47 protein-coding genes and 3 pseudogenes (1 of these 50 cut by a window edge) are annotated in these 56,713 nt (G+C 61.4%); 24 read left to right on the plus strand and 26 right to left on the minus strand.

Annotated elements, in window-relative coordinates:
* Nucleotides 1–41: 41 nt before the first annotated feature.
* From PQQ52_RS12340 to PQQ52_RS12355, 4 genes are all read right to left on the minus strand, one after another.
* Entirely contained in the window at nucleotides 42–3,356 is a 3,315-nt protein-coding gene (locus PQQ52_RS12340) for an efflux RND transporter permease subunit (protein WP_408211065.1), read from the minus strand.
* 3 nt (nucleotides 3,357–3,359) lie between these two features.
* Entirely contained in the window at nucleotides 3,360–6,494 is a 3,135-nt protein-coding gene (locus PQQ52_RS12345; protein ID WP_408211068.1) for an MdtB/MuxB family multidrug efflux RND transporter permease subunit, read from the minus strand.
* Between the two features lie 18 nt (nucleotides 6,495–6,512).
* Complete coding sequence (locus PQQ52_RS12350; protein WP_408211070.1) at nucleotides 6,513–7,940, minus strand: MdtA/MuxA family multidrug efflux RND transporter periplasmic adaptor subunit; 1,428 nt, start codon at nucleotides 7,938–7,940, stop codon at nucleotides 6,513–6,515.
* Nucleotides 7,941–8,318: 378 nt separating this feature from the next.
* Entirely contained in the window at nucleotides 8,319–9,155 is an 837-nt protein-coding gene (locus PQQ52_RS12355) for an IclR family transcriptional regulator (protein WP_408211072.1), read from the minus strand.
* Between the two features lie 866 nt (nucleotides 9,156–10,021).
* Here PQQ52_RS12355 and PQQ52_RS12360 point away from each other — a divergent pair.
* A complete protein-coding gene (locus PQQ52_RS12360; protein ID WP_408211075.1) occupies nucleotides 10,022–11,467 on the plus strand; it encodes a hypothetical protein in 1,446 nt (481 codons plus the stop codon).
* A 123-nt stretch (nucleotides 11,468–11,590) separates the two neighbouring features.
* On the opposite strand, the gene PQQ52_RS12365 is transcribed toward PQQ52_RS12360, so the two are convergent.
* Entirely contained in the window at nucleotides 11,591–12,052 is a 462-nt protein-coding gene (locus tag PQQ52_RS12365) for a response regulator (RefSeq protein ID WP_408211077.1), read from the minus strand.
* A gap of 380 nt (nucleotides 12,053–12,432) precedes the next feature.
* Between PQQ52_RS12365 and PQQ52_RS12370 the strand changes: the two genes are divergently transcribed.
* Entirely contained in the window at nucleotides 12,433–12,663 is a 231-nt protein-coding gene (locus PQQ52_RS12370; RefSeq protein WP_408211080.1) for a hypothetical protein, read from the plus strand.
* Nucleotides 12,664–12,967: 304 nt separating this feature from the next.
* On the opposite strand, the gene PQQ52_RS12375 is transcribed toward PQQ52_RS12370, so the two are convergent.
* From PQQ52_RS12375 to PQQ52_RS12390, 4 genes are all read right to left on the minus strand, one after another.
* Nucleotides 12,968–14,677, minus strand: a complete 1,710-nt coding sequence (locus tag PQQ52_RS12375) for a hybrid sensor histidine kinase/response regulator (protein ID WP_408211083.1) — start codon at nucleotides 14,675–14,677, stop codon at nucleotides 12,968–12,970.
* A gap of 387 nt (nucleotides 14,678–15,064) precedes the next feature.
* On the minus strand, nucleotides 15,065–16,111 hold the full coding sequence (locus PQQ52_RS12380) for a 2-dehydropantoate 2-reductase (protein ID WP_408211086.1): 1,047 nt from the start codon (nucleotides 16,109–16,111) through the stop codon (nucleotides 15,065–15,067).
* A 60-nt stretch (nucleotides 16,112–16,171) separates the two neighbouring features.
* Nucleotides 16,172–16,870: an SDR family NAD(P)-dependent oxidoreductase gene (locus tag PQQ52_RS12385; protein ID WP_408211089.1), complete on the minus strand. Its 699-nt coding sequence runs from the start codon at nucleotides 16,868–16,870 to the stop codon at nucleotides 16,172–16,174.
* A gap of 99 nt (nucleotides 16,871–16,969) precedes the next feature.
* The gene (locus tag PQQ52_RS12390) at nucleotides 16,970–17,854 is read right to left on the minus strand and encodes an SDR family oxidoreductase (protein WP_408211091.1); all 885 of its coding nucleotides are present in this window, start codon (nucleotides 17,852–17,854) and stop codon (nucleotides 16,970–16,972) included.
* Nucleotides 17,855–17,965: 111 nt separating this feature from the next.
* Here PQQ52_RS12390 and PQQ52_RS12395 point away from each other — a divergent pair.
* The 3 genes and pseudogenes from PQQ52_RS12395 to PQQ52_RS12405 form a co-directional block, all read left to right on the plus strand.
* A pseudogene (locus tag PQQ52_RS12395) lies at nucleotides 17,966–18,055 on the plus strand (hypothetical protein); the annotation flags it as partial.
* A gap of 179 nt (nucleotides 18,056–18,234) precedes the next feature.
* Nucleotides 18,235–18,573 (plus strand): hypothetical protein, encoded by a 339-nt coding sequence (locus tag PQQ52_RS12400; protein ID WP_408211094.1) that lies wholly within the window; start codon nucleotides 18,235–18,237, stop codon nucleotides 18,571–18,573.
* 226 nt (nucleotides 18,574–18,799) lie between these two features.
* Nucleotides 18,800–19,510, plus strand: a complete 711-nt coding sequence (locus PQQ52_RS12405) for a lysophospholipid acyltransferase family protein (protein ID WP_408211615.1) — start codon at nucleotides 18,800–18,802, stop codon at nucleotides 19,508–19,510.
* A gap of 405 nt (nucleotides 19,511–19,915) precedes the next feature.
* Here PQQ52_RS12405 and PQQ52_RS12410 read toward each other — a convergent pair whose 3' ends face one another.
* Entirely contained in the window at nucleotides 19,916–20,113 is a 198-nt protein-coding gene (locus PQQ52_RS12410; RefSeq protein WP_408211097.1) for a hypothetical protein, read from the minus strand.
* Between the two features lie 86 nt (nucleotides 20,114–20,199).
* Here PQQ52_RS12410 and PQQ52_RS12415 point away from each other — a divergent pair, with 86 nt between their 5' ends.
* The 5 genes from PQQ52_RS12415 to PQQ52_RS12435 all read left to right on the plus strand — a co-directional run bounded on the left by PQQ52_RS12415 (nucleotide 20,200) and on the right by PQQ52_RS12435 (nucleotide 25,053).
* On the plus strand, nucleotides 20,200–20,667 hold the full coding sequence (locus PQQ52_RS12415; RefSeq protein WP_408211100.1) for a rhodanese-like domain-containing protein: 468 nt from the start codon (nucleotides 20,200–20,202) through the stop codon (nucleotides 20,665–20,667).
* A gap of 42 nt (nucleotides 20,668–20,709) precedes the next feature.
* Entirely contained in the window at nucleotides 20,710–21,687 is a 978-nt protein-coding gene (gene epsC / locus PQQ52_RS12420) for a serine O-acetyltransferase EpsC (RefSeq protein ID WP_408211103.1), read from the plus strand.
* On the plus strand, nucleotides 21,684–21,959 hold the full coding sequence (locus PQQ52_RS12425; protein WP_408211106.1) for a helix-turn-helix domain-containing protein: 276 nt from the start codon (nucleotides 21,684–21,686) through the stop codon (nucleotides 21,957–21,959). The genes epsC and PQQ52_RS12425 overlap by 4 nt, the downstream gene beginning before the upstream one ends.
* Before the next feature lie 108 nt (nucleotides 21,960–22,067).
* Nucleotides 22,068–23,000 (plus strand): family 2A encapsulin nanocompartment shell protein, encoded by a 933-nt coding sequence (locus PQQ52_RS12430; RefSeq protein WP_154560115.1) that lies wholly within the window; start codon nucleotides 22,068–22,070, stop codon nucleotides 22,998–23,000.
* Complete coding sequence (locus PQQ52_RS12435) at nucleotides 22,975–25,053, plus strand: family 2A encapsulin nanocompartment cargo protein cysteine desulfurase (protein WP_408211109.1); 2,079 nt, start codon at nucleotides 22,975–22,977, stop codon at nucleotides 25,051–25,053. Before PQQ52_RS12430 ends, PQQ52_RS12435 begins: the two co-directional genes overlap by 26 nt.
* A gap of 49 nt (nucleotides 25,054–25,102) precedes the next feature.
* On the opposite strand, the gene PQQ52_RS12440 is transcribed toward PQQ52_RS12435, so the two are convergent.
* Genes PQQ52_RS12440 through PQQ52_RS12460 form a run of 5 tightly spaced genes read right to left on the minus strand, consistent with a single transcriptional unit; the run spans nucleotide 25,103 to nucleotide 29,228 of the window.
* Complete coding sequence (locus PQQ52_RS12440) at nucleotides 25,103–25,384, minus strand: DUF971 domain-containing protein (RefSeq protein WP_408211111.1); 282 nt, start codon at nucleotides 25,382–25,384, stop codon at nucleotides 25,103–25,105.
* Entirely contained in the window at nucleotides 25,381–26,394 is a 1,014-nt protein-coding gene (locus PQQ52_RS12445; RefSeq protein WP_408211114.1) for a HEAT repeat domain-containing protein, read from the minus strand. Before PQQ52_RS12445 ends, PQQ52_RS12440 begins: the two co-directional genes overlap by 4 nt.
* Nucleotides 26,395–26,447: 53 nt before the next feature.
* On the minus strand, nucleotides 26,448–26,693 hold the full coding sequence (locus tag PQQ52_RS12450; RefSeq protein ID WP_030102639.1) for a 4Fe-4S dicluster domain-containing protein: 246 nt from the start codon (nucleotides 26,691–26,693) through the stop codon (nucleotides 26,448–26,450).
* 25 nt (nucleotides 26,694–26,718) lie between these two features.
* On the minus strand, nucleotides 26,719–28,452 hold the full coding sequence (locus PQQ52_RS12455; RefSeq protein WP_408211117.1) for a fumarate reductase/succinate dehydrogenase flavoprotein subunit: 1,734 nt from the start codon (nucleotides 28,450–28,452) through the stop codon (nucleotides 26,719–26,721).
* Nucleotides 28,449–29,228 (minus strand): GntR family transcriptional regulator, encoded by a 780-nt coding sequence (locus PQQ52_RS12460; RefSeq protein ID WP_408211120.1) that lies wholly within the window; start codon nucleotides 29,226–29,228, stop codon nucleotides 28,449–28,451. Before PQQ52_RS12460 ends, PQQ52_RS12455 begins: the two co-directional genes overlap by 4 nt.
* A gap of 235 nt (nucleotides 29,229–29,463) precedes the next feature.
* On the opposite strand from PQQ52_RS12460, the gene PQQ52_RS12465 reads away from it, so the two are divergent.
* From PQQ52_RS12465 to PQQ52_RS12485, 5 genes are all read left to right on the plus strand, one after another.
* Nucleotides 29,464–30,786: an LLM class flavin-dependent oxidoreductase gene (locus PQQ52_RS12465; RefSeq protein WP_408211123.1), complete on the plus strand. Its 1,323-nt coding sequence runs from the start codon at nucleotides 29,464–29,466 to the stop codon at nucleotides 30,784–30,786.
* Between the two features lie 309 nt (nucleotides 30,787–31,095).
* On the plus strand, nucleotides 31,096–32,442 hold the full coding sequence (locus PQQ52_RS12470; RefSeq protein WP_408211126.1) for an LLM class flavin-dependent oxidoreductase: 1,347 nt from the start codon (nucleotides 31,096–31,098) through the stop codon (nucleotides 32,440–32,442).
* Nucleotides 32,443–32,476: 34 nt separating this feature from the next.
* On the plus strand, nucleotides 32,477–33,316 hold the full coding sequence (locus tag PQQ52_RS12475; protein ID WP_408211128.1) for a CmcJ/NvfI family oxidoreductase: 840 nt from the start codon (nucleotides 32,477–32,479) through the stop codon (nucleotides 33,314–33,316).
* Nucleotides 33,317–33,545: 229 nt separating this feature from the next.
* Nucleotides 33,546–34,919 carry an MmgE/PrpD family protein gene (locus PQQ52_RS12480; protein WP_408211131.1) on the plus strand — a complete coding sequence of 458 codons (1,374 nt, stop codon included), beginning with the start codon at nucleotides 33,546–33,548 and terminating at the stop codon, nucleotides 34,917–34,919.
* Nucleotides 34,916–36,244 (plus strand): LLM class flavin-dependent oxidoreductase, encoded by a 1,329-nt coding sequence (locus PQQ52_RS12485; RefSeq protein ID WP_408211134.1) that lies wholly within the window; start codon nucleotides 34,916–34,918, stop codon nucleotides 36,242–36,244. Before PQQ52_RS12480 ends, PQQ52_RS12485 begins: the two co-directional genes overlap by 4 nt.
* Nucleotides 36,245–36,342: 98 nt before the next feature.
* Here the strand turns inward: PQQ52_RS12485 and PQQ52_RS12490 are convergent, their stop codons facing one another.
* Genes PQQ52_RS12490 through PQQ52_RS12505 form a run of 4 tightly spaced genes read right to left on the minus strand, consistent with a single transcriptional unit; the run spans nucleotide 36,343 to nucleotide 39,610 of the window.
* Nucleotides 36,343–37,212, minus strand: coding sequence for an amino acid ABC transporter ATP-binding protein (locus PQQ52_RS12490; RefSeq protein WP_408211136.1), 870 nt, complete (start codon nucleotides 37,210–37,212; stop codon nucleotides 36,343–36,345).
* Nucleotides 37,199–38,005 carry an amino acid ABC transporter permease gene (locus PQQ52_RS12495; RefSeq protein ID WP_408211138.1) on the minus strand — a complete coding sequence of 269 codons (807 nt, stop codon included), beginning with the start codon at nucleotides 38,003–38,005 and terminating at the stop codon, nucleotides 37,199–37,201. Before PQQ52_RS12495 ends, PQQ52_RS12490 begins: the two co-directional genes overlap by 14 nt.
* Nucleotides 37,995–38,756 carry an amino acid ABC transporter permease gene (locus PQQ52_RS12500; RefSeq protein WP_408211141.1) on the minus strand — a complete coding sequence of 254 codons (762 nt, stop codon included), beginning with the start codon at nucleotides 38,754–38,756 and terminating at the stop codon, nucleotides 37,995–37,997. Before PQQ52_RS12500 ends, PQQ52_RS12495 begins: the two co-directional genes overlap by 11 nt.
* A complete protein-coding gene (locus PQQ52_RS12505) occupies nucleotides 38,753–39,610 on the minus strand; it encodes a transporter substrate-binding domain-containing protein (protein WP_408211143.1) in 858 nt (285 codons plus the stop codon). Before PQQ52_RS12505 ends, PQQ52_RS12500 begins: the two co-directional genes overlap by 4 nt.
* Before the next feature lie 307 nt (nucleotides 39,611–39,917).
* On the opposite strand from PQQ52_RS12505, the gene PQQ52_RS12510 reads away from it, so the two are divergent.
* The 7 genes and pseudogenes from PQQ52_RS12510 (at nucleotide 39,918) to PQQ52_RS12540 (ending at nucleotide 47,659) form a co-directional block, all read left to right on the plus strand.
* A complete protein-coding gene (locus PQQ52_RS12510; RefSeq protein WP_408211146.1) occupies nucleotides 39,918–41,402 on the plus strand; it encodes a sugar ABC transporter ATP-binding protein in 1,485 nt (494 codons plus the stop codon).
* The gene (locus PQQ52_RS12515) at nucleotides 41,402–42,457 is read left to right on the plus strand and encodes an ABC transporter permease (RefSeq protein WP_408211149.1); all 1,056 of its coding nucleotides are present in this window, start codon (nucleotides 41,402–41,404) and stop codon (nucleotides 42,455–42,457) included. The genes PQQ52_RS12510 and PQQ52_RS12515 overlap by 1 nt, the downstream gene beginning before the upstream one ends.
* A gap of 195 nt (nucleotides 42,458–42,652) precedes the next feature.
* Entirely contained in the window at nucleotides 42,653–43,891 is a 1,239-nt protein-coding gene (locus tag PQQ52_RS12520; protein WP_408211151.1) for an SfnB family sulfur acquisition oxidoreductase, read from the plus strand.
* Between the two features lie 2 nt (nucleotides 43,892–43,893).
* Nucleotides 43,894–45,276, plus strand: a complete 1,383-nt coding sequence (locus PQQ52_RS12525) for an LLM class flavin-dependent oxidoreductase (RefSeq protein WP_408211154.1) — start codon at nucleotides 43,894–43,896, stop codon at nucleotides 45,274–45,276.
* A 51-nt stretch (nucleotides 45,277–45,327) separates the two neighbouring features.
* Nucleotides 45,328–46,398 carry a substrate-binding domain-containing protein gene (locus tag PQQ52_RS12530; RefSeq protein WP_408211156.1) on the plus strand — a complete coding sequence of 357 codons (1,071 nt, stop codon included), beginning with the start codon at nucleotides 45,328–45,330 and terminating at the stop codon, nucleotides 46,396–46,398.
* A gap of 61 nt (nucleotides 46,399–46,459) precedes the next feature.
* A pseudogene (locus tag PQQ52_RS12535) lies at nucleotides 46,460–47,333 on the plus strand (pyridine nucleotide-disulfide oxidoreductase); the annotation flags it as partial.
* On the plus strand, nucleotides 47,330–47,659 hold the full coding sequence (locus PQQ52_RS12540) for a 4Fe-4S ferredoxin (protein WP_408211159.1): 330 nt from the start codon (nucleotides 47,330–47,332) through the stop codon (nucleotides 47,657–47,659). The pseudogene PQQ52_RS12535 and the gene PQQ52_RS12540, both read left to right, overlap by 4 nt.
* Nucleotides 47,660–47,809: 150 nt before the next feature.
* Here the strand turns inward: PQQ52_RS12540 and groL are convergent, their stop codons facing one another.
* Together groL and PQQ52_RS12550 are read right to left on the minus strand one after the other, a co-directional pair.
* A complete protein-coding gene (gene groL, locus PQQ52_RS12545) occupies nucleotides 47,810–49,450 on the minus strand; it encodes a chaperonin GroEL (RefSeq protein ID WP_408211161.1) in 1,641 nt (546 codons plus the stop codon).
* Between the two features lie 18 nt (nucleotides 49,451–49,468).
* Nucleotides 49,469–49,759 (minus strand): co-chaperone GroES, encoded by a 291-nt coding sequence (locus tag PQQ52_RS12550; RefSeq protein WP_408211164.1) that lies wholly within the window; start codon nucleotides 49,757–49,759, stop codon nucleotides 49,469–49,471.
* A 290-nt stretch (nucleotides 49,760–50,049) separates the two neighbouring features.
* On the opposite strand from PQQ52_RS12550, the gene PQQ52_RS12555 reads away from it, so the two are divergent.
* Together PQQ52_RS12555 and PQQ52_RS12560 are read left to right on the plus strand one after the other, a co-directional pair.
* Complete coding sequence (locus PQQ52_RS12555) at nucleotides 50,050–51,267, plus strand: acyl-CoA dehydrogenase family protein (RefSeq protein WP_408211167.1); 1,218 nt, start codon at nucleotides 50,050–50,052, stop codon at nucleotides 51,265–51,267.
* Between the two features lie 52 nt (nucleotides 51,268–51,319).
* A pseudogene (locus PQQ52_RS12560) lies at nucleotides 51,320–51,634 on the plus strand (DUF3088 domain-containing protein); the annotation flags it as partial.
* 187 nt (nucleotides 51,635–51,821) lie between these two features.
* On the opposite strand, the gene PQQ52_RS12565 reads toward PQQ52_RS12560, so the two are convergent.
* The 5 genes from PQQ52_RS12565 to PQQ52_RS12585 all read right to left on the minus strand — a co-directional run.
* Nucleotides 51,822–53,009 (minus strand): LLM class flavin-dependent oxidoreductase, encoded by a 1,188-nt coding sequence (locus PQQ52_RS12565; protein WP_408211618.1) that lies wholly within the window; start codon nucleotides 53,007–53,009, stop codon nucleotides 51,822–51,824.
* A gap of 146 nt (nucleotides 53,010–53,155) precedes the next feature.
* On the minus strand, nucleotides 53,156–54,103 hold the full coding sequence (locus tag PQQ52_RS12570; RefSeq protein WP_408211169.1) for a TauD/TfdA dioxygenase family protein: 948 nt from the start codon (nucleotides 54,101–54,103) through the stop codon (nucleotides 53,156–53,158).
* 31 nt (nucleotides 54,104–54,134) lie between these two features.
* Nucleotides 54,135–55,511: an LLM class flavin-dependent oxidoreductase gene (locus PQQ52_RS12575; RefSeq protein ID WP_408211172.1), complete on the minus strand. Its 1,377-nt coding sequence runs from the start codon at nucleotides 55,509–55,511 to the stop codon at nucleotides 54,135–54,137.
* Between the two features lie 46 nt (nucleotides 55,512–55,557).
* Complete coding sequence (locus PQQ52_RS12580; protein WP_408211175.1) at nucleotides 55,558–56,424, minus strand: ABC transporter ATP-binding protein; 867 nt, start codon at nucleotides 56,422–56,424, stop codon at nucleotides 55,558–55,560.
* Between the two features lie 71 nt (nucleotides 56,425–56,495).
* Nucleotides 56,496–56,713 carry the end of an ABC transporter permease gene (locus tag PQQ52_RS12585; RefSeq protein WP_408211178.1) on the minus strand. The gene runs 652 nt beyond the window's last position, so the window shows 218 of its 870 coding nt (coding positions 653–870); the start codon falls outside the window, past its right edge; its stop codon occupies nucleotides 56,496–56,498.

Raw genomic sequence — 56,713 nt, forward strand, 5'->3', positions numbered from 1 at the left:
ATAAAAACACAGACGAACAAGCGCCGCACGGCAAAAAAACATTATGATGCCGCCATTCCAGCTCTCCGAGCCTTCCTCCTCTCCCACCGAAGCCGAATCCGATCCATATAGAGATACACCACCGGCGTGGTATAGAGCGTCAGCATCTGACTAACGATCAACCCCCCCACAATAGATATCCCAAGCGGCGCCCGCAGCTCCGCGCCTTCCCCCTGCCCAAAGGCAAGCGGCAATGCCCCAAGCAGGGCAGCACACGTCGTCATCATGATCGGCCGGAACCGCAGCATACAAGCCTGATAAATCGCATCCCGCGACGATAACCCCTGCCGGGAGGCTTCGATGGCAAAGTCCACCATCATGATCGCGTTCTTCTTCACGATGCCGATCAGCAGAATCACCCCGATCAGCGCGATGATGCTGAACTCAATCTTGAAGAGCAGTAAAGCCAGCAACGCACCCACACCCGCCGAAGGCAAGGTCGACAGAATCGTCAACGGATGGATATAACTTTCGTACAGCATCCCCAGCACGATATACACCGCCGCCAACGCGGCCAGAATCAGAATCGGCTGGTCGGACATCGACTGCTGGAACGCCTGGGCCGTCCCCTGGAAACTGCCGTGTATCGTCCCCGGCATGCCGATCTGCGCCATCGTGTCGTAAATCGCCTGCGTCGCCGTCGATAAAGACACACCCGGCGGCAGATTGAACGAAATCGTCGAAGCCACGAACTGGCTCTGGTGATTCACCGACAACGGCGTATTCCCCGGCCCGAAACTCGCGATCGCCGACAACGGCACCATCGTTTCCTTCGACGTGGACACCGCCGCGCCCGACGAAGCGCTCGACTTGCCGCTCGCCGCAATCGAATTGATCGCCTGATTGCGCGCGGAGTCGGCGGCGATGCTCGCCACGCTCGACGCGGTTGTGCCCGCCGTGCCGCCGGTCGTCGCGCTCGTGCTGGCCGCCGTGGTTGTCTGCACGGTAACCGTGCCGGCCGGCGCGTTGGTGGTCTGCGCACCGCTCGCGCTGCCGCCCGACGTGCTGATGTAAATCTGGTTCAGCATGTCCGGGCTCTGCCAGTACTTTGGCGCGACTTCCATCACGACGTGGTACTGGTTCAACGGGTTGTAGATCGTCGAGACCTGGCGCTGGCCGAACGCGTCGTACAAGGTATTGTCGATCTGCGCCGGCTTGATGCCGAGGCGCGACGCGGTTGCGCGGTCGATCGTCACCATCGCCTCGAGGCCGCCTTGCTGCTGGTCGGAATTCACGTCGGCGAGTTCGGGGCGCGCCTGCAACGCCTCAGTGAGCTTCGGTCCCCACAGATACAGATCGGGCGTTGAATCGGCCAGCAGCGTGAACTGATACTGCGCGTTCGATTGCCGGCCGCCGACGCGAATGTCCTGCACCGCTTGCAGGAAAGTCCGTGCGCCGGCCACGTCGCCGAGCGGGGCGCGCAGTTGCTGGATCACCTCGTCGGCGGATAGCTTGCGCTCGCTCTTCGGTTTCAGCGAAACGAACATGAAACCGGAGTTGGTCTGCCGGCCGCCGGTGAAGCCGGCCACGCTGTCCACCGCGGGGTTCTTGCCCACGATCTCCATCATCTCCGAGAACTTGCCCTTCATCGCCTGGAAGGAGGTGCTCTGGTCAGCCTGGATGCCGCCGATCAGCCGGCCCGTATCCTGCTGCGGAAAGAAGCCCTTCGGCACGATGATATACAGCCAGATGTTCAGTCCAATGGTCGCGATCAGAATCGCCACGATCAGGCGCGGATGCAGCAGTGCCCAGCCAAGCGTGCGCTCATAACCGCGATGCATCGCCGTGAAGCCGCGTTCGAGCCAGAGGCCGAAACGTCCTTCTTCCTTCTTTTCGTGCGGCTCGCGCAGGAGACGCGAACACATCATCGGCGTCAAGGTCAGCGAGACGAGCAAGGACACGCCGATCGCCAGCGACAGCGTCAGCGCGAACTCGCGGAACAGCCGCCCGACAATGCCGCCCATCAGCAGAATCGGCAGGAACACGGCCACTAGCGAAATACTGATGGACAGCACCGTGAAGCCGACTTCGCGCGCGCCGAGGAACGCGGCCTTCATGCGCGGCACGCCATTCTCGATATGCCGTGAGATGTTCTCCAGCACCACGATCGCGTCGTCGACCACGAAACCGGTCGCGATTGTCAACGCCATCAGCGACAGGTTGTCGATCGAGAAGCCGAGCATGTACATCGCGCCGAACGTGCCGATGATCGAGATCGGCACGGCGATGCTCGGAATCAACGTCGCGCGCCAGTTGCGCAGGAACAGGAACACCACCATCGTGACCAGCGCGACTGCGATGATCAACGTGCGCTCGGTGTCTTTGAGCGACGCGCGGATTGTCGTGGAACGGTCGGCGGCCGGCGCGATGTCGACGTCGGCGGGCAGCGATGCGTGCAACTGCGGCAGCATCGCCATGACGCGGTCGATGGTGTCGATAATGTTCGCGCCGGGCTGGCGGTACAGAATCACCAGCACCGAACGCTTGCCGTTGAAGAGACCCAGGTTGCGCAGGTCTTCGACCGAATCGACCACTTCCGAGACGTCAGACAGCTTCACCGCCGCGCCATTACGGTACGCGATGACCAGGTCCTTATACTGCGACGCCTTGCTCGCCTGGTCGTTTGTATAGATCTGCACGCGGTTCGGGCCAAACTCGATCGAGCCTTTCGGACTGTTCGCGTTGGCCGAGGCAAGCGCGGCGCGCACGTCTTCGAGACCGATACCGTAGTGGGACAGGGCATGCGGTTCCAGTTCGACACGCACCGCCGGATTGGCCGAACCGCTCACATCCACTTCGCCGACGCCGTCCACCTGCGACAGCGACTGCTGCAACACGGTGGCCGCCGAGTCGTACAACTGGCCGGCGGTCAGCGTTTTCGACGTGAGCGCCAGAATCAGGATCGGCGCGTCGGCCGGATTCACCTTGTGATACGTCGGGTTGCTGCGCAGGCTCGCCGGCAGATCGGCGCGTGCGGCGTTGATCGCGGCTTGTACGTCGCGCGCGGCGCCGTCGATATCGCGGTTCAGGCCGAACTGCATCGTAATGCGCGTCGAGCCGACCGAACTCTGCGACGTCATTTCGGTCACGTCGGCGATCGAGCCGAGATGTCGCTCGAGTGGACTGGCGACGCTCGTCGCCACGGTGTCCGGACTCGCGCCCGGCAACGTGGCCTGCACCGAAATGGTCGGGAAGTCGACCTGCGGCAGTGGTGCGACCGGCAGCTTGGTGAACGCAAAAATCCCGGACAGCGCGATGCCGATCGCCAACAGCGTGGTGGCGACCGGGCGGGAAATAAACGGACGCGACATGTTCATCGCTTAGTTTCCTGCATCGGTGGCGGGCGGCGTCGCGCCTTTGGAAGAATCGCCGCGATTGAAACGCTCACGCGCGCGGCGTGCGAGCGAGTCGAAGCCGAGATAAATCACTGGCGTGGTAAACAGCGTCAGCAACTGGCTCACGATCAAGCCGCCTGCAATCGCGATACCGAGCGGGCGGCGCAACTCCGAGCCCGCGCCGGTGCCGAGCATCAGCGGCAGGGCGCCGAGCAGGGCGGCGAGCGTGGTCATCAGGATCGGGCGGAAGCGCAACAGGCACGCCTGATAAATCGCCTCGCGCGGCGGCTTGCCTTCCTCGCGCTCCGCGTAGAGCGCGAAGTCGATCATCATGATGGCGTTCTTCTTCACGATACCGATCAGCAGCACGATACCGATGATGCCGATGATGTCCAGATCGTGCCCGGTGATCAACAGTGCGAGCAAGGCGCCGACGCCCGCCGACGGCAGCGTCGACAGAATCGTGATCGGGTGAATAAAGCTTTCGTACAGTACGCCGAGCACGATATACATCGTGACGATTGCCGCCAGGATCAGGAACAGTTCGTTCGACAACGACGCCTGGAACGCCAGCGCCGCACCCTGGAAGCGCGTCTGGAAGGATGCGGGCAAACCGACATCCTTCTCCGCCTGAGCGATCGCCTTCACCGCTGCGCCAAGCGACGAGCCCGGCGCGAGATTGAACGAAACGGTCGTGGCCGGGAACTGGCTCAGGTGTGTGACCAGCAGCGGTGCGGGCTTTTCGATGAACTTCGCGATCGACGACAGCGGCACCTGGCCGCCCGACGATGTGGAAGAGGGCAGATAGATCGAGTTCAGCGACTCGGTGTAATGCTGCATCTGCGGTTGCGCTTCCAGAATCACGCGGTACTGGTTCGACTGCGTGAAGATGGTCGAGATGATGCGCTGGCCGAAGGCGTCGTAGAGCGCGCTGTCGACCGTGGCGGGCGTGATGCCGTAACGCGACGCCGTAGCCCGGTCGATTTCGATGTAGACCGACTGGCCGTTGTCCTGCAAATCGGTGGCCACGTCGGCCAGTTCCGGCGACTGCTTCAGCCGGTCGACCAGCTTCGGTACCCATGTAGTGAATTCGCTGATGTTCGGGTCGGTCAGCATGAATTGATACTGCGTCGGGCTGACGGTGGAGTCGATCGTCAGATCCTGCACCGGCTGCATGTAGAGCGACGCGCCCGGAATATGCGCGACGTCCTGCTGCAACTGGCGGATCACGTCGCTCGCGGTGTTGCTGCGATCGTCGCGCGGCTTCAGGTTGATCAGCATGCGGCCGCTGTTCAACGTGATGTTGCTGCCGTCCACACCGATGAACGAGGTGAGGCTTTCCACGTCCGGGTTCTTCAGGATCTGCGCGGCGAGTTCCTGCTGCCGTTCGGCCATCGACGCATACGACACCGACTGCGGGGCCTGCGTGATTGCCTGGATCACACCGGTGTCCTGCACCGGGAAGAAGCCCTTCGGGATGTATACGTACAGCACGCCGGTCAGCACGAGCGTGAGCAGCGCGACGAATAGTGTGGAGCGTTGCCGGTTCAGGACCCACGTGAGCGCGACGGCATAACGGGCGATCACCCAGTCGATCGACTTGTGGGCTTTCGCTTCGAAACGGTGGTTTTCGTGCGGCGGCGTGTGGCGCAGGAGCTTCGCGCACATCATCGGCACGAGCGTGAGCGAGACGATCGCCGAGATCACGATTGTCACGGCCAGCGTGATCGCGAATTCATGGAACAGGCGCCCGACTACGTCGCCCATGAAGAGCAGCGGAATCAGCACGGCGATCAGCGAAACCGTCAACGAAATGATCGTGAAGCCGATCTGTTTCGAGCCCTTCAGCGCGGCTTCCAGTGGCGATTCGCCATCTTCGACATAACGCGCGATATTCTCGATCATCACGATGGCGTCGTCGACCACGAAGCCGGTCGCGATGGTCAACGCCATCAGCGATAAGTTATCGAGCGAGAAACCGCACAGATACATCACAGCTAGCGTGCCGATCAGCGACAGCGGCACTGACAGGCTCGGAATGATGGTTGCGTAGACGTTGGCGAGGAACAGATACATCACCAGCACCACCAGCACGACCGACATCAGCAATTCGAACTGCACGTCACGCACGGAAGCGCGGATCGTGGTGGTGCGGTCGGTGACGATCTCTACGTCGAGCGCGGCGGGCAGCGACTGTTGCAGTTGCGGCAGCAGCGCCTTGATGCTGTCGACCACCTGGATCACGTTCGCGCCCGGCTGGCGCTGCACGTTCAGGATGATGGCCGGCGTGTTGTTGACCCATGCGCCGAGTTTGGTGTTCTCCGCGCCTTGCACGATCGTGGCGACGTCCGTCAGCATCACTGCGCGGCCGTTCTTGTAGGCGACTACCGCGCTCTTGTACGCGTCGGCATCGGTCAGTTGATCGTTCGCGTTGATCGTGTAATTGCGGGTCGGGCCGTCGAAGTTGCCCTTCGGCGTGTTGACGTTCAGGTTCGAAATCGTGGTGCGCAAGTCGTCCAGATTCAGACCGTACGCAGCGAGCGCGCGCGGGTTCGCCTGAATCCGCACGGCCGGACGCTGACCGCCTGACAGGCTCACCAGACCCACGCCCGCCACCTGCGAGATCTTCTGCGCGAGACGCGTGTCGGCCAGATCCTGCACCTGGGTCAGCGGCATCGTTTTCGAGGTGATCGCGAGCGTGATGATCGGCGCGTCGGCGGGATTGACCTTCGCGTAGATCGGCGGCGCGGGCAGGTCGGACGGCAGCAGGTTGCCCGCCGCGTTGATCGCGGCCTGGACTTCCTGCTCGGCGATATCGAGCGGCAGATCGAGGCTGAACTGCAGCGTGATGATCGACGAGCCGGCCGAGCTTTGCGATGACATCTGATTCAATGACGGCATCTGCCCGAACTGGCGTTCGAGCGGCGCGGTGACCGACGAGGTCATCACGTCCGGGCTCGCGCCCGGATAAAAGGTCTGCACCTGGATCGTCGGATAGTCGACCTCGGGCAGCGCGGAGAGCGGCAGAAAGCGCAGCGCGACGAGACCGACCAGCATGATCGCCGCCATCAGCAGCGCGGTGCCGACGGGGCGCAGAATAAAGGCGCGGGATGGATTCATGCGGTAGTTGCCGTGCCTTTATTGCGAAGCTTGCGCCGCGTGTTTGCCATGATGTGCGTGTGCACCCGATGCGCCCGAAGCCGCCGCCGCGCCGCTTGCGCCACGCGCGCCGGAAGCGCCGCGCGGCCGGTCGGCCGGAATCGTGATCTTCGCGCCTTCCTTCAGCCGGTCCGAACCGTCGATCACGACGCGCTCGCCCACTTGCAGGCCGGATTTGATGCTGGTGCGTTCGCCGTCCACCGGGCCGACCTTGACCGGACGCACGGTGACGGTGTTGTCCGGCTTCACGACGTACACGAACTGACCCATCGAACCGTTCAGCACGGACGGCGTGGGCACGATCACCGCGTCCTTGATCGTGTCCACGAGCAGGCGTGTGTTCACGAACTGATTCGGGAACAACAGATTCTTGCTGTTCTGGAAGATCGCACGCAGCTTGACCGTGCCGGTGGTGGTGTCGATCTGGTTATCCAGTGTTTCGAGCGAGCCGCCCTCGAGCGAGGTGGTGTTGCTGCGGTCATACGCAGTGACCGAGAGCTTCGCGCCCGTTTGGGTCTGCTGGATGATCTGCTGCAGATTGTCTTCGGAGGTCGTGAAGATCACGCTGATCGGCTGCAACTGCGTAATCACGACGAGGCCGTTGGTCAGGCTCGGCGTCACGTAGTTGCCCGGGTCGACCTGGCGCAAACCGACGCGGCCCGACACCGGCGCAGTGACGCGCGCATAGACGAGGTCGAGCTTGTACGTATCGATGTTCGCCTGATCCGACTTCACCGTGCCTTCGTACTGTTTGACCAGTGAGGCTTGTGTATCGACCTGCTGGCTCGCGATCGAGTCTTGCGCGAGCAGCGTCTGGTAGCGCTTCAGATCGAGGCGGGCGGTCTGCAGCAGCGCCTGGTCGCGCGCGAGGGTGCCTTGCGCGTTTTCCAGCGAGATCTGATAGGGGCGTGGGTCGATCTGGGCAAGCACATCGCCCTTCTTGACCATCTGGCCTTCCCGGAAGAACACGTCTTGCAGCGTGCCGCTCAACTGCGGCAGCACGGTGACGTTGGCGAGCGGCGTGACCGTGCCGAGCGCGGTCAGCACCACCGGCATTTCACCCTGTGTGGCAGTCGCCACGTGAACCGGCTGCGGCATGTTGGCGCCGGCGCCCGCGCCACCGCGGCCCGCACGGCCCGCATGGCCGCCACTCGCGCCGCTTGCACCGGCAGCCGCGCCCGCGCCGCCGCCGGGCCCGCCCCATGGATGCCAGCGCCACAACACGATCCCGAGGATGACCAGCGCCGCCACGATCAGTGCGATGTTGCGGCCGCGATGACGTTTGGCCGCGGCCGGGGTGTTCCCGGGGCCGCCAGCAAGTCCCCCAGTAGCGGGCGGTTGCGAACCGGGTTGGGAAGCCGGGGGGGTAGGGCGTGAGGTTTCCGAATGCTTTTGTTGTTCGTCCATCGTTCGGTCAGGTGGCTGGCTTTGATGTGAGCCGCTCGTGCGATCGTGCCGCTTCAATAGTTCGGCGGACCGGCACGCAGGCGGCATGACAGGCGGTTTCGACAGCGGACGCGCCGCGAATGTTCAGCGCGATGCTACCCGAGGCGCGGGGCAAAGATGTTAGCCCAATGCGCCATCGTGGCGGATCGGCCGGGACGTTATCGAAGGTGATAACGGCAAGCCGGGCCAGCGTCCCGCCACGGGAATGCATGATCCTACGTCGCGGGCTCTGTAACAGTCCACCCGTGTTTTTTTCTTTTGATTACGAAGGTTACAGGATGAATGAAGAATGACAGGTTGAAAATGCCGTGGCCACCGACTGGCGAGCAACTGCGCGTTTCAGTTATCCAGGCGGCGCCCAGGCGTGCCGCCGATCTCGAGCATGATCTTGCTGACGCATTCGAGCAGGGCCGGCGCCGCGCGCGATATCAGCCAGTCGCGCGGGCACTGGTCAGCGGAACCGCCGCAATTGACCGCATAGCGCTCACCCGAAGGGCCGATGAACCCTGACGCGATGGCATTCAGGCCGTCGTACCATTCGCCCGTGGCGATCGCAAAGCCTTGCTCCGCGGTTTCCCGCAAGGCGTTTGTCAGGCGGCCGCTGACGTGGCCCCAGTCGTCGCCCTCGGCGGCCTGCAGGCCGACCAGCAATTTTTCCCGTTCCGGTTCGGCGAGTGCCGACAAATAGGCGCGGCCGACCGCAGTGCGGCTGAGGTTCATGCGCGAGCCGATTTCGAGGCGCGACACCAGGACCGCCGAGCGAGGCCGGATCGCGTCGATCACCACCATGTCGAGGCGGTCGCGCACGGCCAGATGCACCGACAACGCGGTGCGTTCGGCGAGTTCAATGAGAAAGGGGCGCGCCCGGGCCCGGATGTCGAAATTACGCAGAAAGCCGTTGCTCAACTCCAGTACCGACGAGGTCAGCACGAAGCGCTCGCTGTCGGGCAAGCGAAACAGGAATCCTGCGCTGACGAGCGTGGCGGTAATCCGCGAGACGGTGGGCTTTGGAATGCCGGTCAACTCGGCGAGCTCGCGGTTGCTGAGCGGTGCGTCGGCTGCGGCGATCGAGCGCAGCACCGTCAAACCGCGTGCTAGCGCGGTGACTTCGTCGCCCGGACCGTCTTTATCTTTGGCTGAGCCCGCGGCAGTTTGGGAAGGCATAGGTCGGTTCATATCGTTTTTCTGGAACTATATTTCAGTTTTCTCTTCACCTAGCTGCTGGCAAGCGTTTCGAAAAGACCAGACGAAAGCCCCAAAATGGGGCACGAAGTCCTTTTTTCACTTGAAGATTCATTGTATCGGAATATTTTTCCGCGATGAATGAAGCCTCTCGAAATTTTGCTTGACTTAGTCAGCATAACCATAAAAAATGGAATCTCATTTCGAAAGACGGTTTCCGGTTCTGTATTTTGAAGTTTTGAACCCACCGTGGTCCGCGGAGTGCCTGCTCGAGTCCCCTGTCAGTCCACGCAGCATCTGTCTCGCGGCCAATCGCGCGCCGGCCCCACTTTCGAATACTGTCTCTCAGGTTCTAGCACGGCCCTCGGAATGGCTAGAACTTTTTAAGGCGTCACGGCAACGTGACGCCTTTTTTTTCGTCTCTTTTTCGTCCCTTTCGGCGCGCAACAGAGTCTGCACGAATTGCAAATGTGCGGTTCCGAGAGAAAGTGAGCGTGGTTCAACCGTTGCAGCCGGTACGCCACACGCGGCGGAAATCTGCGACAGGGTCGTTGTGCTTCACTCATGGACATGCGAGCGTCGCCGGTCGGCCGACGCAGGTATTTCGGATATACATCAGGTCATTGCTCGCATCGAGAAAATTGTCCGCAACGCGTGACTGACGCACTTGTGATTGCCGTGGCAACGTCAGTGCGTAATGGCGGTAAATGCTCTGACAATAGTCGCGCCCGTTCCATACGAAAATTTCTTTCCGCTATCGACAGGGTATGTCCTCTCTGCAAGGACTGACGCTATAACCTACAACCTTGGAAAGGCTTGCACCGGACTAAAACGGTCGTTGTGAAAAAGGAGACATTGCGATGACTGACCTGGCTGTAGGCGAGAAATCTATTACTCAAATTTCCGACGTTCCAGACTCACTTAGACGGTTCATCGTGCTGTCGTCAGAAGGCGGCATTGACCTTCCTGGACTCTCTACGAGCGCTGACGTGGCAGAAGTGGTTCGAGCCGCAGTTGATGCGAGCCCGGAGAATGGACTGGTTGTTTTCTTTCATGGCGGGCTCGATTCTGAGTCGGCTGGAATTGATATTGTCAAGAAACTCAAAAATTCTTACCATGAAGAGGCTAAAACCTATCCTATCTTCTTCGTGTGGAAATCGGGCTTGGTCGAAACGCTTGAGGCCATGCTGAAAAGGAAACTTACTCTTATAGCTAAAGAGAAGTATTTCAAAGTTCTAAGAGAGCGCATCCCTCGTTGGTCTGCAAAGCATATAAGCACCTCAGTGGGTCAGGAACGGACTGCCAAAATTCCGAACATAGTGGAGCTGGAGGTCGAAATCAGCGCCGATATTGCAACTGACCGTCCGTTCCAGGAATCGCTGAAAGAAGTCTTTGAAGCAGCATACGGCGCTAAAAGGGGGCTGCCGACAACAATCGCCGTTCTTCCAGATTCGAGTGCCCTCAATAGAATGTTCCCTGAGGGGGCCGCACTTTCAGGCGATAGTGTTTTATGGAAAAACCTGCAACTGATTCGATTTCTTGCCGAAATTGTTGTCAATTATCTGGAGCGAATTCACCATCACCGCACACATGGTCTGGAGCCTACGATTGTCGAAGAAATACTGTGTGCGGTGTACCTGAATGCAGTTGGGGCTGATATTTGGGAGGATATGAAGAAATCTACTGAGCGTGCTTTTGAACCCGGTAAATTCGCAGGCACTGTGTTGATGGAGCAACTAATAACGAGCGCTGATTCTGGACGCTCGTTTAAAAAAATTACTCTTATCGGACATAGTGCCGGTGCAATCTATGCGAGTAATTTTATCAAGCATGCGGCTACGGTTTTGCCCAGCCTCGAGTTTGATGTAATATTTTTAGCGCCTGCCATCAATTACGACGATTTCTCCGGGCTGTTGAGTGTAAATCCAGCGGGAATACGGAATTTCCGAATGTTCTCAATGCTCGAACTTTACGAGTCTGAAGACCAGCTGGTGACGGGGGTCTACATTCGCTCGTTACTCTACTTTATCTCAGGGGTGCTGGAGAGAGACCGCCTTGAAGACAAACCGATATTCGGAATGCAACGGTTTTTAGAGGACGCGACAGTTTTTGACCCGGCCGGCGTACCGAATATCGAGATGTGCAGACGCTTTTTGGACTCGGACCCGCGTCGAACGGTCTGGTCAGTCACGGACGGTGCACCGGTGGGTTTGAACAGCGCTGCCACAACGCATGGCGGCTTCGCAACTGAAAAGGTCACGATGGAGAGCGTGGTTTATATACTTACGCATGGCTTTGGCCACTAGCTTCATTCGGGGCGAACCGTACTAGCGCTTGGCCTGCGACGCATCAAAGGCCGTGCATAGCCGATATCCTACGTATTCGGCCGAGCTGGCAATGCCTGAAGCCTGAAACGCTAACACTGCCAACTACACCCAAAGCTTTGAAGATATTGGTTGCCACCGGCAAGCTGCCGGAGCGGCTGCATTGATGCGGGTTTGGGGACTCGACAAACGCTTCGCCAACAGCGCGTCAATGGCGGACTCCAGGGCGCCCAGGTCGACGGGCTTGGAAAGGAAAACATTCCACAGCGTGGATTTCTCTTTTGGCGGGACCCGACCGGATGCCATGACCACAGGAATCTGCGCAAGTGCGGGGTAAAACTTCAGTCGTTCGCACAAGGCAATTCCGTCCATGCCAGGCATGTTCCAGTCAGTGACTATCAAGTCGGGAAGGCACTGCGCAGCTTTGTTGAGGGCTGCCTCCCCGCCTTCTGCGAGAAGTACGTGGTAGCCGCGCCCCACCAGGATAACCTGGAGCAGCCAGAGCGAATCCACGTCGTCATCGACAAGCAGGATGGTAGGCATATCGTGAACCCAGAGATATTCCATTTTTTCGCAACACCCGTGCCTGCCAGCCCGTCTGCGGGCCGCATCGCTTTCGTAATGGCAGCGCTCTCGTAGCCTTTCTGGCCGTCTTCCGGAGTCAGTGAAGCCAGATTAAGTCCGCTGTCGCTCTCCTGCAGACGGTTCGTTCGGGAGTCGGCGCGTCATGGTGCTGCCTGGCGGTTCGGCGGACTAGCCCGGCGGCTGGCCGGTCGGAGCGTTCGTTATTCCGTTGATGCCGAGGTGACGTGGCTGACCTGCGGTACGCGAATTGCGCGGAACATAACGCGGGCTCACACCTTCCGGTGCTAACGACCGCTTCGCTTGAGGAGACTGCCATGCGAGTCGCGACGAAAGGAGTTTTAATTTCTGCATTGATTTTCGGTATGTCAGGGACCGTCTATGCCCAAGGCGCGGGTGGTGGGGGTGCGGCCGGCGGTCAAGGCGGCACGGGGATGAGCAAACCGAACGCGGGCGGTTCAACCGATACGGTGTCGGGCGCGTCCGGGTCGAACACCATGGCGCCCGCTAGTGGTACTTCGCACAAGAAGATGCACAAGAAGCCCAGCGCCGCCACGCCGGCTTCAGCCACCAATCCGGGTTCGGGTGGCAGTTGAAAAGTACGTTTTGACGATGCCAGGCGGTCGCGCGTTTCGTGGCTTCAGGAACAGCAAGACGGCGCCGACCGCCCAACGTAGCGCGTCCAATTGGCGGGTAGCGCGGTGGAGGTATCGGCTCCGCACGTGCCGGGCGGACTCGCACCCGGCTGCGTTGGTGGCGCACGACTGATTGAGCCGCCGGCCATGTAAGTGATGGCAAATGAACGGCGACGATGATGTCGGCTTTTGGGCGCACCGCGGCAGCGGATTAGCAAGGCGCCTGCTTTCGCGACCAAGGTTCGCGACCAAGGGCGCGCCGACTTTAGACAATGCCCCGCAATTTGCCGTCGGCACGATTCGCCAGGATGTACTGCAGCTTATCGAGCGAAAGGGGCTTGGTCAGATGAAAATCGAAGCCGGCCGCCAAAGCCCTTGATTTGTCGGATTCGGATGCATAGCCCGTCAGTGCCACGAGGACGATGCCGTCGAGCGCTCGTTCAAGCCGAACTGTTCGTGCAACCTCAAAGCCGTCTATCTCCGGCATGCCCACATCGATAATTGCAACCTCAGGGCGCCTTGCACAGATCAGCTGGATGGCATCGCGCCCGTTGTCCGAAGTTATTACTTCGTGACCCTCAAGTTCGAGCAAAACGCTCAGTGCCTGGAGCACATCCTGATTGTCGTCAACGAGCAGGAGGCGTGCCGGCTCGGGAGCCGCAACAGTTGTGCGGGGGGTGCCCACGTCTGTATCCGCTGTCGTCCGGGCTATCGGCAAACGGAGCGTCACAACCGTGCCTTTGCCCGAGCCTTCACTCCTGATTGAGATTGTTCCCTGGTGAAGCTCGACCATCCGCTTTGCCACCGCGAGTCCGATTCCCAAGCCTCCTTCGGCGCGCGCCTGGCCCCGGGCAGACTGCGCGAATAACTCGAAGACGTGGGGCTGGACCGCGCTATCGATGCCCATGCCGTTGTCAGTGACGTCAATAACAATCATCCCGGGTGCATCGTCGCGCGGGTTGTTTGGCTCGACGCGGACGTTGAGCTCGATGGTGCCTCCGACAGGTGTGTATTTCGCTGCATTCGAAAGGAGGTTGCCCAGCACCTGGCTCAAGCGGACGTGGTCGGCCCGCACGGGGACGGGCTCGTCAAGCCCAGTGATTTTGAGCGTATGCCTGCGGGATGCGATGTGATGTCTGATTGCTGTCACGGCATCAAACGCAATGTCGCTGAGTGACGTGTCGCTGTGTTTGATCGCGAGCTTGCCATGTTTCAGACGGGCGGCATCGAGCAGGTCATCGACCAGCGTGCGCAGATGTCTCATCTGGCGTTGCGCGATAGTCAGCACTTCAACGGCTCTTTCGTCGTCGGCGCACAGTCGTTTTGCTGCACTGATGGCGCCATCGATTGGCGTCATCGGATTTCGCAACTCGTGGCTGAGCATCGCGATGAATTCGTTGTGCCGCCGGTCGCTCTCTTCGCCGCTGTCGCGCGCATTGACGATGGTCAACGCCGAGCCGGCGAAAACGGCGAGGTTGGAGAGCAGTCTGACGTCTTCGAGGTCAAATCTGCAATCCTCTGTGTGCGACATCACCCATATCGCCCCGAGCTCAGCATTCTCTGCCGTGATTGGAACGACTATTCCTTCCGGTAAGTCGACTCCCGGAAACGCAAGGCAAGGGAACCGAGCCTGCGGGTTGACGAATAGTTGCGGTGTCCCCGCCTCCAGGGTCACGGCGCACGGGCACTCGTCCCATGCGGTCGTATGGCCGCGCAGGCCAGCGCAGAGCCCGGCAACTGCGAGCCACCTGAAGACCCGATTGTCGTCTGGTCCTTCGACAAGACTGATGCCGGCGCTACCAGCATGGCAAAGTGCCAGAGCGCTGTCCGCAATGGCTTGCAGAAATTCAGAGCGCTGACCAGCCTGAGCTTGGGCGAGTGCCACAAGCGCCCGGTTCTCGGCCGCATAATCTGCGGCGCGGACCGGCCTGCGGGCGAGCTCATCCGTGTGACTGGGCGCGCGATTGCTTTCCATGGCTGACGGAGCGACTGGAGAAATAGAGAAGGATCGAAGGTCGGGATGCCGGGATACTGCTGGTTCGACAGCCGGTCACCAGAGCAACGTTCTTCACAGCGGCGAATTTCACATTACGGGAAGGGCGACACAAAGTCAACGAGGGTTCGTACCTGCTTGCCTGCTGGAAAAGGCGGCCTCGGGCCACAAGGGCAATGACTTGAAATTGCTTGTGGCCCATCGTCCTCAAGCTGCAGGCGGTGCTAAATTTCAGAATGCCTGTAACGCAAAAAGTCATTCGCTGCGTCGCGCAGCGCTATCTTCGCCGCTCTATAACTAGCAGCGCTCTGGCACCGCAGCCAGAAAGTGACAACAAAGTTTGCCTCGGCCGAGCAGGACAGTTCAACCTCATGCCTGCCCAGGAGAGAGGGCAGTCCGATCGTTCCTGGCCGCAAGCAGCTCCTTCAGCAACGCTTCTCCCGACCACGCCGGCCGAACTGCACTCTGCTCAGCCTCGCGCACCAGCGCGCACAGACGCGCATTCACCGGCGCGCGCCGTCCGCGGCGTTCGGCCAGACGCAGCACTTCGCCGTTGATCCAGTCAATTTCCGTCACGCGTCCTGCCGCCAGGTCATCGGACATTGAAGAGCGCGCTAACGGATCGATTTCCAGCATCTTCCTGGCAAGTCGTTCGAACAGGGCATCGGGTGTGTTCAGAAGACGCGGGATCCAGTTGGCGGGCAATGACGTTAGCCTGGCCGGCCGTATGCCGGATTGGGCGAGTAGGGAGAGCGCTTCGCTTTGCGCGAGAGCAAGGCAGTGCCGATAGGCACGTTGTGACAGCTCTTCCTTGAGCGGCCGGTTCGCGAGTGCGTTGATCGCGTTGTTGAGGTTGAGCAGGAGTTTCGCCCATTGCACCTGCAGGATGTCCGGATGCAGAGCGAGGGGTAAGCCGGCATCGCGAAAGTCGGCGACAAACGGCAGTAAAGCCGGGGCCGTCTGAACAGCCAGATCACCTGTCGATCCCTGGTGGAAGACGCCTCGTCCGTTGCCCACGACATTGAATGGCACCATGCCGGCCAGAACAGTATGCCGAGGCAATGCGGCACGCAGGATATCGGCATTGCCCAAGCCATTCTGGAAGCTGACCACGAGGGCGTCCGGGCGGAGCACCGTCGCCAGCTCTGCCGCCGCCACGGGTGTGCCCGCCGACTTCACTGTCACCAGCACGAGGTCCGCTGTCGCGGCTGCCGCCGCATTGGTCGAATAATGAATGCGGGACGGTGGCACATGCCAATGTCCCGCGCGATAGTCGGACAGCGCGAGACCATGCTCGCGCAATTCACTGCCCGCCCGCGCGCGCCCGACCAAGCTGACTTCGCTTCCCGCGGCCAGCAGCCTGCCACCGATATAACAGCCGACCGACCCGGCGCCATACACACAAATCGTCGCCATGAAAATCTCGAGAGAGCAGGGTGGCGGACACGAAAGACTGAACTGCAGTCGAAAGACGCGCTAAAACTTTTCTATCCAAGGTCGCAGCTCAACCTCCCATGTCCACGCACTACGATGCTGGCGATGGATATGGAGGTATTCGGTAGCGATAGCGTCCGGGTCCAACCATTTGTCGTCATTGCCGGCATCGTCCGGTTGAGGACGGCTACTCGCGATGCCGCCGTCGATGACGAAATGCGCGACATGAATATTTTTTGGCGCGAGTTCGCGCGCCATACATTGGGCCATCCCCCGCAGAGCGAATTTGCCCATCGCGAATGGCGTGGAACCAGGCAGCCCCTTCACACTCGCAGTCGCGCCGGTCAGGAGGATAGTGCCGTTGCCGTGCGCCAGCATTCGAATGGCTGCGGCCTGGGCTACAAGAAAACCACCGACAGCGGTCACTTTAAGCGCATCCTCAAGTTTCTCCGGGTCGATGTCTTCGACCGCCGCGCGGTAGCGACCACTCGCGTTGTATACAACGAGGTCGGGCGTGCCGAATGCATCCTCTACGCGGTTAAAAAGTGCGGTGACATCGTCCGGTTGACTGGCGTCGCAACGTATGGGCAGAGCGCCCGTCTCGTCGACGAGGTGCGTCAGCTTGCGGGTATCGCGGGCAGCGAGCGCAACCTGCATGCCCTCTGTCGCGAACAGTCGCGCGAGCGAAGCACTCAATCCCTTTCCTGCGCCCACAATTAAAGCTGTTTCGGTTCGACTCACGGTTCCTCCGGATTCAACAGGGACTGGAGCTGCTACGTATGAGCGAAGTTAGCAATTCCAGCGTGTGTGACTGCATCCGTATCCGCACACGCAAACTTTTTAGCGGAGTGGGTTGCGGGATGCACGCTTCGTCATATTGTCTGCCGGCAACATGCCCGGCAACGCTTCCACAAAGAAATCCGCTTGCAATGCAGCCCCAGCCTGCACGTCGTACTGTGCAAAGTCGCGCACGCCGGCTGCCAGTAGAACTTCGTCGTCGAGGAAGAAGTTTCCCGAGCACTCCCTGGCTGGGCGCGTCAGGATATAGTGGGCCGCATCGGCGACTATCTCGGGCTTGCGACACGCTGCAATCATGTCCTTACCGCCAATCTCATTTCGCACAGCCGCGGTCGCGATAGCTGTTCGAGGCCATAGCGAATTGACTGCGACACCCCGGTCTTTGAACTCTCCGGCAAGCGCGAGTGTGAACAGGCTCATCGTGTATTTGGCAATGCTGTATGCCGGAAAATCGCTAAACCATTTCGCGTCGCTGACCAGTGGTGGTGACAGCGTGAGGATGTGTGGGTTCGACGAATCGAGGAGGTGAGGCAGGCACGCTTGCGCGCATACGAACGTGCCTCTGCCATTGACCCCATGCATGAGGTCGTACCGTTTGACGGGGGTGTCTAGCGTGCCAGTCAGTCGAATGGCGCTGGCATTGTTCACGAGGATGTCAATGCCACCGAATACACCAACGGCCTCGGCAACTGCCGCTTTCACGCGTTCTTCGTCGCGGATATCCACAACAAGCGGAAGCGCCTTGCCGCCAGCAGCTTCAACAGCTGCAGCCGCCGTGTGAATCGTACCCTCGAGACGCGAGTCTGGCTCTGCGGTCTTTGCACAAATCACGATATTCGCGCCGTCGCGTGCGGCTCTGAGTGCGATCGCGAGTCCGATGCCGCGACTGCCACCGGACATGAATAGTGTCTTGCCAGCAAGGCTCATGATCGTCTCCTGATGATTTACAGCAGCATACGCTTGCGCAGTCATTGGTGCGTCGGGGGAAGTGCAGCCTACGCGTCGTAGACCTCCTCAGCATAGGGATCCCCAAAGAAAGAAGGAAGTCCCGACGGATGTTCCCAGGAATACTGGAAAAAGGCACGGCAGCAGCTCGGCCCAGATAGCGCGCCGGCAGAATTGGATTGAGATGCTGGCTCGGTGTGCTGGCAGCAACTGGACTGTGGCGCCTGAAAGGCGTGTTGCGGTCCTAACCCGGACCTTCCAATATGTCCCGCATCCGAACACGGGGGGCTATAGTGGAGTCATCGTCCCGCCAGGGGCGAACTTCCTTTTCAGGACCAACGCATTTGATGGGGGACGGCAATATGGCTGCCGATTCTGGTTTGGCTTACGACCCGCAGGCACAAACACCTGGGTCGCTGCTGACGCTGGTTGGATATCTCGAGCTTTCGTTGGACGAGGGAGAATGCGTCGTCATGATGCGCCACGGTACAGACGTCTGTGCTGTCTACATCGGCGACCCAGCGGACGAGGACAACGAGTTGACGGCTCACGGAACCATCGCGGCGGGCGTGGCGGATGAGATTCTCGAACTGACTCACGCCGGCTTAAACCGGATAATGGTCGGCGACCAGACGTACCGGTTCGTTCGAAGCTTCACTCACATCGCTGACGTTGGGGCAGTGATATTTTCGCCGGCGTAGGCTTGTGAGGAAGCGCTTGTCCTGCCCGGCATCGCGAGCCGGGTCTGCCAACGCGTCCGTTTCATCCCCGCAAGCCCTTTTCCGGCTAAACCATCCACGCCTTGTCCTGCCCGCAGAAGGTCGATGGAGGTTCGCTTTCTCTGGTCTGGCGAACGCATCTCTCGCGGCATGGTCTCACGTGTCAACGGTGAAATTTCCACCGCAAACCAATCTGAATCAGGCCCCGATGCGTTCGACTTTCACCAAATGGCTGTTCATCGTCTACGTTCTCGGTAGCGGGACACTATATTCAATGGCCATACTGCTCCTGTTCCCTTTCGTCGGCAGGGCTGGACGATACTGGTTGGCAAAACAATGGTGTCGTGCACTGGTGGCGATGATGCGCTGGCTGCCGGGAGTTTCATGTTCGATTGAAGGGCTTGAACATATTCCTGAAGGGCCAGCAATACTACTGTGCCGTCACGAATCGACCTGGGAGACACTCGCATTTCTTGCGCTCTTTCCACGGCGCATCAGTTTTGTTTTCAAGGACGAGCTTCTTCGCATTCCTTTTTTTGGATGGGTGCTGCGTGGCCTTGACATGGTTAGCCTGAACCGCGGCTCCGCTCGACAGGCTCATCAGGCTGTGACGCAGGAAAGCGCTGAGAGGTTGGCGAAGGGGGATGTCATCGTCATTTTCCCGGAGGGGACCCGGGTGCCACACGATGCCCCGTTGAGGATGACGTCGGGTGGCGTTCGACTGGCTTGCGCGACTGGCGTGCCCGCTGTTCCTGTGGTTCTCAACGCGGGCAAAGTCTGGCCGGCGAAAGGCTGGCCCAGCGGCCGCGGACAAATTCGTGTGGTTGTCGGCCCGGCATTCTCTCCTCGGGACCTGTCACAGCAGGAGCTGGGGCGAGCCGTCCACGAGTGGATGAAAGATGAGCTGATGCGGCTTTGATACCGTTCCATTCGTCCTCACACCCGCGCAGTCGCGGCGTCGCCGCCAGCCTCCCGAAGACCCCGCGCCAACGCCACAAACTGCATCGCCTTGATGCTTAAGCGCAAACACTGATTACGGTTTGATCCGTTCTCCGAAAACCAATCCATAAAAGTTTGTTTGCGATTCTGTATCCAGGTCGCTAGATTCATTCGTATCGCAATGAATCGACGGAGGCCGTATGGCCGCACTTTCAGCGACGCTTATCTGGGGTGGACTTCGGCATCCAGTGCGAAGTCTGCAGAAGCAACTGTCAAAACGCGCGCTCGTTTTGTCTGAGCAATCCTCATGCAAGACGGCTGTCGCCACCTATACCCCCCAATCGCCCGAGCAGCTCGAACGCATTGCCACTTATGCGCGCTGCGGCTATTTCCACATGGAATACACCGCAGGCATGTTTGTCGTGCCGCTCAAGATTCCGCCGGAATAATCCGCGGGTCGGCGGTGATGCGGCACATCCGCGGCGAGCAGGCGCAGCCGGTTGGTTGAAAGCCGGAGCGTCCGAACCGATGCTTCTTTAGAAATCACAATTAATTGGTTCGGCTTCGGCTGGCTCTCTTTCATAGTGTCTCCTGATGGCTATAGGCGGTTGCAATCGCAGATGGCTTGGACCCGCGCGTAGTGAATCGCGCGATATCGAAGGAGACATCATGACGCTTGAACTCGCAGAACGACCCACTTACGCGCTGCTCGAAGCTGCCCGTTCGGCCGCCGCCGAAGCCGGTCTGCCGTACGCCGGCGGCCTGTCACCGCAGGATGCGTGGGCGCTCGTCCAGGCCGGCAACGCCGTGCTGGTGGATGTGCGCACTGCCGAAGAACGCAAATTCGTCGGACTCGTGCCGGACAGTCTGCATGTCGCATGGGCGACGGGCACCAGCCTGACGCGCAATCCGCGTTTCGTGCGTGAACTGGAAGCGAAAACCGGCAAGGATGCCGTCGTGCTGTTGCTATGCCGCAGCGGCAACCGCTCGGCGCTGGCCGCCGAGGCCGCGGCGAAAGCCGGCTTCACGCAGGTATTCAACGTTCTGGAAGGTTTTGAAGGGGAGCTGGACGGTGCGCAACGGCGCGGCGCCAGCAATGGTTGGCGTTTTCATGGGCTGCCGTGGATTCAGGACTGACAGCCTGATCGTCAACGCTGCACTTTACGGGGAGAAACCGCTGTGGCTGTGTTTGATGTCGATGAAATTGTCCACGCGCTTCAGACGGTCCGCCAGCAATGGCGCGAAGTGCAGAAGCGCTCGCTCGAGCCGGGCGGGCGCGAATTACCGGGGCGCGAAGCGCTCTCGGAGGTCATCGACACGCTGAAGGGCGTGCTTTTTCCAATGCGGCTCGGGCCGCCCGATCTGCGTCAGGAAAGCGAAAACTTCTATGTCGGGCACGCGCTCGACGCCGCGCTGCATGCCTTGTTGAGTCAGGCGCGTCTGGAACTTCATTACCGCAGCCGTCATCAACCGCCGCCCGCCGCCACGATCGAGGCTCAGGCCGGCATCGCCGTGCGCGCTTTCGCGGCGCGGCTGCCGGCAATTCGCAGCCTGCTCGACAGCGACGTATTAGCTGCGTTTCACGGGGACCCTGCGGCGGGCAGTGTGGATGAGGTCTTGCTGTGCTACCCCGGCGTGCTGGCGATGATCCACCATCGGCTGGCGCATGAGCTTTATGGGCTGGGGCTGCCGCTGCTGGCGCGAATTATCGCCGAGCTCGCGCATGCGCAGACCGGTATCGACCTTCATCCCGGAGCACGGATCGGCGCGGGTTTTTTCATCGATCATGGGACGGGTGTGGTGATCGGCGAAACGGCCATCATCGGCGAGCGCGTGCGGGTCTATCAGGCCGTTACGCTCGGCGCGAAGCGTTTTCCGCGCGACGCGCAGGGACATCTGGAAAAAGGCCATGCCCGTCATCCGATCGTCGAAGACGACGTCGTGATTTACGCGGGCGCCACCATTCTTGGACGCGTCACGCTCGGGCAGGGCTCGGTGATCGGCGGCAATGTGTGGCTCACGCAAGATGTCGCGCCAGGTTCGCATGTGACGCAGGCCGTGTCGCGCAACGAAGGCACCCCCGCCGCCGCGCTCCGCGATCGTACGCCGCGCGAGGCTGCCGCCGCGGAGCCCGCCGTGGCCGGAGCGGCGCGATGAGCGTGCTCGTCAGGGACTTCGGCGCCGCGGTGCGGCGTTTTCGTGAGGCGTCCGGCTGGTCCCAGGAGCAATTAGCCGAGCACGCCGGCCTCAACCGGTCTTATGTCGGCGAGATCGAACGTGGTTCCGCTATCGCGTCGATTGTCACGCTCGACAAGCTTGCCCGCGCTTTCAACGTGCCGGTCGAACGCCTGCTCGGCCATTCGTCCGGCGACGTGAGCATGGCCGCACTCTCGCGTTCCGCTCTCATCGATCCGGCGTCCGCCCGTTAGACCTCCTCATTGCCGTCTATAGCATGTTGAACGGCTGGGGGCGTCTTCCGATAATCACTTTCGTTCATAAGCTTTCCCGTTTTTCTTCTATCAAACCCGGAGCAACAGATGACAGCAACAGTGGGCGGCCTGACGGCGCTCGGCGATACCGCAGCACGGCAACTAGCCAATGCCACCAAAACCGTTCCGCAGCTCGCTACGATTACGCCCCGCTGGCTCACTCATCTGCTGCAATGGCTGCCGGTCGAGGCGGGCATCTATCGCCTGAACCAGGTGAAGAATCCCGAAGCCGTGAAGGCGGCCTGCACCGCGCGTGAAGATGAGAGCATTCTGCCGCGCACCTTCGTGCCCTACGAAGAGCAACCGCGCGAGTACTTCCTGAATGCGGTCAGCACGGTGCTCGACGTGCACACGCGGATTTCGGATCTGTACAGCAGCCCGCACGATCAGATCAAGGAACAATTGCGGCTCACGATCGAAACGATCAAGGAGTTGCAGGAAAGCCAGCTGATCAACAACCCTGACTATGGCCTGCTCGCGAACGTGGCCGAAGAGCAGCGCGTGTTTCCGCTGACCGGCGCGCCGACGCCCGACGATCTCGATGAATTGCTCACCAAGGTATGGAAAGAGCCGGCGTTCTTCCTCACGCATCCGCTCGCGATTGCCGCATTCGGTCGTGAATGTACGCGCCGTGGCGTGCCGCCGCCGACCGTCAGCCTGTTCGGCTCGCAGTTCCTGACGTGGCGTGGCGTTCCGCTGATTCCGTCGGACAAGGTGCCGGTTGCCGATGGCAAGACCAAGATCCTGCTGCTGCGCGTGGGCGACAAGCGTCAGGGCGTAGTCGGCCTGTTCCAGCCGGGCGTGGCCGGCGAACAGGGTCCGGGTCTGTCGGTCCGCTTCATGGGCATCAACAATCATGCGATCGCGTCGTATCTGATCTCGCTCTATTGCTCGCTCGCGGTGCATTCGCCGGACGCGCTGGCGGTTCTCGATGACGTGGAGATCGGCAAGTACCATGACTACCCAGACACCTACAAGTAAGCACATGGATAGCGTCCTGCCGCACGATGTGCCGACGGGTCCGCCCGCGGGTTTGCCTGATCCGGCGACATTAGCGTCGCTGGCCAATGCGTTTTTCTCGGCGCTGCCGGGTAACGCGCCGCAGACGGGCAGCACGCCGGGTGTGGCCGGCACGCTGCCGCTCACGGCACCTGTACTCAACGAGATCAGCAACCCGGCACCGGCCGGTTCGCCGCTCGCGGGTCCGGGTGGCGCGGGTACCGGTGTGCCTGGCGCAGCGTTGCCGCAGGGACATGTGCCCGGCGGCAACCTGCTGCCTTCGGCGCCTACGCACGTCCTGTCGCTGGGGAATCGGGCGCCCGCGCTTGCGCCCCATGCTGCCGCACAGAACGGGTTGCCCGATAGCGTGGTGACCGTTGCGCCGGCGCTCGATCCGCGCTTTGGCGGGGCCGCGCTTGGTGTGCCTGAGGGGCATGGCGCACAGCGTCCGTCTGCGGGCGGAGCATCGCCTGCGTCGCCTGCGTCGCCGGTTTCGCCGGGGTCCGCATCGCCTTATTATTTCCTGGGTGAAACGGGACAAGCCCGGACCTCGAGTGTGGCGGCGCCGGATATTGTCGTGCCAGGCTGGAACGACGTGAGCGCGCAATCGCTCGGTCTGCCAGGTGTTGATGAACCGCTTGCGGAGCAACGTTTCCCGTATGACCGGGCAACCGCGTCGCAAGCGGCGCCGGGAACGACGCCGGCGGAACACGGCAGCGGCTCGCATTATTTTCTGCATCTGAATGAAGCGTCGCGTTTTCCTGGGCAGACGCCCGGTGCGACTAACAGCGTGCCGCATGCCGGGCCGTCGGCCCATCCGCCATTCGATGTGAATGCGATTCGCCGCGACTTTCCGATTCTGCAGGAGCGCGTCAACGGCCGTCAGCTGGTGTGGTTCGACAATGCCGCGACCACGCACAAACCGCAGACGGTCATCGACCGGCTGGCGTATTTCTACGCGCACGAAAACTCGAACATTCACCGGGCGGCCCATGCGCTGGCCGGCCGCGCCACCGACGCGTACGAAGCCGCACGGAGCAAAGTGCAGCGCTTCATCGGCGCGGCGTCGCCAGAAGAAATCATCTTCGTTCGCGGCACCACCGAAGCGATCAACCTGATCGCGAAGACGTGGGGCGTGAAGCATGTCGGCGAGGGCGACGAGATCATCGTCTCGCACCTGGAGCACCACGCGAACATTGTGCCGTGGCAGCAGCTAGCCGCGCAAACCGGCGCAAAGCTCCGCGTGATTCCGGTCGACGACAGCGGCCAGGTATTGCTCGATGAATACCGGCGGCTTCTCAATGACCGGACGAAGATCGTGTCGGTCACGCAAGTGTCGAACGCGCTAGGAACGGTGGTGCCGGTCAAGGAGATCATCGAGCTGGCGCATCGCGCGGGAGCGAAGGCATTGGTCGACGGCGCGCAATCGGTGTCGCACATGCGTGTGGACGTACAGGCGCTCGATGCTGATTTCTTCGTGTTCTCGGGCCACAAAGTGTTTGGGCCGACCGGCATCGGCGTGGTCTACGGCAAGCGCGCGATTCTGGAAGATATGCCGCCCTGGCAGGGTGGCGGCAACATGATCGCGGACGTCACGTTCGAGCGCACCGTGTTCCAACCGCCGCCGAATCGCTTCGAAGCCGGCACGGGCAATATCGCCGATGCCGTGGGTCTCGGTGCGGCGATCGATTACGTTCAGCGGGTGGGCATTGAGAATATCGCGCGCTATGAACACGATCTGCTGGCTTATGCGACGAGCGTGTTGCAGCCGGTGCCGGGTGTGCGGCTGATCGGCACGGCGCGCGATAAAGCCAGCGTGTTGTCTTTCGTGTTGAAGGGCTACGAGACCGAGGAAGTGGGGCAGGCGCTGAACGAAGAGGGCATCGCCGTGCGCTCGGGGCATCATTGCGCGCAGCCGATCCTGCGGCGCTTCGGCGTCGAAGCCACGGTGAGGCCGTCCCTCGCGTTCTACAACACCTGCGATGAAGTCGATGCGCTGGTGTCGGTGGTGCGGCGGCTGTCTTCACGACGCTAACGAAAAGCGGCGGCTGTTTATTACAGCCGCCGCCTTCCTACGCCTGCATTCAGGCAATCCCCGCCAGATAGTCCCACGGATAGATGCCCTGCGCGTGTCCGTCGCTGAACGCGATCTGCACGCCGTAGCCCATCGGCTGCATGTCGACAATCGCGACGTGCGGCTCGATTCGCGCCGCCTTGCCCGTATGCGTCAAGCGACGGCATGTTGAACAAGGACACCGTTCTCTGAGCGTGGCGTTGTCGATCCACTGCGTTTGGCCATCACGCCACGTCACGGACAGTCGCCCCGTCGCGGCATGAATCGTCACGTGTTCGGGCGTGTTCATCATTGCGCTCTTTCAATTTGCGTCAACGCTATACGTGCGGCCTTGCGTACTTCCGGATCGGCATCGGCATCGGCCGCGGCTGCGTGCAAGGCGGGCAACGACGCTGCGTCGCCCAGCTCGCCAAGCGACAATGCCGCTTCCTTGCGCAGGTTGCTGATTGCATGCGTGAGCAGCGCGGCGACCGCCGTGCTCGCGGTTGCGTTTGCGTTTGCATTACCGAGTTTGCCCAGGGCGCGGACCGCCTGCAAACGGACTTGCCAGTAGTCGTCGTCAAGTGCCGCGATCAGTGCGTCCTGCGCGCCCGAGACGCGCAGTTTGCCGAGCGTGGCCGCCGCTTCTTCACGGACTTGCCACGCGGCATCGCGTAAGGCGCTCAATAGCGCGGCGACGGTTTCTTCGGTTGCTGCTGCTCCGATACCTAAGGCGCCGATTGCCGCGCGCCGCACGGCGGCGTTCGGATCGTGTGCGGCGACAGCAGTAAGAGGGCCCAGTGCGTGCTCGCTCTTCAACCAGCCGAGCACACTGACTGCTTCGAGTCGCACGACATCTTCGCTTGCCGCCAGCGCGGTTAGCGCGGGTTGCAGTGCGCCCGCGTAGCGTAATTCGCGCAGACCACGAAGCGCAGCCTGGCGCACGAACGGATCGCAATGTGTGGTCCACGGCGCGAGCAGCGGTCCCGAATCGGGACTTTTCAGATTGGACAGACTCTGCGCGGCCGCGTCGCGCACATCCTCCGCACGATCCGCCAGTGCTTCGCACAGTGCCTCGACCGAGTCGGCGCGCTCCCACGCACCGAGCACCTCGGCGGCTTGAGCACGCACGTCTGATGACGTGTCGCTGCGCAAGGTGGCGACAATCGGTCCGAGCACGGTTTCGTCTTCGAGGTCGGCGAGCGCGAGGAGGGCGATGCGGCGCACGGCGGCGTCCGTGGACGCCAACCTCGGCAGGAGTTCGGCGGCTTCCGGATCGAGTGAATCGGGGTCGAACGTAAGCGGAAGCGAAATGTCGGTCATGAGTTAAACCCGGATTGATAGGGAAGCAGCGCTTTAGTCTGGATGGCTCGCTACTAGCGCAGCAGATAAGGAATGTCGACCCTGACCGCATCGGTTGGGCAATCTTTCTCGCACGGCATGCAGTACCAGCATTCGTCGAATTTCATATAGGCCTTGCCCTTGGTCAGGTCGATCGCGAGCAGGTCGAGAGGGCATACATCCACGCAGACCGTGCAGCCCTTGTCGGCGATGCATTTGTCTTCGTCGATCGTGACTGGCGCTGCGCTGCGCTGGAAAATGTTGTGCGGTGTCGTAGACATAGTGACTCTGTGGCTCCGTGGTTCCTTAGATGTCCGCGAGCGCGGGCTCACCGATTCGCAGGTTCTGATAGGCCTGACTTTCCCGGTTGTCGAGTGGCACCACGTACGGTTCAACGGCGCGCTTTTCGCTGACCATGTGGCCCGCTGCGTCTTTCTTCAGATGCGTGTGGCAAAACCACTCCGCGTCGTTGCGCTGTGGGAAATCGACGCGATGGTGGTACAGACCCCAACGGCTCTCCGTGCGATACAGCGAAGCGTGCGCCGCCATTTCGGCGCAGTCGCGAATCGCCCGCACTTCCGCGGCGCGCATCAGTTCGTGCGGATTGTCGGCCTTGATCTGGTCGATATCGGCGGCAATTTCAGCGAAACGTTGCAGGCCGATTTCCATCTTGCGCGTGACCTTCGGCGGTTGGAGATAGTCATTCACCATGCGGCGCAGCTTGTATTCGACTTGGGCCGGCGCAAGCCCCGTTTCCCGTTCGAGCGGTGCATAGATCCGTGTCCGCTCAGCGTCCACCTGCGCGTTATCGAGCGCTGCATGCTCACGACCCTCGACGTATTGCGCCGCGTTCTGACCCGCGAACCAGCCATAGGTGAATGCGCCCAGCATGTAGTTGTGCGGCACCGCAGCCATGTCGCCGGCCGCATAAAGACCGGCAATCGTGGTCTCCGCGCGCTCGTTCACGTAGACCCCGGACGCGCTGTGGCCACTGCAAAACCCGATCTCCGAGATGTGCATTTCGATCATCTGCTGCCGGTAATCCGTGCCGCGTCCCGCATGAAATCGTCCGCGGCTCGGGCGTTCATTCGTGTGCAGAATCTGCTCGATGGTTTGAATGGTTTCTTCGGCGAGATGGTTGAGCTTCAGAAACACGGGCCCGTTGCCGCTTTGGAGTTCCTGATAGAACTCCCACATCATCTGGCCACTCCAGTAATCGCATTCGATGAAGCGTTCGCCCTTGCCGTTTGCGGTGAAGCCGCCGAGAGGGCCGGTCACGTAGGCACATGCAGGACCGTTGTAGTCCTTGATCAGCGGATTGATCTGGAAGCATTCGAGGTTCGCTAGCGCGGCGCCCGCGTGATAGGCCATCGCGTAGCCATCGCCGGCGTTAGTTGGGTTCTCGTAGGTCCCCATCAGATATCCCGAGGACGGCAAACCGAGACGTCCCGCCGCTCCGCAGCAAAGAATCACCGCCTTGGCGCGCACCACGTAAAAATCCGCTGTACGGCAATCGAAGCCCAGCACGCCACAGGCGCGCCCTTGCGCGTCAGTCAGAACGCGTGTGACGACGATGCGATTGGTGATTGCAATGCGCGCGCGTTTGAGCTGCCGGTAGAGTACTTTCTTGATGTCATGGCCTTCCGGCATCGGTAGAACATAGGAACCCATGTGATGCACTTTCTTGACCGCATAGTCGCCCGTGCCGTCTTTTTCGAACTTCACACCCCAGCGGTCGAGTTCTTCGATGGTCTTGAAGCTGTGCTGTGCGTAGGCGTAGACGGCTGCCTGATCGACAATGCCATCGTTGGCAATGGTAATTTCCCTGGTGTACTGCTCGGGCGTCGCATGGCCGGGAATGATGGCGTTATTCAGACCGTCCATGCCCATCGAAATCGCGCCGCTGCGTTTGACGTTGGCCTTTTCCAGCAGCAGAACCTTCAGATCTGGATTCTGTTCCTTTGCCTTGACGGCAGCCATCGGACCGGCCGTGCCGCCACCCACGACCACCAGGTCGTACTCGATCACGTGCGTATTCATTTCGACTTCCTTGTGGTCTTCTTCTCTTTCTGACGGTCGATGCGAAAGCGGTACTGAAACGCGTCGCCGCGGAAATAGAGATATTCGTAATCGATCGGCGTACCGTCCGCACTATGCGTCAGACGCTCGATGCGAAGTACCGGGCTGCCTTCTTCAACGTTCAGTGCTTCGACGATTTCATCGTCGGCGAGAATCGCGTCGATGGAGACGTCGGCGTGGCCGAGCGGCACCGCGCAGTCGTTCTCGAGAATGAGAAAGATGTCGCGCGTGACGAGGTCCGCGTTGGCGAGGCGTTTGCCTAAGGCTTCCGGAACCCAGGTGATTTCGAGCGAGACTGGCTCACGATTGAGCATCCGCACACGATGGATTTCGGCAACTTTCGCGCCTTCGGACAACTTGAGGCGATCGGCGACGTGTGCGGTGGCCGGAATGAAGTGGATATGTTTGAGCTGGTTGACGATTTCATATCCCATCGACGACATCGCTTCGGCAAAGCCTTGCAGCGCGCTGACATTCTGGAAGGCTTTCGGCTTGGAGACGAAAGTACCCTTGCCGTGCAGTTTGAAAACAAGACCTTCCTTTTGCAGATCGCCGAGCGCTTGCCGAACGGTGATGCGGCTGACGTTGAACATCGCACAGAGGTCGTTTTCAGACGGCATCTGGGAATGGGCCGCATACGTGCCATCGAGAATACGTGAGCGCAACGCCGTCTTTATCTGCTCGTAGAGCGGAGGCGCGGACAGAGGAAGCACGTTGGCAGAGTCGGGTTTCAGCATGATTGGGGGTTTTCTGTACTTGTTATGACAAGTTGAGTCACAGTCTAGTGATGGAGCCTTGACGCGCGAACGAAGATTTTGTGCTTTGCTTTTCTGCGGGAAAGCTTTCGGCGTGTCGGTTGGCGCGGGCGCCCCGGCGCATCGGGCTCGACAGGTGGGTGTAGCGAGTGGGGGGCAAGCAGCGTCGGCGAAGGACGATTAAACTGCTTTGACCTTTGCGATGGAGCCTCGCCACATGTCACGTCAGCTTCGCCTCGGCGCTTTCATGCGTCCCACGACGATTCATACCGGCGCATGGCGCTATCCCGGCGCGTACCCAGACGCCAATTTCAATTTCAGCCATCTGAAGCGCTTCGCGCAGACGCTCGAGCGCGGCCGCTTTGACGCGTTCTTCATGGCCGACCACCTCGCGGTCCTCAACATGCCGCTCGATGCGCTCAAGCATAGCCACACGGTGACGTCGTTCGAACCGCTGACGCTGCTGCCTGCGCTGGCTGCGGTCACTGAAAGGCTGGGGCTCATCGCAACCGCGTCGACCACGTTTGACGCGCCTTATCACGTAGCCAGGCGTTTTGCCTCGCTCGACCATATCAGCGGTGGCCGCGCGGGATGGAATCTCGTCACGACGTCAAATCCCGATGCCGCGCTCAATTTCGGTCTTGACGAGCATGTCGAACACGACGAGCGATACCGGCGTGCCCGCGAGTTCTTCGATGTGGTCACCGGGCTCTGGGACAGTTGGGCTGACGATGCGTTTATTCGCGATGTTGAAAGCGGCACATTCTTCGATCCACAAAAACTGCATGTGCTGAACTATAAGAGCGAGAACTTCTCGGTGCGTGGTCCGTTGAATATTGCGCGCCCCATTCAGGGATGGCCCGTCATCGTGCAGGCCGGTTCGTCGGAAGCAGGGCGCCAGATTGCGGCCGAAACCGCGGAGGTGGTGTTCACCGCGCAAAGCCTGCTGGCTGACGGCAAGCGTTTCTATGCCGATGTGAAGGGCCGCATGGAAAAACTCGGACGCCAACGCGATCACATGAAGATACTTCCGGCCGCTTTTGTGGTCGTCGGCGATACGTTGGAAGAGGCGCTGGAAACCCGCGCGCGGCTCGACACATTCGTTCACTACGAGAGTGGAATCGCGTCATTGTCGATAGCATTGGGGCACGACGTGTCCGGCCTCGATCCGGACGGCCCACTGCCCGAGATCCCCGAGACCAATGCGAGCCGCACCGCGTGGCAACGGGTGGTCGAATGGGCGCAGCGCGACGGGTTGACGATTCGCCAGCTCGCTCAGCGCATTGGCGGATACTCGGGACTCGAAATGGTGGGCACGGCGAAGATGATCGCCGATCAGATGGAGCAATGGTTGGTGGAAGAGGGCTCGGACGGGTTCAACGTGATGTTCCCGTATTTGCCCGGCGGTCTCGACGACTTCGTTGACAAGGTCATTCCCGAGTTGCAAAAGCGCGGCTTGTTCCGACGCGAATACGAAGGGGCAACGCTGCGCGAAAATCTCGGATTGCCACGGCCTGAGAACCGGTTTTTTTCTGTGTGAGATAGCCGAACCGAAAATTGGCTATTAAGTCGGCTTATTTCACGATGCGTTCGACAGGTAGCGCAAACCCGGGTGCCGGGTTTGCAGCGGGGCCGGGCAAAGCAGCGCTTACGCTACGCGGTTGCGGCCGCTTCCCTTGGGCGCCACGCGCGCCGGTCGAGGCTCATAAGGTTATGAGTTTTGCTTGGTTGCCGCGCGCCACGCAGCGCGCTAACGTCGACCCGTTTAGTACCGGGCCCACTCAATCCGTTCAGCTGGCCGATCGACGCAGTGCGGGATCTACCCGTCAATTTTCCATCGCGAACTTCCATGAGCAAACGTAGCGGGCACCTGCGCCTCGGCGCTTTTCTCTATCCTGCCGGACACCATATTGCGGCGTGGCGGCATCCCGAGGCACAGGCGGACGCCGGTGTTAACTTCCGTCACTATGTCCGGCTCGCGCAAGCGGCCGAGGCCGCGAAGTTCGATCTGATTTTTCTCGCCGACGGTGTGGGTACCCGCGGCGACAACGTCGACTTTCTCAGCCGCACGGCGCACAGCTACGTAGCGCAGTTCGAGCCGATTACGTTGCTTTCAGCGCTCGCGGCGGTGACTGAGCGCATCGGTCTGGTCGGCACGGCCTCGACGAGTTTCAACGAGCCGTATCACATTGCCCGCAAATTCGCGTCGCTCGATCACATTAGCGGAGGGCGTGCCGGTTGGAATCTGGTCACCTCGTCGAGCGAGCACGAAGCGAAGAATTTCAACCGCGACAGGCATTTCGATCACGCCGAGCGCTACGCGCGTGCCACCGAGTTTGCGGAAGTCACAGAGGGTCTCTGGGACAGCTGGGAAGACGACGCATTCGTTCGCAACAAGGCTGAAGGGCGTTTCTTCGACCCCGTCAAACGGCATGTGCTGAATCACAAGGGGCGTTTCTTTCAGGTCAAGGGGCCGCTGAACGTTGCCCGCTCCCCGCAGGGGCATCCGGTCGTCGTGCAGGCCGGGTCGTCCGAAGCAGGGCGGGACCTGGCTGCCAGAACGGCCGAGGTGATTTTCACGGCGCAGCAAACGCTGCAGGACGCGATCGATTTTTACGCGGACGTGAAGGGGCGTATGCAGACCTATGGCCGTGATCCGGACGATCTGAAGATCATGCCCGGCGTGTTCCCGATTGTCGGCCGAACCGAAAGCGAGGCGAGGGAGAAGTTCGAGCAGTTGCAGTCGCTCGTCGATCCGAAGGTTGGGCTTGCACTGGTATCCGGACTGACCGGTGGGTTCGATCTCTCGGATTATCCACTCGACGGCCCGATCCCGGAGCTGCCGGAGACGAATGCGAGCAAGAGTCGCCAGTTGTTGACGCTCGAACTGGCTCGCCGCGAGAACCTCACGATCCGTCAGCTGTATTTGCGGGTTGCGGGCGCGCGCGGCCATTGGCAACTCGTCGGCACCGCAGCCCAGATCGTCGATCAACTCGAAGAGCGCTTCGTGAATCATGGCGCGGACGGCTTCAACGTGATGCCACCGGTACTGCCGGATGGTTTAACCGATTTCGTCGAACTGGTGGTGCCTGAGCTGCGGCGACGCGGACTATTCCGCGAGGACTATGAAGGCCGCACGTTGCGCGAGAACCTGGGGTTGCGGCGGCCTGTACACAGGCACCGTGCGCAGCTTTGACAACGAATCGTTTTAACGTGATGAGGACGTGAACATGAGCGATATCGTCATCGACACACCGGTGTCCGCTGTGGCGGTCCAGGCGGAATTGAACTACCTCGAGTTCACCGGCGAGAAGCCTGTCTCGTACCAATACGAACCGCCGCCGGGCGTGCCGAAGCGTAGCGGCGTGTATCAGCCGCATCGGGTGAGCATTTCAAATGCACGCGTCGCACCGCCACCTGGCGTGTTGTCGCTCGATCGTAACGGCTTCGAACTGCATCGGCACGCTAGCGCATTAAGCGATTTCTCGGATCCGGAGAAGATCGAATCTGTCTACTATCGGGAAGCAGAACAGCTTCTGAAACAGGCCGCCGGCGCGCGCCGGGTGGCCGTGTTCGATCACACGCTGCGTGACGGCAATCCTGAGCGCGCCCGGGGCGTAAGAGAACCGGTCAAGTACATCCATAACGACCAGACGTTTGTGTCGGGGCCACGGCGGGTGCGCGATCATCTGCCGGCAGATGAAGCGGAGCGTTTGCTGCAAGGCCGCGTGGCGATCGTCAACCTGTGGCGTCCCATTGGAGAAACGGTGCAATCGTCGCCGCTCGCGTTGTGCGATTCGCGCAGTATTACGCTCAACGACCTGGTCGCATCGGACCTGGTTTATCCCGACAAGGTCGGCGAGACGTATGCGTTGGTCTTCAATCCGCGGCACCGTTGGTACTACTTTCCGCACATGTCGCCCGACGAATTCCTGCTGCTGAAGATTTACGATTCGGCGGGCGACGGAATCGCGCGTCTGACGGCCCATACGGCATTCGACGACCCCACTTCGCCGGCCGATGCGCCGCCGCGCCGAAGCATTGAACTGCGCGCGCTGTTGTTCTTTTGAGTGACGGGTTGCGCTAACAGGCAGGGGGGGGCGGGCGTCTGCTGCAGCATCGCAGAATATGCTATATCGAAAGCGTGAATTCTTGTTTGTTTGTGACGAGGCGTTTCGTTAGCATGCGGCGTTTGGGTCGTTGTCCTGCCTCTTTAGTCGGCGCATCTTTTGACTGTCGTCGCGCGAGGTGCAGGCAACGCATTGCCCAATGCGATTTCACCGCTCTCACGCCTTCGACATGCCAAGCCCTTATGCTCACAGCGTCGGCCAGCAGGCCGCCGGCATTACGCGACGGCTGGCCGTCGCGATCACGCAAGCATCGCCTTCCCGGGACGCCAGCGCGATAGCCGCAGCCAGACGCGGCATTCTCGATTTCCTCGCTGCCGCGTTTGCCGGTGCGAGCGACAGCGGCTATCAAAAACTCCTGACGGTCAGCGCCAATGACTCACGAGGCGAAGCATCGGTGATCGGCAGCGCCGCTCGAGCATCGGCCCAGCAGGCTGCCTTGCTCAACGGTTATGCCGGGCACGCGCTCGACTACGACGACGTGCACAGCAGCGTAAGAGGCCATCCCGCGACGGTATTGCTGCCAGCACTGTTCGCGCTGGCGCAGACACGAGGCAGCAGCGCGCTCGATTTGCTCGACGCCTATGTAGTAGGGGTGGAAACGATGGCGCGCCTCGGTCTCGCACTCGGCAGCCGGCATTACGAGCAGGGGTTTCATAACACCGCGACGTTGGGCGCGCCTGGCGCGGCCGCCGCTGCGTCTTATCTGCTGAAGCTCGATGCGGCGTCCGTTGAGAACGCGTTGGGTCTTGCCGCCACGCAGTCCGCCGGCCTACGTCTGCAGTTCGGCAGCGAAGCGAAACCCCTGCATGCCGGGCTCGCGGCACGCGCCGGGGTGTTCGCCGCTGAGCTCGCGGCGGCAGGATTACAGGGTTCACCCGAGGCGTTGGACGGACCCATCGGTTTTTTCGCCGTGTTCAGCGGCGGCGCCGCACAACCCGAACGCGTGCTCGAAGCGTGGGGCGCACCCTGGCAAATCACGGTGCCGGGCCTGTACTTCAAACCGTGGGCGTGCTGTACCGCGACGCACTACGCCGTGCATGCCGCATTGACGTTGCGCGACACGTACCGTCTTACGCCCGATGACATCGGCGAAGTGACGGTAACGTTTCCGCCCGGCGGCGATACGCCACTGTCCAGAGATTTACCTTCCACCGGTCTCGAAGCGCGTTTCAGCGTCGCCTACGCGGTTGCGGCCGCGCTGACGGATGGCTCGCCCGGCCTCGCCACCTTTGCCGATGTGCCCGTGCGCGACGACCTGATCGCGCTCGCGCGACGCGTGGCGAGCCGTCACGATGAAACCGCGGCGCGCGCCTCGACCGATCCCGCTACCCGTTTCTCGACCGTGGAGATCGTATTGCGTAACGGCACGGTGCTGAGTCATAAGACCGATCGTCTCTATCGCGCGGAAGATCTGCACGCGAAGTTCGCGGACGCCACCGGCCACGACGAACGCCTCGCTTTCATTCCGGCGCATATCGACACGATGCAGAGCACCGCCGACCTCGCTTCACTTTTCAATGTCTTCGCACAGATCCACGTATGAGCACGAATAACAGCAGCACCCGCAGGCAGATGCGTCTCGGGCTCTTCATTCAGGGCGCGGGACACCATGTCGCCGGTTGGCGGCATCCTGACGCGCAGGCAGGCAGCGAGAATCTGGCGCTGATGCAACGCATCACGCAGACCGCCGAGCGCGCGAAGTTCGACATGGTTTTTCTGGCCGACGGCCTTACTAGCGGCCCCGACGCGCATCCGTCGATGGCGATGCGGCTCGAACCGTTGTGCTTGCTGTCCGCGCTCGCCATGGGCACGCGCCACATCGGTCTCGCCGCTACGGCCTCGACCACGTATGGCGAGCCATATCACGTTGCGCGCGCGTTTGCTTCGCTGGATCATCTGAGCAGCGGACGTGCGGCCTGGAACGTCGTGACGACGTCGTACGATCGCACGGCCGCGAATTTTACGCGTGGCAATCACCCGGATCACGCGTTGCGCTATGAAATGGCGGGCGAATTCGTCGACGTCGTCAAGGGACTGTGGGACAGCTGGGATGACGACGCGGTTCTCAAGGACAAAGCGCGTGGCCTCTACTTCGATCCCGCCAGGGTTCATACGCTGGACCACAAGGGGCAGTTTTTCTCCGTCAAAGGCCCATTGAATGCGTCGCGCCCGCCACAAGGACATCCCGTGGTGATTCAGGCTGGCTCGTCCGGGCCAGGTCAGGACCTGGCCGCGCGCACGGCGGAAGTGGTGTTCACCGCGCAGCAGACGATAGAAGAAGCACAGGTTTTCTATCGCGATCTGAAAGGCCGGCTGCCGAAGTTCGGCCGTGAAGGCGAACAGCTTCACGTGATGCCGGGCGTGTTTCCTGTGATCGGCAGAACCGAGCAGGAAGCGAAAGACAAATACGCGCAGTTGCAGGAGTGGACCGATACATCGGGCGCATTGTCACTGCTATCCGACCGGCTCGGGCATGACGTGTCGAAGTATCCGCTCGATGGTCCGTTGCCGGAGCTGCCTGAATCCGATCAGTTGAAGAGCCGCGCCAAACTGCTGACTGATCTTGCTCGCCGCGAGAATCTGACCTTGCGCGAGCTGTATTACCTGGTGGCCGGCGCGCGTGGGCACCGCATCGTATGGGGCACACCGACGCAGGTGGCGGATGCGCTCGAGGAGTGGTTCACGGGCGAGGCGGCCGACGGCTTCAATATCATGCCGCCATATTTCCCCGGCGGTCTCGACAACTTTGTCGAACTCGTTGTGCCGGAATTGCAGCGGCGCGGGTTATTCCGCACCGAATATAGCGGCACCACATTGCGCGATCATCTCGGTTTGCAGCGGCCCGTGAGCCGGTATGCGGGGCAGTGAAGCACGGAAACTGAAGCACGGAAAGTAAAACGCGGCGTCTGCGGGGCAGACGCCGCGTCGTTCAAGCTCGTATCGCCAGCTGCGTCGTACTAGCCTGCCTAGATCGCGAAGTGGCGCAGATCCAGTTGTAGCGGCGCGCGAGCCGGGGCCGCGCGTGCGGCCTCCGGCGCAGACTGGGTATGTGCCAGAAACTCGCGTGTACGCGGACTGACCGGCGCGCGGAACAGCGCGTTAGCTGGGCCGTGTTCGACAATCACGCCGGCCTCGGTGAAATACACCGTGTCGCTTACTTCTTCGGCAAAACGCATCTCGTGCGTAACGAGCACGCAGGTCATTCCGTCTTTCACCAGATCGCGGATCACGGTCAGGACTTCGCCTACGGTCTCCGGGTCGAGGGCCGAGGTCACCTCGTCGAAGAGGATCAGATCCGGCTGCATCGCGAGTGCGCGTGCAATCGCCACGCGCTGTTGCTGACCGCCGGACAGTTCACCCGGGTACGCATGGGCCTTGTCCGCGAGGCGCACTTTCTTCAGGAGATCGTAAGCGGTGCGGGTGGCGCCGGCCTTGTCGCGGCCCAGAATGCGCACTGGCGCCACCACCAGATTGTCCAATACGCTCAGATGCGGAAACAGGTTGTATTGCTGGAATACGAAACCGACGCGCTTGCGCAATTCGATCTCATCGCGTTCCGAGGCAAGCCGGTCGACACGGGTACCGTCGACTTCGATCTCGCCTTGTTGTGGACGCAACAGTCCGGTCATGCAGCGCAGAATCGTCGACTTGCCTGACCCGGACGGCCCGATGATCGACACGGCTTGTCCGCGGAACACCTCGAGGTCGATACCCTTGAGCACCGGTGTCGAGCCGAATGAAAGATGCACGTCGCGCAACCGGACCAGTGGGCGCACGGCTGCTGCAGCGGCTGCAGTAGCGGCTGCAGGGGCGAGCGAGACATCAGCTGAAAGCATAGCGTTTCTCAAGAAGGCGGGTGAAGCGCGCGATCGGGTAGCAGTAAGCGAAGAACAAGCCGGGCACAGTGAAATAGACGAGGACCGTGAAATCCGCGCGCGCCACGGTATTGCTCGCAACCTGCGCGGTGTCCAGCAGATCGCGTACGCCCACTAGCGACGCCAGCGCGGTTGCCATCGTGATGCTGGCGTAAAGGTTCATCCATGGCGGCAACATCCGCTTCACGCATTGCGGCAGGATGATCCAACGGAACACCTGGGTTCGGCTGAATGCAAGCGAACGTGCGGCGTCCCACTGCGCATGAGGGATCGACTGGATCGCGCCGCGGAAGATCTCGGCGAAGTTGGCGCTGGCGGGCAGCGCGAGGCCGAGCGTGACCTTGAACCAGTCGGGAAACGGCACGATATGTTGGCCGAGTGCGATTTCGAATGGAAACACGTAGGTCGAAAAATAGATCAGCACGAGCAATGGGGCATTTCGAAATACCTGCACATAGCTGCGGGTAATCAGGCGAATGCCCCGAACTGGCGACAGCAGCAAGGGGCCGAGCGCGAGGCCGATGAGTGTGCCGAGCGCGATGGCAAGCAGGCTGATTTCGATGTTGACCCACAGAGACTTGCCGAGCGCCGGTGCCCACGTGATGAGCGCGGCAAGCGCTAAATAGCGTGGACCATGAACGATCTCGTGTTCGGCCAAAGCCAGCAGGGCGGCGAAGCCGACCACACTGGCCAGGGCGAGGAGGGAACGGTACCGCCCGTCCCGCGCGGGTACCGTGATGGATTCAGTGGCCATAGCCGGGCATCCTCAGGCGGACTTCAAGCCAGCGTCCCGCGCGATTGATCGCGAAGGTCAGCAGACCGAAGAACAACAGAACCAGGATCATCAATTCGAGCACGTTGTCGCGCTGCGTCCAGATCATGATCGACGCATACGTGATGTCGCCGACGGCGATTGCCGAGGCGACAGTCGTCATCTTCACCAGATCGACCATGTTGTTGACGAGCGCGGGCATGGCAAAGCGCAGGGCGAGCGGCAACTGCACGCCCCAAAGGCGCTGGCGACGGCTGAAACCGAGCGACTGCGCCGCTTCGAGCGTGGCGCGCGGCACCGCTTCAATGCCGGCGCGCAGCGCTTCGGCATGAAACGCGCCTTTGTGCAGTGAAATCACGATCGCGCTCCAGATGAACGGCGTCAGCGGATTGCCGCCCAGATTGCGCAGTGCCTCGCTGATCAGCATGTTGATCACCAGAAAGGCACAGAAAAGCTGCACGAGCGTCGGCGTATTGCGTGTGATTTCGACGAACACGCGAGCGGGGCGCGCGAGTGCCGGACGCGGCGAAGTGAGCAGCGCCGCTAGCGCAATGCCGGCGATAAGGCTGCCAATTATCGTGACAAGCGACAGTTCGAGCGTGACCAGCATGCCGTGCAGGAACGACGCGAGTTCGTCAGGCGCGAGCACGAAACTGTAGTTCAGACCGATCTTGCTGATCGCATTCACCGCTGCCGCAGCGGCATGCGATAACACTTCAGTCGGCGCGCTCATGCACCTTGCGCCTTGTACTTCGCATGCAGATCGAGCACCGCTTGCGAAGGCTGCATGCCGTTCTTTTTCTCGGTGTCGATCGGCCAGCCGCTGCGATGCCAGTCCTGCACGATTTTTTCGAGCGCGCTTTGCGTGTCCGTCTCGCCCTTGCGAACCCAGATCACGGACGGCGACGGAATCAGCTCGTTCGATACCGGGATGGTGTAGTCCTTCCAGTCCGGATTACGCGCAACCAGCAGGCGCAAAGTCGGCGCGACGTGGACCGCGGCGACGCAATTATTGCCGCGCAGCGCGAGCAGCGACTCTGGCTGGCCGCGAAATGCCTTCACCTGTGCGCCATATTCTTCGGCGAGTGGCTTCGTATAGTTGCTGCCTTGCGAAACGCAGACGGGCTTGCCGCGCACATCGTTCCACGTTTTGATGCCGCTGTCCTTGCGGGTGATGAGGGCGCCGCCGATTTCCTCGAACGGCGTGGGCGGGTAGGAGAAGATCTCCGCGCGCTCCTTCGTGACTTCCATGTTGGCGATCAGGGCGTCGACCTTGCCTTGTTGCAGGAACTGCACGCGATTCGACGGCTGGACTGGCGTCAGTTCTACATCCACACCGAGGCGCCTGGCGACGTCGTTCGCGAGATCGATATTAAAGCCGAGCGGTTTCTGGGTGGCCGGGTCCAGCGAGCCGAACGGCGGCCCCGACAGGATTACGCCGATGACGATCTTGTGCCGCTGATGAATCCGGTCGAGCGTTGTGTCGGCGTGGGCGGCACTGGTGCCCAGTGCTGCAAGAAGCATGACGGCGCGTAATGTGCGGAATGCGGCGCGCTGGAGGGTGGGGCGGGTCGGTCGGCTGAACATGGAAGGATAGGCTGAATACGGAATCGCCTATTCTCGGCATGTGTGGCGCCGGAAAGAACCAAGGATTTTTCATACCGTTATCTGATTCGCGCATTTATGCAGACGCGAGCGTCGTTGTAGCAATGAAATGGACGAGATAGCGGATTTGAAGCCCATGGCATGGATGCCATTCTGATAGTAATTGGGAATGAAGCGTCGCTATTCATGCGACACCTAACGATATGAACAACGCTTCGTTGGCCGGTCCGAACGGCGACGCTAACATGGCCGGCCATACTCATGAAACAAGGCTTCCGGTACTTCTCCGATGCCATTGCCGATTCTGACCGCCGCCTCCGTATCGAAGTCTTTCGGGCCAACTACGGCGCTGGCGAAACTCGATCTGTCGATTCATCCGGGCGAGGTTGTCGCCCTGATGGGCGCGAACGGCGCAGGCAAATCGACGCTCGTGAAGATTCTCAGCGGCGTGTATCAAGCTGATGGCGGCACGCTAACGCTCTGTGGAAAACCATACCGGCCCACTTCCACGCAGACTGCCAAACGGCTCGGCATCGCGACAGTGCATCAATCGATCGCCGACGCGGTTGTGCCGACACTATCGATTGCCGACAATCTGCTTCTGGACCGGTTGTGTGACACTGCGTCGGCCTGGCACGTGCCGCCACAAGCCAGACATGACGCCGCCAGGTCGCTTGCGCAAAGAGTAGGGCTGGACGTCGACTTGTCCGCGCCGCTTTCGTCGCTGTCGCTTGCCGCACAGCAACTTGTGACGCTCGCGCGCGCGCTGGCCAGTCATCCCACGCTGCTGATTCTCGACGAACCGACCGCCAGCCTGTCCGCTCCAGAAGCGGAACGCCTGTTCGCGTTACTCGATCAATTACGCAGCGAGGGGGGGGCGATCCTTCTCGTGTCGCATCGCATGGGCGATTTACGCCGGATTGCAGATCGGGTGACGATTGTGCGCGATGGGCGGATCGTTGCCGACCTGCAACCGCCGATCAACTTCGAAGACGCCATCGAAACGATGATCGGCAGACCCCTGCCAAAGCACCGCGCGTCGTCGCCGTCGGATGCAGCGACGCTCACGCCGTGTTTCAGCGTACGCGACTTGCAACTGACGGCCGATAGCGTTCCGTTCAATCTCGACGTGCAACGTGGCGAAATTGTCGCGATTGCAGGGCCGGTGGGCGGCGGTAAGTCACGCTTTGCCCGCGCGATTTTCGGAGAGGCGCGCGCAATCTCGGGCGAAATGACGCTCGATGGCAGACCATGGCGGCCCCGCTCGCCTGCCGACGCGATTCGTGCCGGCGTGTTCCTTGCCGGTGAGGATCGTTGGCGTACCTCGCTCTTTCCCGACAGCGTGCCCTTCGCTTCGATCGCGGGCACGCTCAGCTTTCCGTTTCTGTCGCGCTGGTTCAGGAACGGAACGGTGCGGCGCGCTCAGGAACACCACGCGGCAGCCGATGCCATTGCGAATTTCGGCATCCGCTGCACAGGTCCCGATGATCGGCTGACGCGTCTGTCCGGAGGCAATCAGCAGAAAGTCGTGCTCGCCCGCTGGCATGCGGAGCGCGCCCGGCTGTTGTTGCTCGACGAACCCTTTCAGGGCGTGGATGCCGGCGCGCGCGCGGATATTGTCGCTACGCTGCGGCGGCACGCGCCTGAACGCGCAACGATCGTGTTCGTCGGCGATCTCGAGGAGGCCTTCGAGATCGCCGATCGCGTGGTTCACTTCGATCGCGCGACGCTCGATCGCCTATCCACTACCGATCTGATTCCCCTCGTACATTGATGAAATCCGGCACATCTTCTATCGCCCAGGACGTCTCATCCGGCCATCGTTCGCGACCGGCATCGCGCCGTGTGCGCGAACACCTCGAACGCACTGGCATCGTAGTCGTCCTGGCGCTTCTCGTCGCCGTCTTCGCGATCAGAGAGCCGGCGTTTCTGAATGTCGACAATCTGTTCAGCATTCTCCAGTCCGTATCGATCGTCGCACTGCTCGGTATCGGCGTGACGATCACGCTGGCGGCCGGCGGCTTCGATCTGTCGGTGGGAAGCGTAGCCGCGTCGGCCCAGATGGCTGCCAGCTACGTGCTGATCGTCTGGCATGGCAGCGCGCTGGCGGCTGTCGCGGCGTGCGTCGTGCTCGGCGTCGCAGCGGGTCTGTTCAACGGCCTGCTGATTACCCGCCTGCGCGTGCCCGACCAGCTCGCCACGCTCGGCACGCTATTCCTGCTGGCCGGTCTGCAGTTGATTCCTACCGGAGGACGTTCGCTCGCAACCGGTACGGTCATGCCGGATGGCACCGAAGCAAGCGGGATTTTCCCCGATGCTTTTCTCGCGCTTGGCCGTCTGCGGCTTTTCGACATCGTGCCGTTGCCCGTGCTGATTCTCGCTGTGCTGACCGTGTTCGCGTGGATCGTGATGGAAACGACGCGCTGGGGCCGGGTGATCTATGCGATCGGCGGCAACGAGACGGCGGCCCGGCTGGCCGGTGCGCCGACGTCGCGTTACCGCATTGCGGCGTATGTCGCATCGGCAACCATCGCGTCGTTGGGCGGCGTGCTGATCGCCGCGCGTGTCGGGCGCGGCGATGTCAGCGCGGGACATTCGCTGTTGCTCGATGCAGTGGCCGCTTCGCTGGTGGGCTATGCGGTGTGGGGCGCAAAACGCCCCAACGTTTTCGGCACCGTGGTGGGTGCGGTCTTTGTCGGCGTGCTGCTAAACGGCCTGACGATGCTGAACGCGCCGTACTACATGCAGGACTTCATCAAGGGCGTGTTGCTGGTGCTGGCGCTCGCATTCACGTTCAGCGTCGGAGGGCGATCGGATTCGCGCGTCTGAGCCGAACCCGTCATGACCACGCAGCGCGGCCCCGTCTTCCTCAGGTTCGCGCCGCTGTGCTTATCGTTGAATGGAAAATTGATTCGCCAGGAAGTCGTTTGCCATCCGAAGGAATATCGATTGCCGAATCGTTCAGTTTGCGCACGAGGTACCCGCTGATAGATTGTGCGAACAGAAATTCGAACGGAGACTTCCATGCCAGAGTTTGACGAAGCGACTTCATTGCAGACAGCCCCGACGGATCGCGAAGCGGTTCGCGTCATTGCCAACGACGCGGAGGCGCTTGCCGTCGCGCACGAGCTTGCGATCCGTCTTGCGCACGGGGCGGCGCAGCGCGACCGCGAGCGCCGTCTGCCACACGAGGAGATCGAGTGGTTTTCGCAATCCGGTCTGTGGGCGATTACGGTGCCGAAGACCTATGGTGGCGCGGGTGTCTCGTTTGTGACGTTGACAGAAGTCATCAAGATCATTGCCGCAGCTGATCCCTCGCTTGGGCAGCTCCCGCAGAATCACTTCGGTCTCGTGGACGTGATCTCGCTGACAGGGACCGAAGCGCAGAAGCAGTACTTTTTCGCCCAGGTATTGAACGGCAAGCGCTTTGGCAACGGTTTTTCGGAAAAGGGCACCAAACACGTTCTCGATCTGAAGACGCGTGTACGGCCGGACGGCGACCAGTATGTGATTGACGGCACGAAGTTTTATTCGACCGGCGCCCTGTTTGCGCACTTCGTGCCGGTGCTCGGTCTCGATGAAGACCGCAAGGGCTGGCTCGCCTACATCCCGAAGGGCACACCCGGACTCACCGTGATCGACGACTGGTCAGGTTTCGGTCAACGAACGACGGCGAGCGGCACCGTGGTGCTGGAGAACATAAGCGTGCCGGCTTCGCACGTGTTTCCGGCGCATCGCGTATCCGATTTTCCGACGCTCAACGGGCCGATCTCGCAGATCATCCAGGCCGCGATCGACGCGGGCATTGGCAGGGCGGCGCTCGACGACACCCTGACCTTCGTGCGTGCACGCTCCCGGCCATGGATCGATAGCGGCGTCGAGCGCGCAAGCGACGATCCGCTGACCGTGCGGGAGATCGGTCATCTGCACATTCAGCTGCATGCCGCCGAAGCCTTGCTCGAACGCGCCGCACGCGTGCTTGACGAGATCGCCGCACAGGGCGATTCCACGGAAGACGACGTCGCACGCGCATCGGTTGCCGTCGGCGAAGCCAAAGTGCTGACGACTGAAATCGCCTTGCTCGCGAGCGAAAAGCTGTTTGAACTCGCCGGCACGCAGGCGACGCTCGCCGAGCACGGCCTCGATCGCCACTGGCGCAACGCGCGCACGCACACGCTGCATGATCCCGTGCGCTGGAAGTACCACCTCGTCGGCAACTACTATCTGAACGGCGTCAAACCGGCCCGTCATCCCTGGAACTGATCATGGCCAGACAGATTCGCCTCAACGCTTTCGACATGAACTGCGTGGGGCATCAGTCGCCAGGCCTGTGGGCGCATCCGCGCGACAGATCATGGCGCTACAAACATCTCGATTACTGGACCGATCTGGCGAAACTGCTGGAGCGCGGCAAGTTCGACGGTCTCTTCATCGCGGACGTGCTCGGTCTCTATGACGTCTTCAACGGCAATGGCGACGCGGCGATCCGGCAGGCGGCCCAGGTGCCCGTCAATGACCCGATCCTGCTCGTGTCCGCAATGGCGAACGTCACCGAGCATCTCGGCTTCGGCGTGACCTGCTCGCTGTCATACGAACACCCTTATCCGTTCGCGCGGCGCATGTCGACGCTCGATCATCTGACGAACGGCCGCGTTGGCTGGAACATCGTCACGTCGTATCTCGACAGCGCGGCGCGTAACGTCGGTCTGCCGGCGCAGGCGAACCATGATGAACGGTATGCGCTTGCCGAAGAATATCTCGACGTCTGCTACAAGCTGTGGGAATCGTCATGGGAAGACGATGCCGTAGTGCGCGATGCCGTACGGCAGGTGTTCACCGAGCCTTCGAAAGTGCATCCGATCGATCACCATGGCCACTATTTCGACGTGCCGGGCATTCACCTATGCGAGCCGTCGCCGCAGCGCACGCCGGTGCTGTATCAGGCGGGGGCGTCGAAACGCGGGAAAGACTTCGCCGCGCAGCACGCCGAATGCATCTTCATCGCGGCGCCGTCGCGCACGATCCTCAAGAACTTTGTTGCCGATATCCGCGCGCGCGTGAAGTCGTTCGGCCGCGATCCGTACGACGTGCTCATCTTCAACCTGCACACGGTGATAACGGGCAAGACGTCGGCCGAAGCGCACGCGAAGCACGCGGACTATCGCCGCTATGCAAGCGACGAGGGCGCACTCGCGCTGATGTCGGGCTGGACCGGTATCGACCTGTCGAAGTATGACCTCGACGAACCGCTACGTCACGTCGAAAGCAATGCCGTGCAGTCGGCGGTGGAGGCGCTCTCGAGCGCGGACCCGACGCGCGTGTGGACGGTGCGCGAGATCGCGAAGTGGGGCGGAATTGGCGGCCTCGGGCCACTCTCGGTCGGCAGTGCGCAGGAAATTGCCGACGAGTTGCAGTCGTGGGTTGAAGAGACGGATGTCGACGGCTTCAACCTCGCATACGCGTTGACGCACGAGACTTTTGCCGATTTTGTCGACCTCGTCGTGCCGGAACTTCAACGGCGTGGCGTGTACAAGACCGATTACGCCGACGGCACACTGCGCGAAAAACTGCATGGGCAGGGCGCGCGGCTGTCCGGGAACCACCCCGGGGCAAGTTATCGGGCGCGCCATGCGGTGCAGGTCGAATAGTGCATTTTTGCTGTATCCATCACCACATCATTCATCGGCTGGGACTCACTCATGAGATCGCTTCTTCGTCACAAGTCTTCCGCGACCCGCATTGTCGGCGCGTTGGCATTGCTGTCCGCTACGGTACTTGCCGGGTTGAGTGCGTACGCCGCGCCGCTCAAAGGGGCGCCCGCGCCCTTCGACAAGGGCGGCGTAAAGGTTGCGCTCGTCAACTATCTGTCGACCGGCGATTTCTTTCAGGCGTATGAAGCCGGCGCGCAGAAACAGGCGAAAGCACTCGGCATTGATCTGCGGATTTACGAAGGGCGTCAGGATGCGGCCGAGCAGCGCGAGCAGATTCAGCAGGCCATTAGCCTCGGCGTGTCCGCGATCATCGTCAATCATGGCTTGCCGGAATCGTTGAAGGACGTCGTGCAGCGCGCGCTGGACAAAGGTATCAAGGTTGTCGCATTCGATGTGGATCTGGGCAATCCGAAGATTCCGCAGATCGAACAGAGCGACCGCGATCTGGCGGCCTTGCTTCTCGATCAGGCGGTGAAGGATAACGGCGACGCGTTTTCGGCCGGCTATGTGTACGTGGCCGGCTTCGCGCCGCTCGACCGGCGCGATGCGGTATGGCGGGACTTCAAGAACGCCCATCCGAAAGTTCAGGAAAAGGCGCGTTGGGGCACGGTGGACAATCCCATTGCGCAATCGGTGGCGAACCAGGCGGCGGCAGCGTATCGCGCACACCCCGATATTCGCGTGGTCTTCGCCCCGTATGACGAGTTCGCGCGCGGCGCAAAACTTGCCGCGGACGAGGCGAAGCTGTCGTCGAAGATCCGCATTTATAGCGCTGACATCTCGACGGCCGACATCGAAGCGATCCGCGCCCCGAACAGCGCGTGGGTCGCGACGGCGGCAACCAACCCCGCGGTTGTCGGCGCGGTGTCCGTGCGCTCCGCTGCTTTGCTGGTGGCCGGACAGGATCCGGGACACCGGATCGTCGTCAAGCCCACCCTGATTACGCGCGACGACCTCGTGAACAACAACATCCGGACGATCGCCGAACTCGGCGCGAAATTCCCCGCTTTCCGGACGAGCGACGCGGCGACGGCGAACTGGATTCCGACGCTTGAGTGATGCGACGATCGCGGCGTATGCCGCTTCGTCAGGAAATAGTCTTCTCACATGAGGGAGAACGGTGGTCATCGCGACCGGCGGTTGTGCGTTTCTCAGCAACGCGCTCGGATGCAACGTTCTGACCGGTGACGGCCAGCTGATGGCGGCCGAAGCGGGGGCTGCGCTTTCAGGCATGGAGTTCTCAAACGCCTATGGCCTGGGTCCGGCGTTTTCATCGGTGACGAAATCGCTGTTCTATAAATGGGCTAGGTTCTATTACCGGGACGGATCGGTGATCCCTGGCGCAGGCTCGGCGCACGGCCGCGGTGTGATCGCTCAAACCTTGCAGACCCAACCCGTGTTTGCGTGCCTCGATCGCGCCGACGCGTGAACTGATCTGCGGCGGTTTTACGGGCGATGGCAACCATAACGCGGCGTGGGCGATGTCGTCGGGATTCTGGGCCGGCGCGGGCGCCTCGGATTACGCCCGTTCACGAGGTCGCGCCGCCCGTGAAAGCAGGGCCGTGCGTACAGGAGGAGCAGGGCTTCGCGACGGCGGCGGCACGGCGCCGTACGACAGCGATGAAGTGATTCGCGGCGTGCAGCAGGAGGTGTTCCCTACGCAGCGCAACTGGACTCGCAATGGTGCGTTACTCGACGATTCGCTGTTCCGGCTCGACGCGCTGTGGCAGCGTGTGCGCCGTGCGGCTCCGGCCCGGAGCGCGTTGGACGCCGTGCGTGCGCGTGAAGCCGCGGCCATGCTCGCCACCTCGCGCTGGATGTATCGCAGCGCGCAGCAACGCACCGAGACGCGCGGTATGCATCGGCGGCTCGAGCATGCCGCACTGGATCCGTCGCAGGGACATCGCCTGTTGAGCGGAGGTCTGGACGAAGTGTGGATCGGGAAGCTGGCGGTGCCGCGGGTTGCCGCGCAGTCGGAAGGAGTGACGGCATGATCGAGATCGTCGACGCTGCGCGCTGCACGGGCTGCAACATCTACGTGCGCGCCTGCCCGACCAACGTGTTCGACATGGTGCGCGACGGTCCACCAAGCATTGCGCGTCAAGGCGACTGTCAGACCTGCTTCATGTGCGAACTGTATTGTCCCGAAGACGCGCTGTTCGTTGCACCGCAAGTCGAACAGCAAGTCGAACCGGCGTCCCTCGCTGGTTCCGACGAGCCCGTCCTGGGAAACTACCGGTGTGCGATCGGCTGGGGGCGCGAAAGACAGTCGACCGCGAGCCAGGATGCGACCTACGAGTTGCTGATTCGCGCGCATTGAGACACATGAGCGCTATGGGTACGCGTAGTTCCGTGTGAACCGTGTGTGCCCCATCAGTGTCCCGCTAGTGTTGCGCGAGTGACCCATTAGTGCCCGCCGGCATGCTGTGAAAAGCATACCGGCGGGCATGAGCAGTTGTGGCGTTGACGCTCAGAAATCCAGTCCTGGGCCACCTGCGCCCGGACCGCCAGGTTGGCCGGCTGCCGGTGCATCTTTCGGTGCTTCATGTACGGTCGCGTCGGTGGTCAGCAACAGACCCGCCACCGAGGCCGCGTTTTGCAGTGCCGTACGCGTGACCTTGGTCGGATCGAGCACGCCGGATTCGACGAGATCGCCATATTCGCCGGTCTGCGCGTTGTAGCCGAAGTTGCCCGTGCCCTCGGCCACTTTCGCGACCACCACACTGGCTTCTTCACCGGCATTCGTCACGATCTGACGCAGCGGCTCTTCGAGCGCGCGCAGCACGATTTTGATGCCCGCATCCTGATCAGCGTTCAAACCTTTGAGTCCGCTGATGGCCTGCTTCACGCGAATCAGCGCGACGCCGCCGCCTGGCACAATGCCTTCTTCAACAGCGGCACGCGTGGCGTGCAGCGCGTCGTCGACGCGATCTTTCTTTTCCTTGACCTCGATCTCGGTTGCGCCGCCGACCTTGATGACTGCGACGCCACCCGCCAGTTTCGCCACACGTTCCTGCAGTTTTTCGCGATCGTAGTCGGAGCTCGCTTCCTCGATCTGCGTGCGGATCTGCTTCACGCGGGCTTCGATATTCTTGCTGTCGCCGGCGCCGTCGATGACGGTGGTGTTCTCCTTGCCCACCTCGATGCGCTTGGCCTGACCGAGTTCCGCAAGGGTTGCTTTCTCGAGCGACAGTCCGGTTTCTTCGGCGATCACCTGGCCGCCGGTCAGAATCGCGATGTCTTCGAGCAGCGCCTTGCGGCGGTCGCCGAAACCAGGCGCCTTGACCGCAACGGTCTTCAGAATGCCGCGAATGTTGTTGACCACGAGCGTAGCCAGCGCTTCGCCTTCCACGTCTTCCGCGATGATCAGAAGCGGACGCCCGGCTTTGGCGACCTGCTCGAGAATCGGCAGCAGATCACGGATGTTCGACACCTTCTTGTCGTGCAGCAATACGAACGGGTTGTCGAGCACGGCAACCTGTTTGTCCTGATCGTTGATGAAATACGGCGACAGGTAGCCACGGTCGAACTGCAGGCCTTCGACCACATCGAGTTCATCGTCGAGCGACTTGCCGTCTTCAACGGTAATGACGCCTTCCTTGCCGACCCGGTCGATTGCTTCGGCAATGCGTTGGCCGATCGACTCTTCGCCGTTGGCCGAAATCGTCGCGACCTGGGCGATTTCCTTGCTGGTCGTGGTCGGCTTGCTGATCTTCTTCAACTCTTCGATGGCGGCAATCACGGCTTTGTCGATGCCGCGCTTCAGGTCCAGCGGATTCAGACCCGCCGCGACGTATTTCTGACCTTCACGCACGATGGCTTGCGCGAGCACCGTCGCGGTGGTGGTGCCGTCACCGGCGGCGTCGCTCGTGCGCGATGCGACTTCCTTCACAAGTTGTGCGCCGATGTTCTGTACGCGGTCCGACAATTCGATTTCCTTGGCCACCGAAACGCCGTCTTTCGTCACGATCGGGGATCCGAAGCTGCGCTCCAATACCACGTTGCGTCCCTTCGGACCGAGCGTGACCTTGACCGCGTTGGCCAGGATGTTGACGCCTTCGACCAGTTTCGAGCGGGCGACGTCGCTAAAAATGATTTCTTTTGCTGCCATGGTGTAGCGCTCCGTTCGTTATTGAGTGACGACTGCGACGACATCTTCTTCGCGCAGTACGAGCAATTCGTTGCCATCTACTTTCACCGACTGACCGGCGTACTTGCCGAACAGAACGCGCTCGCCGACTTTCAGGTCGGGCTCGATGCGTTTGCCGTCGCTATCGCGCTTGCCCGGTCCAATAGCGACTACTTCGCCCTGGTCGGGTTTTTCCGCGGCGCTCTCAGGAATGACGATGCCTGAAGCAGTTTTGGTTTCCTGGTCGAGACGCTTGACGATCAAGAGGTCATGCAAGGGACGTAGGCTCATGGTTCGACTTCCGCGGTTGAAATTTGGCACTCGTCATTGGTGAGTGCTGACCGGAATCGAGTATAGGAATAGGCTGTGTGTCGCTCCAATAACGGATTCATCGATCCTTATCGGCAAATCGCATTTCAGAAACACGCATATCCATAGCTTGAATCGCTGGTTTTGCGCTGCGTGCCGCGTCTCTATACTGGCCTGTCGCATCGGCACGTCCCAGATGGATTCCGATACACGCTCTCCAGGCAAATAGTCGGATCAAAACAGATCCGTGCGCTTTTACAAGGAATGAAGGCATGCAGGTTTCTCAGGAAAGCGCAGCGCGTGCGCGGCTTCAGGCGGCACTCGCCGCGTTGCCGGCGCTCGCTGAAGCGATCGGCGAAGATGCCGCGCAACGTGAAGTGCGGCGCGAGTTGCCGTTCGACCGCTTCGCATTGTTTCGCGAATCGGGGCTGGGCGTGCTCCGTTTTCCGGTCGAGTGGGGTGGCCTCGGCGGTTCGCTGGAAGATCTTTTTCATGTGATCGCAACACTAGCCGGGCATGAATCGAATGTGGCGCATGCATTGCGGATTCATTTCGATCTGACCGAACAGTTGCTGTTGTCGCCGCGCTCCGCCTTCAACGATACGCAGATCGAACGGGTACGGTCGGGGGCAATCTTCGGCGGTGCGTCGACGGAACTCGGCACGTCGAGACCGGGTGAGATTGTCACCAGACTGGTGCGCGACGGTGAGCATTTTCGCGTCACGGGTAAAAAATATTACTCAACCGGCACGGCGTTCTCCGACTATGCGCGGATCAACGTGCAGGATGAAAACGACGAGAAGGTGTCGATCGTTATCCCGGTGTCCCGCGAAGGCCTGCAGGTACTCGACGACTGGGACGGGATGGGGCAGCGTATGACGGCTAGCGGCAGCCTCGTACTCGACAACGTACAGGTTTTCTCGCATGAAATTGCCACGCGTGGCTATACGAGTCTCGCGGGCCGGCACGGCAGCGCGGTGCGGCAATTGCATCTGGTCACGGTCGCGGCAGGTATCGTGCGCAACATTCTTGCGGACGCGCGACGCTACGTGACGCAATACGGGCGCCCGGTGCTGCATAGCCCGGCACCCTCGGCACGCGAGGACGGTTTCGTGCAGCAAGTGGTGGGTGATCTCGCGGCGCACAGCCTGTCGATCGACGCGCTGGTGAATCAGAATGCACGCACCCTGGACCGTTCGGCCAATGCAATCCGCAGCGGCGCAGCCAATGCGGAGGAGCTGGTGCTGGAAGGATCGCTGGCTACCGCCAAAACTCAACTGGTGGTCAGCAAGCTGGCGCTCTATGCGGGCGAGCGGCTGTTTGAAATCGGCGGGGCATCGGCCACAGGGCGAGCTCACAATTTCGACCGTCACTGGCGCAATCTGCGCACGATTTTCAGTCACAACCCCTTGCTGCATAAAGCACGCGTAATCGGTGATTACGAGTTGAACGGCGTGACCACGCATCTGACCGAGGGGCGCGTTTTCTGACGGTTCGGAAAAAACGCTACGCTTCATTCACCCATTGTCCAAACTGAATGCCATGAGCCGAGACCTGCTATTGCTGTTGGAACCGGGCTTTGCCGATCCGAACCATCCCGGTGAGCGCTTTATCTGCCCGGATGGCGCACCTATCGAGGGTTTGCTGGCGAGCGACACGGCACTCAACGCACGCCTCGACATTCGCCGCTTGCCATTCCCGCGTCCGCGCGCGGCGGTCGTGGAGGCGCTCGATGCCGAGCATCAGAGTCTGCCGGTGTTGATTCTCGGCGACGAACAACCCGCGCCTGCTGATGCCCAGGCGCTAGGCAAAAAGCGCTTCGTAACGGACACGCGCCGGATCCTCGACCTGCTCGCGCGTGCGCTGGCACGACGGCCAGCCGTTTACATCGAAAGATGTCGCGGTGACGATCGGGCTGCCGAAGCAGTACCATTCGCACGGCCGCTCGACCTTCGCCAACGTTGTGGAAGTTCCGTTAAAGATGCGCTTGCCGTGACGGCGTACTGCCGCCTGCAATGTGACATGTGTCATCAGTAGCCCGTAATCAATACCGCAAGCCGGCTTCGCGCAACAACGGCAGGACGCGCTCACCGAAGAATTCCAGATCGGGCTGAAAATCGAAGAAACTCAGTTGCACGCCGTCGACGCCGGCCTGATGCAGCCGCACGATGTAATCGGCGATCTGCTGCGGCGTGCCGACGATCGAGATGTTGCCCCCCACCGCGCGCGCCGCGGCCTGATTGCGCTGTTCAGCATTGCCGCGCCATGCGTGGGCATCGCTGTCGAAACGATGGAAACCGGCCTCGTCGCCATGCGCCACGATCGCGTCGTGATAGGCGCGCGCTTCGGCGGCTGTCTCGCGGCAGATCACCATCGGATTGATCAGCGTGCGGATCGTGCGCCCGTGCTTTGCCGCAGCGGCCTTCACGCGTGCCGTGTGCGCGGGTAAGGCGGTCAGCGCGGCCTCGATCTCGGAGCCGGCAGGGCTCGTGATGAACACGATGTCCGAGTAGCGCGAAGCGAAGTCGATACCGGCGTCGGAGCCGGTCGCGTTCACGAGCAACGGACGCCCATAGCGCGGCTTGGGTGTCACAAAGGCCTTGTCCAGTTTCCACGTGGACAGCTCGGGTGCAAAGCTGAAGTTCTCCGGTTGCGCCCATAGTTGCTGCACGGCATCGAGAAACTCGGCGGCAAGTTCGTAGCGCCGGTCATGTTCGATACGGTGCCTGCCGAACATCTCATGCTCGATCGCGCGATGACCGGTGACAACGTTGATACCCCAGCGGCCCTTCGAGATGTGATCGAGGGTGGCGGTGAATTTGGCGAAATGCAGCGGATGCCACGGGCCGTAGAGAACATGACTGGTTGCCACCAGAATGATGCGTTCAGTGCGCGCGGTCATCGCGGCGAGCGACATGAAGGAGTCGAGCGCTTCGCCGTTGAAGACACCCCCGTAGCCGCCTTTCGGCAGCCATTGCGACAGCGCGAAGACGAGATCGAAACCGAGTGACTCGGCTTTTTGCACCAGCGCCAGGTTGTAGTCGAATGACCAGTCGGTGGTGCGTGGAAGTGTCGACGCGCTCCAGCCGCCAGCCTGAATCGGCAGGAACAGTCCGAGCAGCAGCGGCTGCTCCAATGCGCGCGATACCGGGCTATCCGCGAATGCGGCAGGGGAGCGGACTGGAACGAAGGGGGAGGCTTCACGCGTGGCTTCGGCGGAACCCGTCGACACGGGCGAGGGCGCAGCCAGAGTTGAGTGAGTCACAGTGAGTATCCGTGCCGACCGGCATGAAAAGGCGTGTGTTCGATGAAGCAGCCTGAGATTTCCGGCGCGTGGATCTGCCAGCCGCGCCGTACTCAGTACCCGGTACCCGGTACTCAGTTCAACGCGACGGCCGCTGCGGCGCTCACCGGTGAGCCTTCGATCGCCACCGATTGCGCGCCATCGGGGCCAACTGGCACGTCACCGACGAGCGTCGTGCGATACAGCTGCCGGTCGAAGTCGAGATCGAAAATATCCGTAGGCGCGAGATGAGCCGTCGCGCGGTTGTCCCAGAAGGCGATACTGCCGGCCTCCCATTTGAAACGCACGGTGAACTCGGGGCGTGTGACATGTTCCCAGAGCAGTTCGAGCAGGGCCTGGCTTTCGCGTGGCGTCACGCCGACGATCGACTTCAGGAAGCTCGGACTCACATAAAACGCCCGCTCGCCCGTTTCCGGATGAACTCTGACGAGCGGATGTTCGGTGACGAGAATGCGTTGTTCGACGACTTTGGCAAACGCCTCCGTGCCGCTTGCGCCGGCAGGCGGCGCAAAGCGATGCAGCCCTCGCAGGCCGTCGACAAACGCGCGGAGCGGCTCGGAAAGCTTCTGATAGGCGGCCACCAGGCTGGTCCACTGCGTATCGCCGCCGTAGGGCGGAATCGTCACGCCGCGCAGGATCGATGCCCAGGGCGGATTGACCGCGGCCGTCACATCCGTGTGCCAGCCCGTCCAGGGCCGCTGCAGCGCCTGCCCTTCGAAACGCGTCGCCTTGCGGTACTTCGAGATCGAATAGACCTCCGGATAACCGTCGACATGACCGAACACCGGATGCCCCACGGTCAGCTCACCGAACTGTGCCGAGAAGGCGACGTGCTGCTCGTGCGTCAGGAACTGCTCGCGAAAAAACACGACACGCCATTTCAGAAGCGCCGCACGAATGTCTGCGATCTGACGTGCGTCGAGCTTCTGCGTGAGATCCACGCCGTGAATTTCAGCGCCGATGTGCGCGGAAAGCGGATTGATCTGAATCGACTGTACTTCCTGCAATGCGGCTGCACTCATGGGAGACTCCTGATGAAGAGAACGCTTCGCGTCAATAACCCGCTACCGCGGGTACCTGCTTTGTCTCGGCGGCATATCGGTTTGCGGGGCGTGGTAACCCGAGATTTTCGCGCAGCGTGCGTCCCTCGTATTCGGTTCGAAACAGTCCACGCCGTTGCAACTCCGGTACCACCAGGTCGGCGAATTCGGTCAACCCGCCCGGTAACCACGGCGACATGATGTTGAAGCCATCTGCGCCTTCCTCCTCAAACCACTGCTGTAGCTGGTCCGCGATGCTCTGCGGTGTGCCGACCACCTGCTGATGACCGCGTGCGCCGGCAATGCGCAGATACAGATCGCGGATCGTCAGGTTTTCGCGCCGCGCGAGATCGAATAGCAGGCGTTGACGGCTCTTGCCACCATTGGTTTCCGGCAACTCGGGCAATGGCCCGTCGACGGGGTACTGGGACAGGTCCACGCCGCCCGACATGTTCGACAGCAGAGACAGGCCCACGGTCGGATGAATCAGGTACTGCAATGCGGCAAATTTTGCTTCGGCCTCTTCCTGCGTGCGGCCGACAATCGGGAAAATGCCCGGCATGATCTTCAGATGATCCGGCGAGCGTCCGTATTTCGCGAGACGCCCTTTGACGTCCCGATAGAACGACTGCGCTTCGTCGAGCGTCTGATGCGCGACGAAGATCACCTCCGCGGTTTGCGCCGCGAGTTCACGTCCTGCCTCCGACGCGCCGGCTTGCACGACGACCGGCCATCCCTGCGGCGAGCGCGCGACGTTCAACGGTCCGCGCACCTTGAAGTGCCGGCCGGTGTGGCCGAGCACGTGCAGCTTGTCCGGGTCGAAATAGACGCCGCTTTCCTTGTCGCGGATAAACGCGTCGTCTTCCCAGCTATCCCACAGGGCCGCCACCACGTCGTAGAATTCGCGCGCGCGTTCGTAGCGGACCGCGTGATCCGGGTGCCGGTCGAAACTGAAATTGAGCGCCTCGGATTCGGTGCTCGACGTGACGAGATTCCAGCCAGAGCGTCCACCGCTCAGATGATCGAGCGATGCAAATTTGCGCGCGAGGTTGTACGGTTCGTTGAACGTCGTGGAGACGGTCGCGATCAGGCCGACGTGTTTCGTCACGACTGAAAGCGCCGACAGCAGCGTCAACGGTTCGAAATGATCGGCGCGCGCCGTGCGGGAGAGCGCCGGCAGATTCGTGTCGCGCACGCTCACGCTGTCGGCGAAAAACACCGCGTCGAATTTGGCGCGTTCGGCGATTTGCGCAAGTTCCGCGTAGTGCGCAAAGTCGAGTCCGCCACTTGCGTGCGCATCCGGGTGCCGCCATGCGGCAATGTGATGGCCCGTCTCCATCAGGAAAGCGCCCAGTCTGATCTGCCGCTTCTGCTGGTTTTCACTGCTCATCGTGCGCTCCTTGAATGGTTTGTGTGTATGCGGGAGGCGGTGCATGTCACCATGCGAGCCGCCATTCGGTGATCGGCGGACTAGCCACTGGGATTCGTGTGCCACCTGGCGGTGTATCGTCCCCGTGAGCTTCACGTCGCCCGCCATCCTGCTCCGCGAAATCGGCCAGCACCTCGTCGCGCAAACGAATGAAGCGGGGATCGTTACGCTCGCGCGGGCGCGGCAAAGCGACGTCGACGATTCGTTTGATGCGCCCCGGGCGCGGCGCCATCGTGACGACGCGGTCGCCGAGGTAAAGGGCTTCGTCAACGTCGTGCGTGACGAGAATCATCGTGATGCGTTCGTGTTCCCAGATGCGTTGCAATTCGTTTTGCAGGCGGCCGCGTGTGAGCGCGTCCAGCGCGCCGAACGGTTCGTCGAGCAGGAGCACGCGTGGGCGGTTCACGAGACCGCGTGCAATCGCGACACGCTGTGCCATGCCGCCCGACAGTTGATGCGGATACGCGTGCTCAAAGCCGTTCAGGCCGACGAGCGCGATATGTTGCGCAACGGCGTCACGTTTTTCGAGCGCCGATAGCGGGGCGTTACGCAGCGCGGCAAGAATGTTTTGTGACGCCGTGAGCCAGGGAAACAGGCGATGGTCCTGAAACACGATCCCTCGTTCGAGCGACGTGTCACGCACCTTTTCGCCCGCGACGACGATGTCGCCCGTGTAGTCCGTGTCCAGGCCCGCGATCAGCCGCAGCAACGTTGACTTGCCACAGCCGCTGGAGCCGACCACGCTGACAAACTCGCCGGGACGCACGCGCAGGCTGATGTCGTCGAGCACCGCGAGTGGCGTGCCGTCCTGCTGTGCATAGCGCTTGCTGACATGGAGAATGTCGATGCTTTCGGAGAGCGTGGAAGACGTCATGTGCGGTCCTGTCCTTGTCGTTCGTATTCAGTGCGTAATCAGTGCGTATTCAGTGCGTGTTCGGCGTGTGTCTAGCGAGCAGCGGCAGGGGAGCGGCGTGCAAAAACCGCACGCTCCACGGCGCGTGCCAGCGCGTTCAACGCCCAGCCGGTCAGACCGACCACGATCACGCCGAACAGCACCAGATCCATGCGGAACTGCTCGCTGCCGTCGATCAGCGTGTTACCGATGCCGCTGCCGGCCACCAGCAGATATTCGGCACCGAGTGTGGCGAGCCACGAATAGATCA

The sequence above is a fragment of the Paraburkholderia sediminicola genome, assembly GCF_046030555.1.
In the GTDB taxonomy this organism is placed as follows: Bacteria; Pseudomonadota; Gammaproteobacteria; order Burkholderiales; family Burkholderiaceae; genus Paraburkholderia; species Paraburkholderia sediminicola_E.

What these genes read in the sequence shown, in the direction of transcription:
- PQQ52_RS12495 (WP_408211138.1), bottom strand. Translation starts at nt 38,005, where the DNA reads ATGGCCACTGAATCCATCACGGTACCCGCGCGGGACGGGCGGTACCGT.
- PQQ52_RS12520 (WP_408211151.1), top strand. Translation starts at nt 42,653, where the DNA reads ATGCCAGAGTTTGACGAAGCGACTTCATTGCAGACAGCCCCGACGGAT.
- PQQ52_RS12555 (WP_408211167.1), top strand. Translation starts at nt 50,050, where the DNA reads ATGCAGGTTTCTCAGGAAAGCGCAGCGCGTGCGCGGCTTCAGGCGGCA.
- PQQ52_RS12425 (WP_408211106.1), top strand. Translation starts at nt 21,684, where the DNA reads ATGAGCGTGCTCGTCAGGGACTTCGGCGCCGCGGTGCGGCGTTTTCGT.
- PQQ52_RS12375 (WP_408211083.1), bottom strand. Translation starts at nt 14,677, where the DNA reads ATGGAAAGCAATCGCGCGCCCAGTCACACGGATGAGCTCGCCCGCAGG.
- PQQ52_RS12440 (WP_408211111.1), bottom strand. Translation starts at nt 25,384, where the DNA reads ATGATGAACACGCCCGAACACGTGACGATTCATGCCGCGACGGGGCGA.
- PQQ52_RS12450 (WP_030102639.1), bottom strand. Translation starts at nt 26,693, where the DNA reads ATGTCTACGACACCGCACAACATTTTCCAGCGCAGCGCAGCGCCAGTC.
- PQQ52_RS12580 (WP_408211175.1), bottom strand. Translation starts at nt 56,424, where the DNA reads ATGACGTCTTCCACGCTCTCCGAAAGCATCGACATTCTCCATGTCAGC.
- PQQ52_RS12355 (WP_408211072.1), bottom strand. Translation starts at nt 9,155, where the DNA reads ATGAACCGACCTATGCCTTCCCAAACTGCCGCGGGCTCAGCCAAAGAT.
- PQQ52_RS12505 (WP_408211143.1), bottom strand. Translation starts at nt 39,610, where the DNA reads ATGTTCAGCCGACCGACCCGCCCCACCCTCCAGCGCGCCGCATTCCGC.
- PQQ52_RS12405 (WP_408211615.1), top strand. Translation starts at nt 18,800, where the DNA reads ATGCGTTCGACTTTCACCAAATGGCTGTTCATCGTCTACGTTCTCGGT.
- PQQ52_RS12400 (WP_408211094.1), top strand. Translation starts at nt 18,235, where the DNA reads ATGGCTGCCGATTCTGGTTTGGCTTACGACCCGCAGGCACAAACACCT.
- PQQ52_RS12540 (WP_408211159.1), top strand. Translation starts at nt 47,330, where the DNA reads ATGATCGAGATCGTCGACGCTGCGCGCTGCACGGGCTGCAACATCTAC.
- PQQ52_RS12515 (WP_408211149.1), top strand. Translation starts at nt 41,402, where the DNA reads ATGAAATCCGGCACATCTTCTATCGCCCAGGACGTCTCATCCGGCCAT.
- PQQ52_RS12380 (WP_408211086.1), bottom strand. Translation starts at nt 16,111, where the DNA reads ATGGCGACGATTTGTGTGTATGGCGCCGGGTCGGTCGGCTGTTATATC.
- PQQ52_RS12430 (WP_154560115.1), top strand. Translation starts at nt 22,068, where the DNA reads ATGACAGCAACAGTGGGCGGCCTGACGGCGCTCGGCGATACCGCAGCA.
- PQQ52_RS12460 (WP_408211120.1), bottom strand. Translation starts at nt 29,228, where the DNA reads ATGCTGAAACCCGACTCTGCCAACGTGCTTCCTCTGTCCGCGCCTCCG.
- PQQ52_RS12390 (WP_408211091.1), bottom strand. Translation starts at nt 17,854, where the DNA reads ATGAGCCTTGCTGGCAAGACACTATTCATGTCCGGTGGCAGTCGCGGC.
- PQQ52_RS12465 (WP_408211123.1), top strand. Translation starts at nt 29,464, where the DNA reads ATGTCACGTCAGCTTCGCCTCGGCGCTTTCATGCGTCCCACGACGATT.
- PQQ52_RS12510 (WP_408211146.1), top strand. Translation starts at nt 39,918, where the DNA reads ATGCCATTGCCGATTCTGACCGCCGCCTCCGTATCGAAGTCTTTCGGG.
- PQQ52_RS12470 (WP_408211126.1), top strand. Translation starts at nt 31,096, where the DNA reads ATGAGCAAACGTAGCGGGCACCTGCGCCTCGGCGCTTTTCTCTATCCT.
- PQQ52_RS12360 (WP_408211075.1), top strand. Translation starts at nt 10,022, where the DNA reads ATGACTGACCTGGCTGTAGGCGAGAAATCTATTACTCAAATTTCCGAC.
- PQQ52_RS12365 (WP_408211077.1), bottom strand. Translation starts at nt 12,052, where the DNA reads ATGGAATATCTCTGGGTTCACGATATGCCTACCATCCTGCTTGTCGAT.
- PQQ52_RS12410 (WP_408211097.1), bottom strand. Translation starts at nt 20,113, where the DNA reads ATGAAAGAGAGCCAGCCGAAGCCGAACCAATTAATTGTGATTTCTAAA.
- PQQ52_RS12575 (WP_408211172.1), bottom strand. Translation starts at nt 55,511, where the DNA reads ATGAGCAGTGAAAACCAGCAGAAGCGGCAGATCAGACTGGGCGCTTTC.
- PQQ52_RS12530 (WP_408211156.1), top strand. Translation starts at nt 45,328, where the DNA reads ATGAGATCGCTTCTTCGTCACAAGTCTTCCGCGACCCGCATTGTCGGC.
- PQQ52_RS12480 (WP_408211131.1), top strand. Translation starts at nt 33,546, where the DNA reads ATGCCAAGCCCTTATGCTCACAGCGTCGGCCAGCAGGCCGCCGGCATT.
- PQQ52_RS12490 (WP_408211136.1), bottom strand. Translation starts at nt 37,212, where the DNA reads ATGCTTTCAGCTGATGTCTCGCTCGCCCCTGCAGCCGCTACTGCAGCC.
- PQQ52_RS12455 (WP_408211117.1), bottom strand. Translation starts at nt 28,452, where the DNA reads ATGAATACGCACGTGATCGAGTACGACCTGGTGGTCGTGGGTGGCGGC.
- PQQ52_RS12350 (WP_408211070.1), bottom strand. Translation starts at nt 7,940, where the DNA reads ATGGACGAACAACAAAAGCATTCGGAAACCTCACGCCCTACCCCCCCG.
- PQQ52_RS12570 (WP_408211169.1), bottom strand. Translation starts at nt 54,103, where the DNA reads ATGAGTGCAGCCGCATTGCAGGAAGTACAGTCGATTCAGATCAATCCG.
- PQQ52_RS12485 (WP_408211134.1), top strand. Translation starts at nt 34,916, where the DNA reads ATGAGCACGAATAACAGCAGCACCCGCAGGCAGATGCGTCTCGGGCTC.
- groL (WP_408211161.1), bottom strand. Translation starts at nt 49,450, where the DNA reads ATGGCAGCAAAAGAAATCATTTTTAGCGACGTCGCCCGCTCGAAACTG.
- PQQ52_RS12415 (WP_408211100.1), top strand. Translation starts at nt 20,200, where the DNA reads ATGACGCTTGAACTCGCAGAACGACCCACTTACGCGCTGCTCGAAGCT.
- PQQ52_RS12345 (WP_408211068.1), bottom strand. Translation starts at nt 6,494, where the DNA reads ATGAATCCATCCCGCGCCTTTATTCTGCGCCCCGTCGGCACCGCGCTG.
- PQQ52_RS12550 (WP_408211164.1), bottom strand. Translation starts at nt 49,759, where the DNA reads ATGAGCCTACGTCCCTTGCATGACCTCTTGATCGTCAAGCGTCTCGAC.
- PQQ52_RS12525 (WP_408211154.1), top strand. Translation starts at nt 43,894, where the DNA reads ATGGCCAGACAGATTCGCCTCAACGCTTTCGACATGAACTGCGTGGGG.
- PQQ52_RS12370 (WP_408211080.1), top strand. Translation starts at nt 12,433, where the DNA reads ATGTCAGGGACCGTCTATGCCCAAGGCGCGGGTGGTGGGGGTGCGGCC.
- PQQ52_RS12500 (WP_408211141.1), bottom strand. Translation starts at nt 38,756, where the DNA reads ATGAGCGCGCCGACTGAAGTGTTATCGCATGCCGCTGCGGCAGCGGTG.
- PQQ52_RS12445 (WP_408211114.1), bottom strand. Translation starts at nt 26,394, where the DNA reads ATGACCGACATTTCGCTTCCGCTTACGTTCGACCCCGATTCACTCGAT.
- PQQ52_RS12340 (WP_408211065.1), bottom strand. Translation starts at nt 3,356, where the DNA reads ATGAACATGTCGCGTCCGTTTATTTCCCGCCCGGTCGCCACCACGCTG.
- PQQ52_RS12475 (WP_408211128.1), top strand. Translation starts at nt 32,477, where the DNA reads ATGAGCGATATCGTCATCGACACACCGGTGTCCGCTGTGGCGGTCCAG.
- PQQ52_RS12435 (WP_408211109.1), top strand. Translation starts at nt 22,975, where the DNA reads ATGACTACCCAGACACCTACAAGTAAGCACATGGATAGCGTCCTGCCG.